Raw genomic sequence first — 41,418 nt, forward strand, 5'->3', positions numbered from 1 at the left:
ATTGGTTTGTTAACTGCCATTACTTTGAACAATTTAGTTCTCTCTAAAGGCTACGGGTGATAACTCTCCTACTGGCGCGATGAAAGTACTTTTGCCACTGAGGTTGCCACCGAATGAATTAACCGCTTCAACGGTTTTGATAAATCGAATCACGCCCAGCTTTTGCTGCCGCCTCAGCACTATAGTAAATCGGATAATCACCCAATACCGTGCCATCAGGGCTAACAATCCGAAACTGCCAACATTTACACGGGGTGTAAAATACGACTAAAACACGAGACTGAATACAGACAACTGAATGAATTTTAGCGATAGTCATGGTGCAGGTACTTGGCACTTGCTGAATATTAGTAAAGCAGGCATTCTCATAATGAGAATAGGTATAAATACGTTTTAAGTGAAACTAACTGAGCGAGCCTAGTTATAGATATTTTAAAAAACTTTTTAACATTAGCACTTTTTGCAACTAACTTAAGTATGAATAATAGTCTATCTTAAGTTAGTTTTTGTAAATATGTATAGCAACTAAGCTGTTGCTTGTAGCTGAAAATAGCTTTCCATAAAGAGAGTACCTAAATATCAGGGATCTAAGTACTCTTTATCTAAGCTAGGATTTAGGCACTGTAAAGACTAACCATAATGTTGCTGTAAATTCCGGCTTTTCAGGCGTGCCATATCTATCGCAGGTTTAAATAATTTGACGGGAGCAGATGCTGAGAAATGTTGTAGTCCAATCTCTAACAGTACTCGGCATTTTGAGAAATGCGGTATCAGGGTCAAGGTTTTGGTTAACATAGAATTTCTAGTTCCGAAGAAATAAACTATGCCCAAGACTTGGAATATTAAGATAGATAACCATTTTCAAGCCAACCCCAATTGCATCATCGCCACAGCCCATGTAGACAGCTTCCCAACAGACCTCCCCCTAGAACCGAATATTCGGGAAGCAAACCGCAAAAGCGCGACCTACAGACAAATCTTCGACTCGCTGACAACGGAACCCGAAAAATTCTTCTCTCGCCACAGCGGAATCGTTCTGTCAGCCAATAAAGTTAAGCCCAACAGAAATAAAACTGAACTCGAACTAGAGATTTTGGAAGCTAACGAGGGCGGTAGCGATGGGATTATCAACGGTGGGCATACAGTTTTAGCTTTTGAGCAAGCGAAAAATTACAAATATGACCTAACCGAAGCTAGGGTAAAAGTTACGATTCACATCGGACTAACTGAAGAATCAGCCAAAGATATAGCCCTAGCTTCAAATACTACAACCCCAGTAGATTCTCGCTCGAAAGTCAACGCCAGAGGTGATTACAAATTCATCAAGCAGTATTTAGCCCAGTTAGAGAGAGCAGAAGATAGAAAATTCCGCATCGCTTATTACCAGAATCAAAGTGGCGCTCCCAGAAACGCTCAGTGCAATGTCACCCATTTGCTCAAGCTGCTTTATTGCCTCGATAGAAATAAATACAACCCCGACGGCAATAAACGAACCAAACACCCAGTAGGAATGAGTCTTCCAAGTAACATCACAGATGCAGAAAGGGAACGGCTAACTGCTTTACTGCCTTTGCTAACTCATGCTTTGTGGATAGAGCAAAGACTCTATGAAATAATCCAAGACTATATTAGCAACCCCAGAAGAAAGGGTGCCAACGATTTAGCATCAATAGATATACGTAAAACTACGTTATTGCCGGACAGTAAATATTCTTTCGGGTTTGGTGCGCCAACCGACCTGGCACTACCGATAATTGCGTCCTATCGGGTATTTTTGGACAAGGACTATAAATGGATTCTGCCATTTAACGAATTTGCCGAAGATTTTCTCCAACATCTGTGGACTAACTATTTCCGCAAATATTTGGTGTCGGAGAAAACAGCAGGGAATACAGTCGGTACAAAAATCAGCCGCAATCAAGAGATTTGGGAAAGTTTGTATATCTCTGCACAAAGTTATCTCAATTCTTCTTTGGTGAAAATGGTTAACTCCAGTAAGTCAGAAGAACCGAAGGTGATACAAGGTGCAAACAAGAGGGGAAAAGGGAAAATGGGTGAACTCAAGGCGACTATTGTCCCTAAATAGTTTTTACCGAACAGGGTATGAGGTATAGGGGAAAGACTTTTAGCCCCTATATTTTACTAGACTTTTCCAGTTAAGTCAGGAACTCTCAAAATAGCTTGAGTAATGCCAACTAATTAATTTTCAACAACTTAAGTTTAGTTATGACCTAACATTGGGAATCAACTTAACCGGAACATGACTTTGGCTTGCTTCCCAAATCCTTTAGTAAAGGCATATTCAATCTCTGCGGCATCACAAATCTCTGTTAGTTTGGATTTCAGCCCAGGAAGTTCTCTAACCTCAATACAGATATTTACATATACATCTTTATTGGGGTTTAGACTAAAACTGGAGTTTAGACTAAACTTATTGTAGAAGTAGGGTAAGGGGTAAAGGGATGGAATTTCCCCAAACCCAGTAACCTTTACTATGCACCCCAATATTTTGGCATTTGTTACTTTTGCAAGATGTCTACTAAGCAATAAGAAACGACCCCGCAACGCTGAGTAGAAAATAAACGCTTGGTAAAGAATGAGACTCGTCCCGATTAATAGCGAGTGCAAATATAGACCGACCATTGATTTTTATGCAAGCAAATCGCAGTTGTGTTAGTATTCAGATGAATCTCGGTTCTAGTGGGGAACAGCCGCTAGAGGAAACGGGGAAAGTCCGGTGTAAATCCGGCGCTGTCCCGCAGCTGTAAACAAGGCTTGCCTTGGGAGTCAGAATGCCCGCCGAAGTTGACTTGTAAATTTTGTACATCTGCGAGGCACAGATAATTATTTTTATGAAGATTTATACAACTACTCAGTTTTACGTTCTCATAGTCCCACATATCAAGACGCTACAGATTACGACTTTCTATGAGAGGGTAAGGGGTTAATTTTCGGTACAAATTGTGTCTTGAAATCCAGCAATCGCTATAAGATACTCCCATAGGGAGTATCGCTTGTAAATAGTCACCGTGACAAAAAACGCTGTATTAACTAACAGGTAGAAGTTGTTTAAAACAGGTAGCAAATGGCGTGTATGACGTACATAGTCCTGTTTCACAATTGAACAAATACTTCCTCAATCACGCACAGAAATTGCTAAGTTACTAAATGAATACTTGAATTAATTATCATGTCGAAATTCTATCTTCACCGAACTGGGAAGATTCCTACTGCTATTCATCCCTCTGTCAAACAAACGGCTTTCCTCCAATATAAACACAAGCCCAGTCTACTTCAAGGGAAAATTATTCAAGATGTTCAAAACATTGCAATGTTGATGTATCGGATAATTTATATTGCAATTGCCTACCTCGGTCAGTTACGTCATAGCTGGTCTGATTGGGGACGAGCAGCAATAAGTAAATCGTTAGATCGGCTCAAATAGGTGTAAAGGAGCGTTCAAAAAAATGTCAACTTTATTATATTCTGTAATTGGTTTTCTTCTGCTTTTAGTAATTGGAATTGCGGCTTATTTCCTAACTGCCCGCAAGTATCAATCCTCATCCACAGTCGCCAATTCCTACGATCAATGGACTCTTGATGGCATCGTAGAGTTTTATTGGGGGGAACACATTCACCTCGGTCATTACGGTTCGCCACCGCGAAGTAAGGATTTTTTGGCTGCTAAATCTGACTTTGTACATGAAATGGTTAAATGGGGTGGAATAGAAAAATTACCTCCTGGTACTACTGTTTTAGATGTTGGTTGTGGGATTGGGGGTAGCAGCCGGATTTTAGCGCGAGACTATGGGTTTGCTGTCACAGGGATTACCATTAGTCCACAACAGGTTAACCGCGCCCAGGAGCTAACACCCCTTGGGCTAAATGCCCAGTTTGCGGTCGATGATGCGATGGCATTGTCGTTTCCAGATGCCAGTTTTGATGTGGTTTGGTCGATTGAAGCAGGCCCCCACATGCCAGATAAAACCGTTTTTGCTAGAGAATTAATCCGGGTGCTAAAGCCTGGTGGAGTGTTGCTTGTAGCGGACTGGAATCAGAAGGATGACCGCCAAAAGCCGCTAAATTTTTGGGAGAAACGAGTAATGCGGCAACTCCTCGATCAGTGGTCTCATCCAGCTTTTTCCAGCATTGAAGGCTTTTCCGAGCTTTTGGCAGGGACAGAATTAGTTGAAGGGGAGGTAATTACGGCAGACTGGACGCAAGAAACCCTTCCTTCTTGGTTCGATTCGATTTGGCAAGGAGTGGCTCGACCAGAGGGATTAGTGCGTTTTGGGCTGTCTGGTTTCATCAAGTCTGTGCGCGAGGTACCGACGCTTTTACTGATGCGTTTAGCGTTTGGTGCAGGGTTATGTCGATTTGGAATGTTCCGGGCTGTGCGGGCAAAGGGAAGCACAGAATTCATGGACAGAAACTTTGCTAGCCAAAATCCCTCAAGCTTGGTTAAGTAGCGATCGCAGCTATTTATGAATATTTGGATTTTAACTAAGTTTGGGGGTTTAAGTCCCCTACTTCTAGAGGCAGAAAGAATTGAAGCCTAGCTAAATCCCCGTCACAAAATGTAATTATGAATTATGAGTTATGAATTATCGAATTAAGGGATTTGTAGCAGTTCCAAACAAAGCTATGCGTCTGGCATTACAGGGTGTTGGTAATCGATTTGACTACTTTTATGAACGTCTTTGCCAACCCCAGGAATTCCGTCAAACGCGATTAGTATTGATTGGACAGGAGCTTGAACAGGTTCGCATTGAGCCATTGCTGCTATGGGAGGAAGTCAATGCGACCATCCAATAGTGTCTGGCAAGGAAATTTTGGCTACTGGCAAAATAGTTTTATTCATAATAATCTGCTGGTCATTGGTTACACAGCATGGAAAGGATTTCAGTCATTTGGACGGGGAGTTGTCTTATGTGATGTAGATACTCAAGTTACTCAGTCGACAATTACAAACTTTGATACAGTTCCCTTCACCCTCCAGTTTCTCCCCTGCGATTTAATTGGGTTTTACTTGCGATCACAATCACTTAACTCATCTATAATCTCATCCATTTTCCCAGCAGTTGCAACATACAATCCCCATCAAGATATTCTTCTGGTGCTAAAAGTTGAACCTCAGATTGAGGTTACTTTTTTACACCAATTAAAAATTACTCCACCCGATTGCTACGAACAAGTTTGCAAGCGTTGGTCAGAATTTCAACCAAGCTTAATGCCCTAATACTTACTTTATTCCTCAATTGGTAACAGTACAATAGTTAACGCACTGAAGTGCCGTTGAGCATTGAGATAAATGAATTCGCAAAATGAACTCCTAAAACAGCAGTTGATAGAAGCGATTTCTTGTCAGAATCTGCAAGAAATTCAAAAAATCCTAACCCTAGCACAATTAGAGGATGAGACAATAATCCTCAAAGAAGCTCTTGTGCAAGTAGAGGGGAGCAAATTTTGTTTGGTTCTTGCAAGAATACGTAGGTAAGGAAAGTTATCAACAAGCCGTAAAGGATGTATCAACAAGCATGATCCAAAAACTAGTTCAAGGAGGTTTCAAGCCAGGGGTTGATTTCAACTTACACCCAGATGGTAGGATGTTGGCATCAAAGGAGGCAAATGAATATTTAGAAAATTATCATTCTAAACAACTAGAAAATAGCCAAATTTCTGTTGTAGCCCATGCACTACCAGAGCCAATGCAGATGTTAGAAAAAGCTTTAGGTGTGCGATTTTTTGAGAATCTTGGGAGGGTGGCAGCTAAACGTTTAGCCACAATGGATGATGCGACAGCCAGTATTTATGGTCTATGGCTGATGCAAGGGATTAGTAGTCGTCATCCATTGCTGGAAAAAGATTTTTGTGACTGGTTCATGATTGAGATTTGTGGTGAGCGATTGTCAGCCTTAGCATCAGCCGAGATTCAAGGCTTGGAGTTTAATGGCTTAGTGGTATTTGAAGATTTGTTGATGGCACTGGGCAAAACAAATGTATCGATAGTGAAAGAGAGCGACCTAACTCTTGAAAATTTGCGGTTACTAGATAAAGTTTGGACGGGAGAAAATATGCGAGTGTTGGAATTAATTGCCATTTTGGAAAAAGATGGCGAACGAGATTTTTAATCAAGATGCGCTGGCTACGGCAATTGTGCGGATTCATGAAGTTAGCTGATTAATAAGTCCCGCACAAACACGGATTCATTCAATGCTACCTTTCAGTAAAACTGCATTATACAAGTTTTGAAGGTGCATTTATGGCTGATACTGCAATATTAGATAACCGTATAAATAAGCAAATAAAATCTGAGCCATTAGAAGCGACAGTAGCAGCAACAGAGGAAGAGTCAGTAATATTAGCCGAAAAGCTCACACAGGTGGCAATTCCTTTACAAGTATTGTTACAAGCGCTGAATATAGCAAAATACGATAAGGCAGCAGCTTTCCGCTATGCTGACAAATATCTAAACAATATCAAAAAGTCGAAATGGGTTATTATCAAAACGGCTTGAAATTTTTCGTTGAAACCCTCGGTTGGATATTTTCTCCTGATGTAAATTCTCAGTTTTGATTATTCCAAGGATTGAACTTATATTTAATTGGAGAATTTTGGAGTAATTTTTCAATTCCTAAACGGATTAGCTCTGGTGGAATCCCGTCTAATTTCAACTCGGTTTGGATAAACTCATCAATGGAACTGGCTTTCGTCTTCTCCAAAAGTGCCAACATCTGTTGAGCTTGGGTTGTTGGTGTGCAAGACTCCTTAGTTTCAGCTTGAGAGGTTTGCTTATTACTTGGTGCAGAGTCAATAAAGTTTTTAGTATCCCGGTCATAACCAGAGAAATTCTTTAACAGAGGCATTGGTATCCATTCATTGATGCCGCCGTAATAAACTGCTCGACCGACTGGTGATTGTGCAGCAATCTCCATTACTTGGGTTGAAGTAATCTTGCGATCGCTAGGAATTAACTGGGTGGCAATCATGGCGTTGTAAGCCGGGACATTATCAGGATGAACCAACGCCACTGAAGTTAATTGGGATCTTAGTCCGCCAGAAATACCCAAGTCATCAGTGTGAGGGTTCTGCACGACAATCCAGAAATGCCAACCAGAACTATCACCGCAAGAACAGTAAGAGATGATTTTGTCTTTGAGCCAACCAATCTCACCCTTGGTATTTTTAAATTTGGAACAGACAGCCGTTCCTTCATCCAAAATAATCAGCTTGGAGCCAGAGATATTTTGAAATTTGGTAAAGCATTCTTTGACCCATAAGACTGCTTCGACCGGAGACATTTCTAGGATTTTAGCCCGTTTAAAAGTATCAACACGACCTTTGAAATAACCGGTTTCTTTCTCGTCACCTTTGGGGTCAATATAAAAGATGTGTATGTCAGGATGCAGTCGCTTAATAGCATCGATTGCATTGCTAATGGTAATGCCTTTGCCAGAACCAGGGACACCAACCCACAGCATATTGGTAACTTTTTTAGCAATGTGAGCGATTAGGTCATACTGCACTTGGGGTTTAGTGGTGTAGGTAGAGATTTCGGTATTGACTGAAGGGGAAGAAGCAGGAGGCATGGGAGCAGGGGTCATGGGAGAAATTTCCCCTCCGATGGGAGCAAAGTGTCTCGTTTCCTCTTCAAACCTTGCTCCCACAGCATGATTTGGTAATTGAGCAAATCGAGCTTGTGGGATACCAAGATTTTGTGGTTGTATCGCCTCTTGAATAACTGTTACTTGTTGGTAGTTAACTCGCGGGTCAATTGTCACTTGCGCTAAATGCCCAGACAATTGCTCACGGGTGGGAAACTGCCCACGTAGCTGAATAAACCAATCAAGTAACCAACGGTAAGCGTAAAATCTTTTTCCTGGCTCAACGGCGCTCAAGTATTCACACACTAAATGAGATGATTGCTTGAGCATGGCAAACTCATACTTAGACATTGGCTCCAGATGCAGCATCAAGTCAGCCAGTTCATTTTTGTTCGCAAAGTATTCGTCCCTGGCAACACTATCTCCCATTGCCGAGAGGAATTCAAAAAAGCCACCACGTATAAAAGGGATTGGTGCAAATTGATGAGTATCGTTTAAGTCCTGAACAATTGACCATAGATAACCAACACCAGCTACGACTGCACCGATGGGAGCAAGTGGGGAAGTGGCATAACAAACAGCACCAGTGGCCGCCGTTGCTAAAGTAATGAACTTCGCCAGATTCATGCCATTACGCTCGTCCTTGGCGCGGACTAATAACTGATCCTGTCGTTCCTGTAACCAAGAGGCGGTATTCCCAGCTTCCAAATACTCAATGCTGGGGTAGTCGTCACGTAAAAGTGCCGTTTCTTTGGTTTCTAGCATTGGTATTTGTTGCTGCATGTGAATCCCTCTTACTTAGTTAATTTCCAAATGTTGTAACCAATCTCGCCTGCCATCATTGAGGCTACATTGTAAGCAAAACAAGCCAGGATTAAACCTGGGTTAGTGTAACGGAAAGGATTACGACCAACGAAGGTAGTAGTCAGATCCAAAACCCAGAAAAATAGTGCGATCGCTCCACCTGTATGACGTTCTTTCATGCCAGCAGCTTTATAATCACCCCACAATGCCACTGTCAGGTCGATATTGCCATTCGGTTTACTGCCGAGTGTGTATTGTTTTGATTCCTCAAACTCGTTCTTGGCCTGTTGTGGGTCTTTACCACGTAAGGTTCGGGCTTCCATCACTTGCACTAGTGCAGAGATGCCAAAACTAATCCAAAATAAGGGATTCAATAGGAGTTGCAACCAACCAAGCCAGCCAATCCATTCTTGCTCAAACCACGGGAGGATGGGTTTTCCCTGGAATAAAACTTGCCAGATGCTATCAGTAGAAAGGAGCGTACCAATCCAGAAACCAATTGCACCAACAAGCTTGTATCCGGGTGTGCCTGGGGTAACGAATTGGGCAATGATATGTGAAATAAAAATGACTGGCAGTGAGATTAATGCCACAATCCACCGAGCTAATAATTCTAGGTAGTCACTCCCTGCCTTTTTCGGCTCTTTTTGTGGTGATGATTCTGGTTTTGATTGTGAATTAGATTTGTTTGGAGTGAGATATTTCATAAATCAATTGAGGGAATCTTGGTACAGTGGCGAATTCTTACAAGCATTTTTAAATCGATATTTCCATTTCCATTGCCTTTGTTCAATACGCCCAATACAAAAACCCGTTGAGTCATATACAAAAACTGTCTCATCTTCTAAATAACCCGTAGTGTCAGGTCTAGGGTTACGTTTCTTCGAGTCTAGATAGTTCCTGATTCGTAACTTACTGAATGAGGGCGTAACTCCAAGAGAGTTAATTTTGTCGGCGGTTTCTGCCCTTTGCTCGGCTTTAATGCGTTCTAGTTCTTCAGACTCACGAATAGTAATGCCACTGTTGTAAGTTTTAAATTGGGCTGGCAGTTGCGATAACCAAGGACTTGCGATTAACCCCATGCCCAATAATCCCAACATCGCTTGCTTCTGGTATTTCATTGCCACTCACCCGGAATATTTTACGGTTGTTGCCCGTCGATAGTTTGTGTTGTCTGGGGTGGTGGTGCATTAATAACACGAACATAAACAGACAGCCCAATGCAAACTAGAAAAAAAATGACTGAGAATCCGAAAATATTCTCCTTGAAGAACTTGCGCCATTTTAAGCTGGAGATTGGAATTTCTCGCTCAACAAAGAGCGTGTCAAATTTTTCAGATCCTGAATTGTCGCAGGTCGTGTAGACTTTTTTTCTGATGTCGGCACTCCCAATTCGTCTAAAAATGCTTTCGGGTCAAAACCAACAGTTGCAGCAGTAGTGAGGGTTTGAACTTGTTGCTTAATCTCATCCCCAGTCTTTAACCCGTACTCTTGGGTAATTTGTTGCCTGATTTCGGGATTTTTGGCCAACTGATAAATAAACGCTATTTCATCAAAACCTTGCTCTGTGCGTCGTTGTAATGAACGAGCATCAAGTTCACTCGTGATTTCATCGAACAATTCTTGCTCAAACTCATGAACTGCCAGCGCTTGAGCAACAGTCTTGCCTGCCACAATGTCCAAGAATGCCTTAAACGTTTCCCGGCTGACTCCAGCAAGATGTAATTGTTCACTCACACTTTCTATGGCTTGAGTCTGTATATTCGCCAAATTGCTCCCACTTTCTAACAGCTTTGATTGGTCGATAGTTGTTTGCGCTAAACTGAACAGCTTTTCCAAGCGATCGCAAATGTCAATGCTAAATTCTTTTGCGTCATCTTCTACATTAAGGTTAATATCTGGGTCGGACTTAGCCAACTCCTGTAAACCAGCAATAATTTTAACAGGAGCATATTTTTCACCCAGTAATTCAAACAAATCTTGACGGCTAAATTTATCTATTATTTCAGACATTTTGTAATTCTCCTGTCGATGGTTGTGTAAATCTGATTTGTTCAGCTTCAAACTCTTTAATGGTGTATTCCGACTTATTGGCTTCCACAATCGACTTTGCTATTTCAACCTTGTTTGTGCCTTGATCTAAATCTCCAAACACTTCGCCAATCCTGCCTAGTACCCATACTTGATATGGACGAATCAATGGCGCTCTTAACCTTTTTTCTTGTGCTATCTTCTGCATTTGGATTCGTGACAATTTATACTGAGGGATTGTTTCAGCCACTTCTGTCCAACGCTCCCATGTCCGATAGCAAATATCCAAAACTCGCAACATTTTGGCATTAGTCATCGGTAAAACCAAAGGATTCAACCCAGAATTAGTGGTCTTTCGGCTAAAAAGTTGTTCTCTCCATGCTTGGTTCATCAATAAATAGTCAATAGGTAGTCAAGAGTGTAAAAAACATAGTCAATACCCGTGTCAATTCCGTATGATTTTGATGTCATATTCTCTATTAATTGATAGTGAATTAACTGTGATTGACCTTCTTTTTTATAATAAAAAACCGCTCTTGGCGGTTCAATAGGATTTTGATAGATTGAGAAGTTGTTTTATTTGGAGTAATTTTGCAGTTGGGAGTACTTTGGGGAAAATTTTTTGACGTTCTCCATCTCCCTAAGTAAAACTATGACTACCCATTCTGGAACTTGCTTTTTATATAGCCAGCAAGAAATAGTTTTTGTTGTCGGTGGTGTATAACCTGTTCCTTCATACCATTTATGAATTAAAGGCTCAATTAACCTAGTTGCTGTTGAAACAAATTCATATTCCCCAAATTCGACTGTATAGCCAGCTGCCTTTACCATTTCCTGAGCTATCTGTTGCAATTTATTCTGGGGAGACTTCGCCATTTTTTCTACCTCCCTAATTAATCTTTTTCATCATTGCTGCCAGGGTTTTTTCTCTTCATTGCTATGAACATTGCTATGAACAAGGTACTTTTACCTTACTCTCTTTTACCATACTATACCGTAATCCAATTTGCATCTATAACGTCAAGTGCCGTACTATCAAAAAACTAGTTCTCCCTTAGATATGCCAAAGCCAGAATTTATATGCCGAAACCAGGATTTAAAACTATTACCGTCCCGGACTGGATTATTGAAGAAATCAAGAAACAACCTGACTATAAAGGAAATCAAGCTGCTACACTCGCACAACTGATCCAGGATGCTGTGAAGGCTCGTAGCCGAGAATTAGAGAGTCCCCGATTAATTAAGAGTCGAATACTTAATCATTTGCCACGTTGGAATCGGAACGAATCTTGGGAATTAGCATTAACTATTTTAGAGTGGTTACATGAAAACGAACCAACTGCTGATTGAATTCTCAGTAACACATAGAGGTTTGAATGATTCTATTGCTACGTGAGCGTGCTACCCCGGAGCAACTTGAACAAATGCTGCGTTCTCACAAGTTCTACATTAAAACCGCAGTTGATATCGAGCGTCGGGTGCTGGTTGGTGGTGGAGGTCTACACGCTGATTGTGAAGAAAAATTGCTAGATGACGGCAGTAGACAACAAAATATTTGGGCTGCCAGTTTTATGCCAATAACTGGAAAAATCATTTATGAATCAATGGTTAATCTTCGTCCCCGGCAAAACCGTTCAATGGAACTTTTAGACCCTAATATTAGAGAAAGGGTTGCTCAACTGATTAACGAGTTTCTAGGAAATTTATGATCGAAGTGACACCAAAGCAACAAATTTTTATGCAAGATGATGTGACTACACGTTTACATCGTCTAGCTACACACTTGTCACAAATTCAATCTTTGTGGACTCAAGGCTCATCAGAGGATGTAATACTGGCTTTGATTGATGAAAGCAGATACTTTGTTGAGTGGACTGTGCCAGACATGGTAAAGGCAGATGATATTGACCGAGCCTGTGAGTTAGTTGATTTAGTTCGTCTTCTGACTCGTTGGCTATTCCATTGGGACAATATTTGGACTGATGCTGAACAAAAGCAATCTGCATCTGCTCAAATTTCATATTGGTTACAGCGAGTTTTGGAAATATCACGTACAGAACCAGAATCAATGAGCGCCTGAACTCTATGAAGTCTGACATTGTTTGACTAGCACCGAACGCAAGTACTGCCGACAAGCTGCTTCTCCCCTATAAATCAGAATCCGCAATGCCTGTACTTCCTGGATCGGAGAAATACAAATCTCAGCGATGGCTGGAATTAAATTCTGTTGCTTCTGCACATAATCTTGATGCTGCTGCTCCAACTCTTGAATCTTAGAGTTTAGCTGTTGTATTTGCCGTAATGCTTGGGTCAGAGACGATTCTTTCTTTTGAGAGCGATTATCCAAAGTGAATGTCATTTTCTTGCTCCTCTAAATTTAGATGGTTCATTCTCAGCTAAAAGTCTGCCGAACTCGTAAATCGTTACAGTTGGTTTTGGTTCCGGCTCCAGTTTTGGTTTTGGCTCTATTACAAGTTCTGGACTACCTAACCCAACTGCATTTTTGACTTCTTGCTCCATGACTTGATTCTCCTTATTGATTAAATTGCTCCACGTCATCAATTGCGTTCACTATTTCCCCTAAAACATTAAACGCATCATTTAACACCACATCATTTGATGTAGAAAAGTACTCGGACGACTGAAGCCTGCGATAATCCTTACTGCTCCCCACAAGCTGCAACGTATATTGACACCCTTGCAATATAGTTCGGATCTCTGCTGTGGTTAATCTGATTTCCATCGTTGTTTATCTCTCTAAAACTTGTCTTGACGAATACTGAGGCTTGCTCCGACTAAAGAACTGCCCAAGAATGCGGAAAAACTTACCAGCATTGCACCCAAGCAGATACTTTTTTGCTGCTCCCAACCAGAGATGATTATGTTAGAGTCAGCATTTGTTTCGATAATCTCCATTCCCCAGCAGCCCATCGCCCCTACTCCTAAAAACCCAGTCAAGAGCAGAGAGACAATTGCAGTTGTTTCTATGATGCGGTCAACGAGAATCTTGAGATTGAATCTTTTTCTAGTACGACGGCGAAGAACCAACTTACTCTTGTGATCTAATTGAGATTGATAAACAACTTGTTTGTGATTAGTCATTTGGATTCCTCCAATTGAACATAAAAACCAGCACCTGTATTCGTAATCTTTACCTTTCTTTGATTGACCAAGGTTTGAATAACTGACAAACTGAAGTTAATATGACACAATCGAGCGCTACCCCCACAAAGATGAAGGTATTGTATACATAGTGAGGAATTGTCAGTAGGAGTAGGATGAGTGGATTTTCTGGGCATAATCTTGGCTATGACTCTATGATCTGTAAATGATGTGAATTGAAAAAAAATCCTTGACCAAGTGGCATATCTGGGAAATGAACACAAACCATTCCATGTGCTGAATACTGAATTACTACCCTAACCTTGGGTCTTGTTCTCCCAGTGCTTTAATGACTTTGACAACTGAATTAATTGCTGGAAGATTAGCCATTTTTTATCTATTTTTCATGTTTCAGAGCAATCGCAGGCTGATGATTAAATGCGATTGCACTGAAGCGTTTTAATTTTTGACCAAAGGCTGTTGAATTAAAGCCAACACAATGTTAGGAGTTAAAGGACTCCAGCGAGGTTGGCAAAATTGTTGTCCATTCCAGTTAAATTGAACTAGTGAAAAGCTTTCTGGTTTTTTATCTTTTCTGTTGTGATAGGGATAATGCTCAATAAACACGTAGCTCATATTACGTGAGAAAAATTCTTGGGCATATTTTTCCCAAATTAAAGTGGCTACATTTTCAACAGAGTTGGTAATACTCGTACCCGTAGATTCTTCATCCAAATCTGAGCAGATGATAATATTTGGTATAGAAAACGCCCGATAAATTCGCAATCGACATTTACTATCCCAGTAGTTTGGATTACTTTGCTGTAATTTGCGTCCTGCTCCTTTCCAGGTGAAAATACTGTCAAGTACTAAGCTAGGTGAATCAAGGTTAATGTTGGTGGTTTGAGTAGTCATGGTTTAATTATTCTCCCTTGTAAAATTAATCAAGCTCAGGCAGTCTCGCCAAATGTTCAAGAACTACACGACGCTGTTTAATAGTGAAGTATTTTTTTTGTTGAAACCAACCAGATAGTTTGACTAAGAAATCATCGCTACTCAACAGTCCATGCTCAACGTAAAAACCAATAGTCTCTACTAATTGCTGATTTGTCTTTTGCTCATAGCTCTGGTAATTAACCCTCTCAAAGTATTCTTGTTTAAGTGCCATATCTATTGCTAAGTCTGCCATTTCACCCATGATTATCTCCTGGTTTAAAATTAATGATGTACACTCATTTCAGGCATTTGTGCTTGCACTACCTCCATCCATGCTTGAATTGCTTCTATCTCAGAAATACCTCGTAATACAGCATCGATTACGTGTTTTTGATAAGAATTAGCAGCATGATTCGGATGTCCAAACTTATTACCAGCCCAAGCCAAACACATGGTTTTCACTAATTCGTCAATCTCAACAGAATCAAGCTCACTTGGACTGGTAACATTTCGAGAATGCAGCCATTCTTTGACTAAATCGAGTGGATAATTTAAAACTGTGCGAACTTCTTTGACTCGCAAATCTTTTGGGTTGATTGATGGTGGAGTTACAGCTTGTTTTGTTGGCTGAATCCTGTATTGTTGATTCTCTTTGCGAGGTCTAATATTATTCTGCACTTGTTCAGTCTTTTTAGGAGTAGCTGCACCTTCAGCATCATCATCTTCATCTGCTGTTACCGATAAAATTGCACACACAGCATAACGACGCGCGTAGGTTAAGGCTGCACCCAATTTCTGGGAATCACTAATCTCAGGCAAGGGATAGGTGCTGGTGATACTCTCCCCAGATTCATGAAAAATATGAGTCCGTAGTACGGTTTTACCTTCAAAGATTTCGGTGGTTTGAATTATTACTAAGCCATGTTTACCCAATGCAGGAGTGACAGCATCCAATACAGCATCTAGGGTCGCATATTTACGTTTATAGTGAGGATTAGTACCGTCTTTTTGAATGGGGTTAAACTCTGCCTTTGCTTTGATTAAAGCTTTGATTAATTCTTGCATTAGTCAAATCCAAACTCTTACCAATCATTTTCGTTGACATCACCAGAGACTTTTTTGCTAGATTTAGCTTTATTTATCTGAAACTCTGAGGCTTTTAGCACAGGCATTGCCGCTTGTTTTACCGAAGCTTTGGCTTGATGATAGAGGAATTGGGTTATTCCATCCGCGTCTTCTCCATCTTCGACTTGTGCCCAAAGTGAGCAGCCTAGTTCCAGTGATTCGTAGTCGCCAAGATTAAATTTCCTAGAGTAGCTAACAGAGACAGTTGTGAATTTCATTTTGTTTGGGTTTACTAAGTTTTGGTTGTCAATTTTCTTCGTTAGTATCAACCATCTCAATACTGATTCTTTGACATAAATCACCAGCTTTTACACCAACAACTCCTGGTTGAATTTCAGTAGATAATTCCTCAATGATTGAATGAAAGCCAGGGTCTTCATCATTAATTTCAATCCCAATTAAACCAGCTTGATTAGATATAACAGTTGTCCAACTTGGCAGAGATTGAGGAATACTTGTTGCATAGAATTTCATGATTCTGCGTCCTGATTAAACTTGACCCCAACGATTTCTTCCACACAACCCATTACTTCACTCAAGTAGTGCAGGACATCGGCTAAGTGAGTCGCTGCTTCTGGGTCAATCTTCTTATCAGCAATTAACAAAAGCCAGTTTTCGTTTTGGGCAATTGCCTGAATCTTGAGGTAGCACAAGTTAAAATCTTGTAGGATTTCTATGGGTGACATTGCTACATTCACTCGCATTTCGTTGTTTTATTTTGATAAAATTTAGCTTGACTCCTAGCCACACAGGTGGGACTTCCTCCCCACCTATTTTTTACGCTGCAACTAAATCTTTCACTCGTGGCACGTATTTCTTTAACCGTTCCCATTCGTCACTCGTCAGCGCATCAAATTCTTTATCGAGTAATTCCTCTTCTGTGGGTGCTTGTTCTGTAGTTGCTGTTAATCTACCTGTCATCGTCATGAAATCATCTAGCCCCACTGCTGCATCAATCGGCTCGGCATATCGAAGAGAATCGACTCCGTTAGACCAGTGGGTAATATGCTGAAATATCACCCCAATCATTGAATCAGCTTTGTAGACTCGATAATTTCTGGGGCAAGCTCCATTGACATACACAAGCTTGTAGCCAGGGCTTTCCATGACCTCTGCGCTGGGGTCGGTTGGAGGCAGGAGAATTTTGTCTGTTGGATCATCCAACTGGGTTTCTTGAAGAGAAAATGTGGTAATCATAGTCTGTGTGCCATGATGATTTAAATTGTCATAAATTTCGTTGTAGAGGCGATTGCATTACTCTTGGGCTGCAATCGCTTTTTCTCACTTCCAGGACTAGGGATTTCTTACACCTGTGCGTTCGGATCTGCTGGAGGGTGCATAATTATTCAGTTGATGGTTATCGAAACCCGAATCTTGAAGTGTGGGGTTATCTGCTGTACTTTGTGCCATGATTGTGTCTGCTTAGAGATTAAACTTATTGGCGATTGCAGTTATCTTGGTGTGCAATCGCCTTTCTCACTTGCAGCAACTTACGCCGCTACTGCCGCTCGGATTCCCAGCAACGCAATCACATCTTTGGCACTGCCAGCAACCCGATTTACCCCGTACTGTCTTGGTCGAGTGTACCAACCTTGTTGATTGCACCCGACGAAGCCAACAAAATGCCCGTCTTGGTAGAGTTTGGTGCTGAATGAGAGCCAGTCGATCTCTCCGTGATACAGACCAAAAACAGTACAGGCTTTTTCTAGTTCATCGCTTAATCGTTCGTTCTTTTCTAATGGGGTTTCCGGTAGAGTCGCCTTGACCTCTGCAACTCTTGTAGCGAACCAGTTTCTATCGAAGGGTAGTCGTCCCCCACCGACTAACTGTACCCATACGGTAATCCCGGCTTCTATCCAGATCGTCCGAACGGATTCGGGTTCGACTTCGATAATCTCACCAATGATACGGCGATCTCTGCTGGTGAGGGGGTCTTTGGTTGACGCTACAGCTTCGGCTTGGGATTCGAGGTGGGTGTACAGTTCTGCTTGGGCTTGGGCTTGCTCGTCTCTGCAAGGGGCATCAGCAAATGTGATTAGTGTGTTGAGATTGAAGCTTGGAGGTGCTTGCTCTGTATAGGTTGAATGCGTCATAATTATATTCCTGACTCATGCTTTGGGTTAGGTTTTCACAAAGGGCGATCGCTTCGTTGTCCAGACTGCGGCGGTCGTCTTTTGTTTAGGCTTATAAATATAGTATAGTGTTTGTTATCCCATTTGTCAATACGCTGGGATAACAAAATATAAATACCTGGGAGTACACTTGTTAATACAAGGGTTTCGCTGATAGCGTTGATCAAGAAAAGAGGAAAGTACTATGACTGAATCAAGGCTAAATATCAGGATTTCACCAGAAAAGAAGGATGCTTTTTACCAAAAGGTCAAGGAAGAAGGTAAGAATGCTACCGATGTCCTGCTTGATTTAATTGAGCAATACCTGGGTAACAAAGCTGAGTCTGGCGATATTGTGGAGCTAAAGCACAGAGTCGCAAAATTAGAAGAGTTAGTATTGGGGGAAACTGCCGCCTGAGAGAAGAGAACGAATCTCTCAGGCAATTACTAGAAAAACTAAAAGAAATGCTCAAGGAAAAACCCGCCAATCAATAGGCGGGTTTACTGCTTTAAAGGTGTTGCATCTTTTGTGATGATACTGTGCTACCATTTGGGATAACAAGCATATTCTGTAAAAGTGTCACATCCCACATGGAAGTGGCGCATCTGTACCACCTGTGAGAACAGTTGGCTACAGGCAGTAAACAGGGGGTATAGCTAGTTCCTCTACACCTCAAAATATGCTTTGTGCCTTTCAAAATTTGGAGAAAACTAAACCCCTTGAGTTAGTGCCTCAAAAACATTGCTCTTTGGTCAGTCTCACAAATTGCACAGTTCATGATCAATAAAACAATATCAAATCGCCCTGTACCATCCACAGTGGCTAATTTCGTTCGCCCATATAAGCAGTTTTTTACGGGTGTATGCAGCACATATAGGTAAAACCATGCTGACACTAAACCGTTCCGAGACAACATCAGCACTCGATTACAGCAACCTCAACACCAGCATCCAGGAAACCTTCACCGCCATTGATAGGTTCGAGTGGCAGGCGGTAGATGAAATTCTACAGATGAGGGAACAGCAGCTTTACCTGCAAGCTGGATATAAAAACTTTGAAGAATACTGCCAGCGTGAATTATACGCCTGGGGTGGATACCGACGAATCAACCAACTGCTAGGAGCCAAAAAGGTCATAGACGCAGTTGGCGAGTTGGGCGGACACATCAAGAATGAGCGTCAAGCCCGTCCACTGCTGCGGCTAATCAAGGAACCAGAGAAACTAAAACAAGCTGTAGCGATCGCTCTCAAAGACAATCCTTCCCCTAGTGAATCAGACTTTGCATCTGCCGCCCAAAAAGTGGTTCCTCAACTTCCACGCAAAAAGCAATCTACTCAGGAACCAATGGTTCCCAAAATTCAGGAACCACTGGTTCCTCAAAAAGCCAAAGTCATAGTTTCACAACAATCACACCCAAGGTATGGAGATGAGGGAACCATTGAGGCAGACGCACCAAATCACTGGCAACAGATTGTCACTTTTGCTGATGGCGAGAGGTTGTTGATCAACAATGCTGATTTAGATGCTCCCAGCGTTCCATTCCCCAGAGAGCGCACTTACCCCGCAGAATATTCTGAGGCGATCGCTGCTATTGAAGAACGCCATAAACAGGAACTAGAGCGACTTTGCCAAGAATTGAGAATTGGTTTGCAAGCAGAAGCGGGGGCTAAAGCTGAAGCCCAAGTACAAGAGCAAATCCAATCTCTACAACAACTGTACAAGCAGCAGAGAGAACAAAATATCCAGTTGCAGCAGCGATTGGATGAGATGGAGGGGTTACGGAAACTGGAAATTGAAAACCAACAACTCCTTTCTCGCATTCAGGAATTAGAAAACGCCGTACAACAGCGCCCTTCTCAAGAATGGGGGAATACCATGACCCAACAAGCGGCCAAAGCGTTGAACAAGCAGGTGAAACAGGCGTTAGAAAAAACTATTGATCTGCGATCGCTAGCAGCAGAACCCCCCAAGGAGAACGCCCAAGAATGTCTGCGGCTCATGGGTATGGCATTGAAAAATCTCGGCAGCGCGATGAACAACACGCAGGCGCTTGAAGCTGCGGCGATAATCTTGGGGAGTGAGCCAACACAATCTGCGATCGCATATCGAGCCGAGCAACTGGAAATGTTGCCCCAAGCGGTTAGTGATATTCGTCAGGTACTTGCAAAACCTGGGTGTAACTGGGAGGAGTTTTGGAATGTTGCCCAAGAGTACGAAGTGATTAAATCAGACTATTGGGCGGAATTGACCAGTGAGGAAATAGAACTAATCAAATCTCTTGAAATTGCTTCTCATCCTCCAATTATCGGAAAGGGTTCTATTGTTGCTCACGCTGACCCCTACCGCACTTTGTATGTAGAGAGAGGTGAAGTAGTAGAGGATTTAGGCGAAGAAGTGGTGGTTGCATGGGATTGCTGGAAGGAGCAATCAAAGAAGACTGATAGGTATTTCCGAGAGGAATTGCGATTCTGGCAGCCTGAATAGGCTTCCAGTGTATTGGTGACTTTTTAGACAACCAAATACAAGTACCAAGCCCTGCATCACAGTGGGGGATATTTCTGTGCGCCAACATAAACAGGAGATTGAAACATGAGTGCAACTATTACCAGACCCAAGCTCAAAAAGTCTGCTGCCACTAAACCACAGTCACCGTATAAAAGGCTTCATGTGATTATTCCCATAGAGGATATGTTATGGGCTTCACAACAAAAGCCTTCAGTTACGCAATTGTGGCAGGAGTGTTGGACGGCTGACCCTTACGGTTCTCGGTGGATGCCGCTAACAAGTGCTTTGGGGTACAGGAGATATCACCAAGAAATGAGTACAGAGAAGTAAGTATCATGCAATACTCATTATATAAAAAATAGTTATCATGTTTTACAGCACTTCAAAATATGAAATGATCAAAGGAGTGTGTCGTATATTGGCTGAAAAACTTGACTGTTTTATCTCTAGGAAAAGCTAAGAGGAGTGAGTCTACAGAAGAACCAATTTTAACAGACTTAGAAACCCTAGATGAAGTGATTGAATGTTTAGTAGAAAATTTCTCGATTGAAACTCAAGGAGTATGTGAGCAGCAAACTTTATTCGAGATTCTCATAAAAGCAGCCAGTAGTGGAGATAGTATTGAGAACACAGCTAAACTATTAAAGAATGTTCCTACAGCTAACGATATTAGATATCATCTCAAAAAAATCAATAATTTTGAAGAGCTAGAGGCGCAAATAAATCAATCACTGAAAAGTCGAATTCCTTTGGGTTTAAAAAAAGGATGTTTAAAAATAGCGATTGATTTAAATTTAATTTGTTATTATGGTAAGCCAACACTCTTAGAATTACCATACATATATAAAAGTGAAGCTAAATCTGGTACTCATTCATTTTATGCCTATGCAACTTTATATGTCATTAACAAAAATAAGCGTGTAACACTAGCAGTCAGAGGTGTTCGCCGACTAGATACTAGTGTAGCAATAATTACTTATTTATTGGCAGAACTTGAATCCCTTAAAATAAATGTAAAAAAACTCTATTTAGATAGGGGATTTTTTAATACTCCTGTAATTAGATGGTTGCAAGCATTAGATATTCCATTTATGATGCCTGCTATCAAAACCGGAAAGAAGGGAGGAATTAAACAGTTTTTGAAGGGAAGAAAAAGCTATAAAACTACCCATACTATTACAAGAGACAAAGATGATTCAGTCACTTTTGACTTATGGATTGTCTGTAAATATAGAAAAGGAAAACGTAAAAAATATGGGGTGCAATACTTTGTTTATGTTACTTATAAAATCAAAACGAATTTAGACTATATATATCAAGATTATCGAAAAAGATTTGGCATCGAAAGTAGTTATCGGCTTAAAAATATTTGTCGAATTAGAACAAATAATAAAAATCCAGCATTGAGATTGCTATTCGTTGGTATATCCTTTCTTTTAGTTAATATTTGGGTTAACCTCCTCTGGCTTAGAATAAGTCGCAAAAGGAAAGGTAGCCGATTAATTTATCGTACACTTTTTACACTTAAACAGATGTTGGCCTTTTTATCGCAAGCCCTACAACGCAAATATCAAGTAGTTGAAAGTATTTATATTCCAACAGGTTAGCACTGAAAATTTATCGACCAACTAATCATAAGTAATCATAATCTATACTATGTCTGCTGGTTAGAGGATTCTGTATTTACTAGTATTATAAGCTATCAGTATTTTAGTGATCGCCCTTTTGGAAAAACTTTTTGGTTTACTGATAAAGTAAAATGTACGTCCTGAACGACTACCAATCACTATTTCAACTGCTAACGTATTCCAGCACTCGTTCCCATTCCCAACGCCATACCGTCTCTACCAGCATTTCTTTACCATTGGTGAATTGGATGAATTCTTGCCCATTCTCGTACAACACATCAGCAATGAGGTGATTGCGTACATCATACCCCTACCGAGAAACTGCGCCATTCTACCATCTTTGCCTCGGTGATTCCAAATCAATTGTTTTTTTCACTGCTCTTAGCAAGTTATCTGGCTATAAACCGAAAACACGTATATCTCTGGCGATACACTGTTTTATCAGGTATGGTATATTGATACATTAAGAATACTGTGGGTATGATAGGACACATTGATCTGACGCTAGAGAAAAATGTTGTTTGGTGTTTTGACCTAAAAGATTATCCTTGGCTGCGAGAAACATTCGCAGATTTTCCCCAAAGAGAGGGAATTACTAAAGCCATAATCTCTAACCATCAAAGATGTGAAGAACAAATCGTGGGTTATGTGGAACTAGAAAATGATGCCCCACCTACTAAAAAAGGTAGAAATAAGTTCACAAGACGTATTTTTGTATTACGTAAGGGTGATTATGAGGCTTACAAAGATCATTATAGTTTTCCTACAGAGTCCATAAATCCTTTGACAGTAAAGCCTAAACAGAAAGGGTTACAACCTTCTAAAACTCAATCACTTAGGAATGAGGATCAAATTTAGATCCATAACTTTTTTCTGGGGGTATAGCACTGAAATGCTTCTAGAGTGCTGGAATAATGACCCTGCTTTGCAGATTGTGATTAAGAAGTTACTGGCGAAGTTTCCGCAGTGGGGAATTGCGATTGTGGATGGGGTGCTGATGAAGTGGAATGAATAGCGATCGCAAAACTTTGGCCACCTGAATTTGAATAACTTAACCGCTTCATGATGCAAGCAGTTTGTGGGTGCATAAAGTGTTACTATTTTGTTTTCTGTGATAAAAACGAGGTATTTTTATTATGGTTGCAGTTTCAAGCCTTAAAGCGACTAAACAAGGATCTGTTCTACGTATAACTGGTAATAGTGGAGCATTAGTAGAAGATGTATCTAAATATTTAAAAGTTTTAGATCATGCTTATAATAGTGCTTATGTTTTTGATAGTATCGTTAAACAGGCTGAAGAATTAAATAATCGATATGATAGGAAATTACCAATACCTTTGAGAAATTTATTATGGTTAAATTGGTGGAACCCTAGTGAAGAAAAAATAGCCAGTCTCGTACCTTTAGAATGTAGATTAAAACTTCAAAAAGTTAATATTAATTCGCCTGGATTTTGGGAGTTTTTAGGAGCTTTAAACCCGTTGCTCTTTGTTAGAGAATATTTGAAAGACAATCATGAAAGGAAAAAGGATAGAAAATATAGAGAAGAAGATGAAGAAGAGATAGGTAATTTACAAGTTGAACTTAAAAGAATTGAAGTTATTAAACAGAAATCAGAACTTTTAAAAGATTTAGGTGCTAGTGCTGAAGATATAGCTATTTTAAGACATGAATTACTAGGCAAAACATTTACAAAATTAGGTAATTTTCAGGACACAAACTTGATTATAAATGCGGAAATTGTTGATTCTGATGAAAGCTATTCTTTGTCTTTAGGCTCTAAAATTCCTTCTGGCGCTCGTCCATATAATAGACGAGATAGAATAAGCTCCTCAACTCCGTCTAGCTGGGGGGACGATTTAGAGAAGGGTAGTACAGACAAGGAATTAGATGATCTGTTCTAGGTGTGTTCCAGAATCAAACTGAGGAGCAGGTAGAACAGGAAAATTCAGCTTCGCTGAAGGTGATAGCTAAACCTGTATGCTACTCTCCTAACGGAGTTTAGAACTTGCTGTGGGTTAAGTCTGCGATCGTTTCTGGGGTTAAGAAAGATAGTGAATTAGCTCAACTGTGCAGTATCAGCAATCCTAATCGCATTTACTACTTGCGTCAGGAGGTAGTAAATACAAACAGTAATGCTTTAGCTAAAGCAGTGATTATGGTGCTGGATTTAGAGATGTGTATCAAGAAAGGTGTTGATAGCGCAACGTCTTCAAGTAATCGAGCGTCAGGTAAAAATTTACTGCCAACAATTCTCAGTATTAGTATAATCTTTTAGTATTGAGTATAATTTATGTTATGAAACGCTTCCGTCAAATTGGATGAAAGCGTATTAGCAAATTTCAAAGAATAAACTAGTAGTCTGCCAACCCAAAAATGCTAAGTGAGGACTGGGGAAAGGGGAAAGGGAAAAGGGTAAGGGATTTAAACCCTTTCCCCCTTCCCCCTTCCCCTTTACCCCGCCAAGTTCACTTGGCGAACTACTAGATACGAAAGGTAATCCCTCATGTCTGACGATTCCCATCCTAATTCTGCTGTCAACGCTGCTGCTACAACCAACATTCACCACGCTAATTTACAGGATTTACCTTTAAGTGCGGCGCGTAGATTATATAAAGGTGGGATTCGACCTGGTGAACCGACAAGAACCAGGGTACAAGCCCAAGAAATGTTAGAGAAGATTCCCCCATCTCAACGCGCAGGTGTTGACGGCAAATCTGCGGCTAGTAATGCCGAACAATATCTATCTGATAAACACGCTAGTCATATCAAACCCCACAGCAAAGGAGGGTCTAATAACCCCAACAATATCAAATGGGAGAATGCCAAAGACAACATCACTCGTGGTGATAAGACCATGAGTTGGCAGGAACAAATGAGACTGAATGCCAAATTGCAGTTTGACAATCTCGCAGGTGCTGTTAAAGCAGGTTTTCAAGCTGCACCTTTGGGGGCTGCTGTTGGTGCAGTGACAGCCGCACCTTTTTCGCTTCTAACTAATGCACTGCGTGTAGTCAGAGGCGAAATTTCTGCACAAGAAGCGACTACAGCAACATTAAAAGATACCGTCATGGGTGGTGCAGTTGGGGGTGCAACGGCATTTGCAACTACAGCAGTAGTAGCAGCTTGTCCACCAATTGCGATCGCATTAACTACAGTAGCACCTGCATTAGCTGTTGTTGGTGCTGCGGGTATGGTTTACGAGTTTTTCAAAATCCTTGATGACCATAAACAGGATGTAAGAGTATATTTCGAGTCTTTAACTCAGCAAGAACTAGCGAATTTGCAAGCAATTGAAGATGAACTGATTTATGAACATCAGAAAAATCTAGAATTTTTGTCCGAAGCAGAAGCCATTAATCAAGAAATTACAAATCGTCCAATTGCACCGGGGATAGAAGGGGCTATGCAACGGTTACGTGAATCAGTGGCTATTGCTCAATCTTTAGGACTCACATCAGCAGATAGTAAGTTGTTGCCTAATTCTCAACTTCCTTGCCTTCCTCCTCATTCCTAGATAATTAGTCAAAAATTATATGATTTTTATAATTCCTCTTCTGTTCGGTGCTTTAGGGGCGGCGGTTGGTGCTGTTGCAGGTGCTTTTACTACTCATGCTGCCGGCGAAAAGGACAGACAAGCAGCCAAGCATCACAGACAAGTTGCAAATGAATTAACGGACAAATACACCAATTTAGAGAAGAAATATTATGAATTTGCTGATGAAAGCAAAAGGCAGATTAACGATTTAACTCGTCAACACGCATTAGATGAAGTAGAAAAAGACTGTTTGCGTTTGGCAGTGCGATTGCAACAAAATCTCATTACCTTAATGTGGGAGATTGATAGAGAATCAACAGCAGATGCTTTGAATAGATTTCAAACAGCAGTGGAACAAACTAACCAAGTTCTCTACCAATTAAAAGAGGAGTTAATTATTGTTCCTGATGACTACTATACACGTCTTTTAAAAGCAATAGAAGCAACTAAACAAATCAACGCTGTAAAACCCAACGATGTTGAAAATAAAACTATTCTCAGTGTTCTCAGTGTTGATTTAGGCATAATCAGCACAAAGACTTGTGTGAGCCGCGAACCTAATAATGTGGTGTTTATTCCTGCCAATGTGAAGCAAATCTCATTTGAACAAATTCGTGGGGGTCTTTTTGAACCTAAAGCTACTGACCCCTTAATGGATTTGTGGATGGAACATCAAGGTAGTGGTTATGCTGTTGGTCAATTAGCAGCTGACTTTGGTGCAAATCTCTGTGTTGGACAATCTAAGCTTGAATCTGCATTGATCAAAGTTTTAGCAAGTGCTGCCTATTTTAAACTTAAAGATGAAATATCCGTAGTGATAGGTTTACCTTTCTTCTCCTTAAAAGAATTTGAGCTAGATAAAGCACAGTTAATTAGTATGATTGCTAGTCCCCATTTAATAACCTTTCGTGGTGAATCCGTATATTTGAATATTACTAAGGTATGCGTAATGCCAGAAGGTTATGGTAGTTTGCTCTGGACTGAAGCTCAACCAAAGAAAGCAAGAGGCAGTCCTGATTTTACAAAAATTCCCGTGGCTATTTTTGATATTGGTCATCAAAACATTAATATGGTCATAGTAGATAACTTCCGGTTTGTTAAAGATGCTTCTAAGAGTGAATACTTTGGTATGAACCAGTTATATGAACTGGTGGCTGCGGGAATAGACGGTGCTGATAGTCAATCATTAGGACTGATTTCTGCTGTAAACAAACCCAGAGGTGAGCGTTTTTATCTTCCTAAAGGCGCAAGCAAACCCACTAACTTAGACGATTTTCTCCCCAATTTCACAGAGATGTTTTCTAGGGAAATTTGTCGTCGCGTACTAGCTTTGTTGCCAGAGCGAGTGACAGATGTAATTATTACAGGTGGGGGTGGTGAATTCTTCTGGGACGATGTTCAACGTCTGCTCAAGGAAGCTAGAATTAATTCCTATTTAGCTGCACCGTCTCGTCAAGCTAATGCTTTAGGGCAGTATATTTACGGAGAGGCGAAATTGTCTGCTGCTATTCGCGCTGCTGGGTAACAAAAGTGATGTTCCAACAGTCAAGATTGACGAACTTTGGTTTATTTACAGCAAAGGTCTTTTTGGCTTTAATGGTACATGAGAACGAAAAATTTTGGGGGAGATGGGCGTTAACCTTTCTTCATCTCGGCGTTGCAATAAACAATAAACCCTTAACTGTTATATCCAACAGTTAAGGGCGTAACTACTTATTTAGACTTAGGTAAACCTCCTCTCAGTGTCAGGTCAACTCCTATCTTTATAGTCGTTGACCGTGAGTCAGAGTTGCTTGTATCGATTACGTCGATATAGAAACTAAAACCAGTAATCGAAGCTAGTAAAACAGCAATAGCTAGAGGTTTACGCAAGCGTTTGATTGGGGGCATTTTTCCATTGTCATTGGTTGCGTACAATGTGGCTCTAAATCCACTGGTGTACAGTCCCCTTCAAGTCAAGAATATCACAAAAGATTGTAGGGTAGATCAATATCTAAAATTTCTCTTTATTTTATTTGTATAAAATTCTGCTTTTAAAGTAGATAAAAAATTGAAAAAAAGCTGATTGTGACATCAATAGTATGTGAAATTTCGGTTAAAATGGTTGAAATAGGTAATTATAACGAACTATTTATGCTAAAAATCTATACTCTTTTTAGAAATGTTGATGAGTCAATACTAAAACTAAACAAATATATCAAAGGATACCAATTTGTTAAATTTGATTTACTTGAGGTTAAAGATAGATTTTCCAACCTTTTTAATATGCCTAACAGTTTTACTTCTGAAGAGTATTTTGTTAATTATACTGGGCAAGAGTTAGATAGATATTTTTGCGATGCAATTAACTGGAGTAAATTATCTGATTCCGGTTTTTTTAATCGATACTATATGATATTTCTCGAAACTATTGATTATGATGTTAAAGTGAAAATTGATGGGAAAGAATATTTTGCAGGTGATACGAATTCTGTTTTATACGTTACTCACGAATACGTTAAGCATTTAACTCAATGCTTGCGACTTACATTTCCTGGTTATACAGTAGCCACTGTAACTTTTTTAATAAACCTTTCAAGTAAAGAAATTCCTATCAGATTTTATGGGAGCGGTAGTCGTCATGAAGAAAAAACTTTATGTATTAATGAATCAAAATTTGAACAGTTCAATAATTTAATTCAAAATAAATTACCTATAAGTAATGATTTATTGCTTACCCTTGAATATTTCAATGCTTCTTATACAGTCGAATATGATATGGTGAGATTTATTATTCTTATAACTGCTCTAGAGAGTATTTTCAGCATTAGTCATGACCAAATAACCCATACTGTAGCTCGACATTCAAGCCTATTACTATCTAATACAAAAGAAGAATTTCAAAATAATTATTCAAAAATAAAAAAGCTTTATAATCAAAGAAGTAATTTTATTCATGGTACTAAGGATAAAATCGTTCTTCTAGAAGAAGATATTGACTTTACAGAAGAATTAGTAAGGAAAGCAATTATTTTTTGGATAAATTTAGGTCAGAATAAACAACAACTATTCAATTATTTTAATAGATTGGGATATTCTGCATAAAATTTACGCATTATTATTTTTAACCACCTGCAATACTAATCGCTCAAACCTGGAACCAAAAAATTTTTAAGCCAGGATAGCATTGAGCCGAAATTGCTGCCCATAAACTCGACACTAACCTCACCTACAAATCTTTGCAAAAAGCAGGTGCGGCGTTGACTGCCCAAGGATTGTTTCAGTTCGAGGAAGTGTTTGGCCGCTTGCCTTCCGGCAGACCAGGACTGATTAGCTACCGTGTCCGTAACTTGCACGGTTATTACAATCGCTTTTATTGGGAATCGTCCACGTCTGCGGAAACCAGTTCTTGTGATGAGAAAGCTGTCCACGCCGGGGAGGAAATAAACCAGCCCGGACGGAATGAAAACCACCCCAAAGTGGAACAAATCCAGCCTGATTTGGAATCATTCCAAAAGAATGGTCAAAAAAGTCAGGAATTGCAAGGGTTCCAAAATCCTAACAACGTTTCTAACTACCCGTTAACTACCTACCAACAACCAACTAAGGTTGTTGGTATGGTAGTTGGTTCTGACGCGCTTGCTCGAAATCCGCGTGAGGAAACGGCTCATGCGCCCTTGAGGGGCGCGTCGCCTTCACATATCGAAAGCGCGTCAGAACTTGAAGAATTGCCTGTGGCAATGGACTGTACGACGCTGGCGCTTGTGGATAATGCACCGAGTAATCCCGCTTCGTTGTTGGCTGAAAACCAACTCTCTGGTGTTGAAGCGATATACCCTCACGAAGATACTTATTCCGCCGCGCCCGTCGCTAAAAATGAATTTTCTCTAAATTCTGCGATCGCAGATCAACCACAGGGGCAAGTAGAACAAAGTAATTCCGCTTCGTTGCTGACTGAAGACCAGGACTGTGGTGTTGAGGCGAGGGACTGTCATGAAGGTGCTTGTTCCGCCGCGCCCGTGTCATTAAGTCAAAGTGAGATATTTGAATGGTTGGATAGAGCAAACCTTGGAGAATGCCCCCCATTGTGGGTAATTCAATATTTGCTAGACAGCAAGTATTACGCCAGCATGAGGGCAAGCATCAACAAGTTTGAGAAGCAGTGGAATATATCTGTAGTCAATTATCAGGTGCAAAAATCTAGTGAGATGTTGTTTACTGCCGTTCGCGGAGCGTCTCGTAGAGAAGACATCGCCATCAGATCCAAAGCTAGACTATTGCGAATGGAGAAACTGAAAATGGCTTCTCTGGTTGGGGAAAATCCTGGTTTTGACTTCCTCCAACAATGCTGTCATGATGATCCGGCTTTGAAGATTGTGATCAAAAAGCTTTTAGCGAAGTTTCCGCAGTGGGGGATTGCGATTGTGGATGGGGTGCTGATGAAGTGGAATGATTAGCGATCTCTCTCAACTACTGGCATATTGCAATACTCGTTCCCATTCCCAGCGCCATACCGTCTCTACCAACATTTTAAGTATTTTTGGGTCAATGCGATAAAACTGAAATCAACGCTTTCATGAATTAATCTTTATAATTCACAGGCTCTACCCAAATTGGATGCCTTGGCAAGCGATTGCCACATGAGGGGCAAGGAAGCACAGGATATCTTTCAGCAGCTCTCATAAGAGTGAAATGATCTTGATTTATCCCATCTCCAAAATAGGGATCAATAACCATAGGATTAGCTGTTTTTCCTCGCCAATTGCAAAAACTACAGGTTAAAGTTTCCAAGTGGACTCTTTGAAAGTTTGATTCTATATCAAGAAAAATATATGGCATCCATTTCTTTCCAGATGATATTTTTCCAAGCCCCAAGTGAATTTCAGGGTACTTCTGAGCAAATTCAAGTGCTGACCAAATAGAATCTAAAATAGCCAGTGGTCTATCATCAATAATTGGATTTAATTTTAAAGTTTCCCAGTCCATTTGACTAGGAAATAAGATTTCTTGACCGTCAATACAAGTATGTTTTATACTAGGTTTCTTTGAGTTCATGATCTTCTAAGTGAGCTTAAAGAATTTGGCGGATATGAGTTCCAGTTTCCCACAGTCCAACACCAGTACCAATCGCATCATAAGTAGTTGCAATCCAGTTAGAGCGACCCATGCTAAAAGTCAGCTTCTCAGGCGTGGCAGCATTGGGTATGATCACAACCCCAATTCCAGCCACTTGTCCCATATTCTTTCATGACTTCGGTGAAAGAAGAGTTTAGATTCTCGTTAATAAGGTGATTTTTTCTGTTTTCGCCATTAAAAATTTTGATACGTTGACTTTAAAAATACAAGAAGATCGCTACGGTTTGGTTCTGTCCATGATTCGAGAAGCTTTTTGACAATCTCTTTTGTATCGCTAGTATCTGCTTCTAACAAGCCAGCAATACCTAAAAAAGAAATCGAAACTGTACCAATTGTTCTGGTATTCCTGTTTTTAGAATCATATATTTCTCTTACAACTGTGTCGATAAGTTCCTTATTGTCCCCGGAACGTCGCGCAAGCATGAACAACGCACGTCCCCTCTCCAACAACAAACCATGTTCGAGGATTTCTAATAAATTTGTAGTGGAGAGTTGAGAAAATTCATCATTTGGTAAAAGGCTTTTTTCTTTCATTTTCCTAATATTTCCTTCCGTCTCTGTCTCATCAATCCAACAATTTCTCTTCCCACCTCAAAATCTCGTTGACTCTTGGCAAAGTGAATCTCTTCCATATATATCCATACCGCACTTTGTATGTTGAAAGCACCGCACTGGCGGCGTTTTCCGCCCGTTATGGATGAAAGAAACAATAAGCATGGACGCATGGGCGAAATACCAGATACATTTATAAGTATCCTGACAGTTAAAACCGTACCCACAATAGTGTATTAAAAAAAGCCTGATTGAAAGCATGGTTCTGGGTTGAATGGTTATGGCATTGGTGAAGGAAAATTTTCCTATCCCGTTTCAGAGATTATCTACATATAACCAACCCAGGTCAGGACATATTGGAATGATCAAACTGGGGTGCCAAGATGAAATTGCCAATAAACCAAGATCAAAATCCATTTAGTGTTCAAGAACAAAGGCTAGAGTCATCTAATGCTTCACATTTAGCGCAAATAAATGAGAATGCGGCAGGAATTGACTTGGGTAGTGCAGAACATTGGGTGTGTGTTCCGCCTCTGAGAGACGAGAAAAATGTGCGGCGATTTGGATGTTTTACCCCAGATTTGATGGCAATGGCTGATTGGTTGAGTCAATGTGGCGTAACATCTGTAGCAATGGAGGCAACAGGAGTATATTGGATTCCGGTGTTCCAAGTTTTGGAAACCAGAGGGTTTGAGGTCAAACTGGTAAATGCTCATCATTTGAAAACAGTGCCAGGACGTAAAACAGATGTCAAAGACTGTCAATGGTTACAACAGTTACACACCTACGGGCTATTGTCTGGCTCTTTCCGCCCAGAGGACCAAATTTGTATCTTACGTAGTTATATTCGCCAAAGAGAATGCCTGATTAAAAGTGCTGGAACTCATTTGCAAAGAATGCAAAAAGCACTGATTCAAATGAATTTACATTTACATCAAGTGATTAGCGATATTAGTGGTTTAACTGGAATGACAATTATTAAGGCAATTGTCGCTGGTGAACGAGACCCACAAAAGTTAGCTGCCCTCAAAGACCCTAGAATTAAAAGTAGTACCACAGACATTGCTAAAGCCTTAACTGGAGACTATCGTCTGGAACATTTATTTGTCCTCAATCAAGAATTAACCCTTTATGAGGTTTATCAACAACAGATAGCTGCCATAGATAAAGAAATTGAAAAATGTTTAAATACCTTTGAAACTAAAGTACAGGATGAACCACCGACCAGCAAGCGAAAACGCAGAAAAAAGCCTGTAGGCAATAATCCCAATTTTGATTTACGTAAATATCTTTATCACATTTCAGGCTTAGATTTTACCCTGATTGATGGTCTTGATGTTTTGACTGTGCAAACCATTCTCTCAGAAGTTGGATTAGACCCCAAACGATTCCCTACTGTTAAGCACTTTACCTCATGGTTGGGTTTATGCCCTGGTCAAAAAATCACTGGTGGTAAAGTCAAAAGTTCTCAGACTCGTCGAGTTGTTAATCGCGCCGCTTCGGCTTTTCGGATGGCTGCTTTTTCTCTAACTCAAAGCCGTTCTGCTTTAGGTGCTTTTTACAGGCGCTTACGATCGCGCTTGGGTGCCCCAAAAGCCATCACCGCCACTGCCCACAAATTGGCTCGCTTGTTTTACCAAATGTGGGCAACTGCTGGACAATATACCGATCCTGGTATGGACTACTATGAGCAAAAATATCAGGAACTGATTCTCAAAAATCTCAGGAACAAAGCTCATACTCTTGGTCTTGAAATTGTCCCAATTTCTCCAGAGCAGCAAAATACTCTATCCTCTCCTACCCTTGCTACATAAGCTTTACGCAAAGTGTTTCTTCAGAGGAGCGAAGTAGTAGACTGTAGATCGCTGGCGCTTGTGGAAGCTGTACAGGGGGAATCTGCTTCGTTGTTGGCTGAAAACCAGAATTGTGGTGTTGAGGCGGCAGTCTCTCATGAAGGTACTTGTTCCGCCGCGCCCGTTGCTCAAAATGAATTTTCTGGCAAGGAAGCGATCGCTAATCAAACACAGGGGCAGTTAGAACAGGGTAATCCCACTTCGTTGTTAGTTGAAAATTCAGTTTCGGGTGTAGAAGTCAAAGCAGATCATGAAGGTACTTGTTCCGCCGCGCCTGTGCCCAATGCTGAAAAATGGTCGCATGAGGCGATTGTTGCAAGGTCAAATATGCGACCAGAACGTATGCAGAAACTCAAACTTGCGGCGAATTCGGGGGAGAATCCGGGGTTTGATTTCTTGCTCTCGTGTCGGGATGACCCTGCCAAAGCAGATTGTGATCAAGAAATTGCTGGCGAAGTTTCCGCAGTCTGGTATTGCATGTGTGGATGGGGTGCTGGTGAAGTGGAATGAGTAGCGATGGCGTATCTGCCATGACCATGAATGATACAAATAATTTCTCCTCTGCACCCTAGCCCCTCTGCGGTTAGATAAATTAAGTCTTTTATGATTTTTACGTAATAACCGCAAAATAGCTTGTATAACAAAAAGAAGACTTGACTAAAACAATACAATCTTTTGTATGCAAAAATCTTATTCCCAGGTTTTTATTGTAACCTTATCACTTTTAACTTTGTTAGATACTGTTAGTTTTATATTTTTATCGCCGACATTAGCCCAAACCACCACTTGTCAACAACAGCAGCAACAAGATACCCAAATTCAAATTAATATACTTGTGTCGGATTTGGAACAAGATATTCCTGCTGGTAAAAATGAACAAGCAATTTCGCGTATTAACCAAGCTATACAAATTGCTCTAAAAGCCCAAAATTCAACAGTAACAAGAACTTTTCTCACTCAGCTATTCGATAGTTACTTACCCCAAGAGTCACTCTTAGGAAGATTAGCTCAACAAATTGAGCCTAGCCAAAAACCACAGCTACGCCAATTATTGACATCGTTAACAAGCTTAACCCAGAGTTTGAATAGTAGTTATAGTGTTGCAAAAACTCAAAGTTTAACTAGAATAGCTAATTATTTTCGGATAATTGGCGAACAACAGCAAGCTTTATCATTGTTGACACAAGCATTAACCACTAGTCAGTCTATTAAAGGTGCAGAATTTCAAACTAAAGCTTTAACTCCTATTGCTCAAGAATATTTAGCACTTAAACAAACAGTGCAAGCAGAACAAATTTTGGCGCAGTCGCTTCAGTTTGCCCAACAAATTCAACCTCAAGAACCAATCCGTCGAGTTTTGGTATTAGAAACTATTGCTGTTACTTACGCTCAATTAGGTAAAACTGAACGTGCTCTACAACTAGTTACTTCAATATCTGATCCTTACTATCGTTCTAGAATTAGATTTGAAGTTGTTAAGCAATTAACTCAGACAAACCAACTAGAAGCAGCCCAAAAATTAGCACAAAATATAGAAACACCAGAGTTTAAAGGTAGAAGCTTCGTAGAAATTGCTCTCGCCGATGGTAATAAAGGTCAACAGCAGCTAGCTGACCAAAATTTTGCCGCAGCCCTGCAAGCAACTGGTAATGATAGTAATGCAGTTTACCTTCAAGCACCGCTAATTCAGACATATGCTAAAGGTGGACAGAAAGATGCAGCTTATAAAGTAGCACAAAGATTACAAAATGTAGAACAAAAAGCCCTAACTTTGGGAATTATTGCAAACGAATATAGTAAAGCAGGACAGTTACAAAAAGTTGAGCAAATTATTACTGAACTTACTCCTTTAATTCAAACACCAGAGGCTATAGATAATGTCGGTTTTTTGCAAAATATTTTGGCAAATTCGTTGGCTGAAAAACAATACAAACTTGCTTTTGACTTAGTAAGTAAGACAAAACGAAATGATTTCATGGGTAGAGAAGATTGGCTGTCACGAATTACCGATGCAGCAATTAAAGCCAGAAATATTGAATTACCCTTGCAGATTGCTCAAAAAATGGATAAAGCCGATATTGACCAGCGCAATCGCTTATTGCAAAAAGTCGCTGAAGGTTATGCCCAAAACAAACAACTAGAACGCGCTTTGTCTATAGTTCAGCAGATTAACAACTCTGGTAATTCAGTTTATAAAGTACAAACACTAGCTCTAGTTGCAACTGCATTTGGTAAAACTGCACAAACAGATAAACTGTTAAATCAAGCAACTGCTGAGGCAAGGAAATTAGCACCACAACAACGTGCTTTTGCTTTGGTGAGTGTTGCACAGGCATTTCTTAAAATTGGTAATCAACCGCAAGCCAAGAAATTGTTAGCCGAAGCAATACAGGCAGTTCAAACAGAGAAAGACTCTTCAGTGCGTGATAATCTTTTACAAAGAATGTCAGAGCCTTTTATTGCAGCTAAACAATATAATGCTGCTTTGCAAATTATACAAGCTATACCTACAACAACACGAGATTATAGGCTGCCAGAGTTAGCTAAATTAGTTATCGAAAATGGTAGTGATGCTAGTGAGATTGTTAATATACTGTCTCAAAATACCAAAAACCCTGAAAATAAAACTAGAGGGTTAATAAGTATAGGGGAAACATATCTTCGCACTCAAAAAATCCAGTCAGCAAAACAAGTTTCAGACTTAGCTTTTGCCGCAGCTAAAACTATCTCTAACCCAGAATCACGGGTTTTAAATTTTGGCAACCCACCAGATATTACAGTAGTAGATGATGATGGTGATAGAGCCAGTTCTTTAGAAAAAATTGCTTTATTAAAAGCAAAAATTAGTGATTATAATCAAGCTTTAGTTGTGGCTCAAGTTATTCAAGATAAAAAGCTTCGGGAACAACTAGTGCAGCAACTTCTTTGTTATAGAAAATAGTTACACATAAATACGGTTCATTTAAGATACCTCGCCTGCGGCGACCACTTAAAAAGGGGATCAAGTCACCGTCAGCCTTTTTTGTCGCTTTAGAACAATGGGCTGAATATGAGACTAAGGAAAGACTCCAACAAGCGTTTGAGCAAGCTCAACAATTGTCTCCTATTGTTGCAGCTTTGAGGTGGTTGCCAGTTTTATCCACAATGGATGCAATCCATCGGAACCAATATATGGAAGCAGTTCCAAATTTGTTAAGGGAGTTTCTAAGCATGATCTCAGTTTGATCAGGAGTAAGTAAGCTATTGTGAATCTACTTCCCATCTTCTGCTCGTAGCTTGGCATCGATGAGGCGACGTGTTTCTCTCTCATCCAGGTCAATATTCCCTGCTTGTTGCGGTAAGCGAAGCCATGCCGTAGGCTTATCGCCTATCATAGAAAGAGATCGCGCTAATCAAGCGAGTTATACCTGCTAAAGCGATTGCTGCTTGACGGTGCTTGTCTACTCTTGTGCAGAAGGTGTAAATCAAGATTCCCTTGTATTGATACCGCGAAGTGAGCAATTACTTTCTGAGAACGGGGACGCATAATCTGCGACTCGCTCCCACCCCCACTTATAAGCAGTGTCAACTAGAATTTCTTTCCCATTTCGGAACTTAATAAATTCCTGTCCGTGGTCGTCAAATATGTCTGCAACCAGTTGATTACGCTCGTCGTAACCCCACTTATCCACTGCTGCCCTCCACCAGCGCTTTCCTCTTGAGAGCAACTGTTCAAGTTCCAAATACTCCGGTTTCCAGTACTTGGTTCGCCATTTATTTGCGAGTGCCTCGATTAGTATCGCAGTCGGGTAGATCGGCTTCAGGTTTTCTTCGAGCCAGAGTATGTAAACGATTGCGCTCCTGAAAGCATCTTCTAAACAATAGCTTGATGCTTCTAAACTGTCTTGGAGTTGCTCGTCATTAAAATTTACGCCGAGCGATCGCAGGGCTGGAGCATACATATCAAATAATTCTTGTTCTACTGAATCGGCAGACCAAAACCACATAAGAAAAAGAAAACTCCTGCTGGGTGGCTAAATAAAATTTAGCATTTAGTGTGGGAAGTCTTGATGTGTGGACAAGTAGCGATCGCCAATGCGATCTATCACGCTACAGGTAAACGGATTCGCTGCTCATTACATTAGACAAGCTACTGTAATAAGGGTGCTTCCAAGACGACTTGTAGTTTTGATAGAAAAAATGAGTAAAGTAAAGGCACAGCCAATGACTAATTCAATTAACCAACAAATCTTACTCAAAAGCCGTCCGCTTGGAGAACCGAAAGAGAGCGATTTTGCCATTGTCGAAACACCAATTCCAGAACCAGGGGAAGGTGAAGTCCTCAATCGGACGATCTATCTGTCCCTTGACCCTTATATGCGCGGTCGTATGAGTGATCGCGAGTCTTATGCTGCTCCAGTAGAACTGGGGTCTGTGATGGTCGGTGGCACAGTTAGCCAAGTGATGAAATCTAAGCATCCCCAATTCTCAACCGGAGATTTTGTACTTGGTTATGACGGCTGGCAAGCCTATGGCATATCGAAGGGCGAAACTTTGCGTAAGCTTGACCCCAATCAAGCTCGCATTTCCTATGCGTTGGGTGTAACAGGAATGCCCGGAATGACGGCATACTTTGCTCTGCTTGATGTTGGGCAACTCAAAACTGGCGAAACGGTTGTTGTCTCTGCCGCCTCTGGTGCAGTCGGTTCTGTAGTGGGTCAAATTGCCAAAATCAAAGGCTCTCACGTGGTAGGAGTCGCTGGGAGTGATGCAAAATGCAATTATGTGACGAAAGAATTAGGGTTTGATGCCTGTATTAACCGTAAAACTCAAGAACTGAGTTCAGCCCTAAAAGCTGCTTGTCCGAACGGGGTCGATGTTTACTTTGACAATACAGCTGGCCCGATTTTAGAAGCGGTGTTGCAGCACATTAATCAAGGAGCAAGAATCCCATTGGTTGGTTTAATCTCACAGTATAATGCTGAAAATTCTCCTCCTGGCCCTAATTTAATGCCGCTGTTGGTTAAACGGGCGTTAATCAAAGGATTTCTTGTGGGTGATTACCAACATCGGCAGGCAGAGTTTGTCAAAGATGTTTCTGGGTGGTTGCAAGAAGGTAAGCTCAAGTACAAGGAAGATGTTGTACAGAAACTGGAAAACGCCCCGCACGCCTTCATCGGCTTACTACAAGGGAAAAACTTCGGCAAGCTGATTGTTCAAGTCAGTGACGATCCGACACGATAAGCATACTTTTTGAATGAATTCTTGCCTTTAGGCAATAAAAAAAACATATCAGAACCAGCCGATGGAAGCACATTGCAGCCTCCAAGTGAGGCTGCGGCATTCTATTGTTCAATAGCAATTCTTCTTGACTTTGCAGATAATAGTTTTAGAGCTAATTATTTAAGAGGTTGATTGTGGTCTTTGCTCAAACCAGTCCCCCAGATGTAATAACAACTCGCCTCACGTTAGACGAGTATCGGGCTATGGAAGAAACCAACCCCGAACGCCATGAATACCGTAACGGAGAGATTATTACTATGTCGGGAGGGTCGGAATCTCACAGTGCGATCGCCAGCAACTTCTTAATAACTCTAGGCTTTTTACTGAGAGACACGGATTTTCGTTTGTATAATAGCGACTTGCGAGTTTGGATTCCTGAATATCAGTGTGGTACTTATGCTGATTTGATGGTTGTTAATGGCGAACCAGAGTTTAATGGCAATCGCAAGAAATTCTCAATCCAATGCTTATTGTCGAAGTTTTATTGCCCTCTACTGAATGAAGCTTATGATCGAGGGGACAAGTTCAGAAAATATTGCTCGATTGCCAGCTTTTGCGAATATCTGCTTGTAAGTCAAACTGAACCCTACATTGAGCAATATCACAACGCGGGATCGTAACAGTAACGATCGCTGGCTATGGCAAGTTCACTCTCACCTTGAGCGGACGATTATGCTGCAATACGGTTCAGTTAAGGCTCAAAAGCTTATGAGTTACGTTAAATTTCGGAGCTTCGACTCGTTGCCCAGTACCTCTGTGTTTTAGTTTTTTAGAACGAAACTTTGATACAGGTTTTTTTACAACCCTGGGATTAGTACGGTGAACGCGCTCGGGTAACAACGTATCTAGAATTTCTACAATTAACCAATCGAAAAAAAGGGTAACTCTTCTTGCTGTAAGTGTTGAAATTTAGGAATAGCACGACGAATTACCCGTAAAGTTCCTGTAAAACTCAAACGTAATGGCGCAACCCCAGCAGCCGTTGCAGCTTGAAACATTAACACTCTGACTGACCAATGTCCTAACAGCCAACCATAAATTTCTTGCACTACTTCGCGTGGTTTTTGAGAACGAACATGGGTTTTTCGCCCCAAAAGATGGATTTTCAATTCATCAATCGTATTTTCAACTTCCCAACGCTGATGGTATTCTCTAGCTAGCAATTCGGCCGGAAATTGCTGAATGTCTAACAGGCTAGTAATCAAGCGATATATCACTTTTTCTTCTGGGTAATCAGGATGTTCAATTGTGTATTCTATCACTCGTACTATTATTGGCTGACAACCCTTTTTTCGTAGCTTTCCAGATGGGTAAATCGATGACAGATAAGAACCATCTGGCAACGATTTTTCTGTAATGAATTTAACATTGGCAGGAATTCTCCCTAAATAGTCACACCCCTGAGACACTGTTGCGTGTACCATTGCATACGAATGCAATCCCCTATCCCACATCAACAACATCCCTGATGTAACAGAGCGTAATAATTTTAATGCCCGCACTCGTTCTCCGATGCGGTATGGACACATTAAAGCATCAAATATTATGTGCGTTCCTGCTTCTACCAATATGACTAATCTGACTTTAGGAAAAGCTGCTTGTGTGCCTGGACGGCTACCGGGGCGACCAAAAACTCTCGCATTTTCATCGCTATCTGGAAGGTCAAAACAAGTACCATCAATCACCACAATTCGCAGTCCATTTAGAAATGCTCCTATCGTCTCACCAGTCGCCATTGGTCGTACTAACTGGTGAAATAATTGGCTCATTACCCCTGCCCCTAATCGTTGCCGAGCTTGAGTAATTGCTGATTTACAAGGTACTCGCCAATATTTCCCAACTTTTACCCATCCCACAGAAAGACCATCGACTAAGTTTTTGAGTACATCTCGCATCGAATCTCTTGACCACAAGCTCATTGCTATCACCAGTCCAACTACCAAATGTGCTGGCAAAGAACGATTTCTTTGTTCATTGGACTTGTTGGTCGCGATCGCTTGTTCAATAGCAGTTGCAGGTATAGCTGTCTCTATCGCTTTTAGCAGTTCACTGCTTTGTATTATTGGAGACAACAGCGCGAAGTCTTTGAGATACACTACAGTTTATTTCTAGCTTTGATTACAATCCTTAATTTACACAACTTTGAGCCTTAACTGAACCGTATTGGATTATGCTGCACAGTTTAAACGTAGAAATTCCCCTGACTGAAATTTATCGTCGCATTAATTTTTAAGGCTGCTTAACTCTCTTGGATGTGATTAGTGAGACTCGTTACCAAAAGAAGCACTTCCAAGGAAGCTAGAAAAAGCAACTAACATCCAACCGAAACAAATATGTTTTTGGGTTTGCCAATCGTATCTCTCTTTTATTATCGGGATTGTGTTAGCTTCAACAATTTCTAATCCCCAGTAGCCTAATGCACTGATGCCAAACAACATAGCGCTGACGATGGACAATTTAGCGATAACCTTGAAAATGTAATTGCTTAAAGTGGGTAGTACCTGAAAGGATTGTCTGTGACGGTGGTGGATAGTGAGTTCACTTGGAGCTACAACCGAAACACGTCTTGGTCTTTGTTGAGTGAGTTGAGAGACAACTTGTTTATTATCAGTCATGGATCGAACCAAAGCTTGTTGGTTGTAGCTAGATTAGTTTCAGTAATTATATTGTAAACTTTCGTCAGGATGATGTGGTTAAATTTACATAAAATTTCCCCATTCAGAAAAGATATTCTAGTGGTTAAGCGATGTCATACGAAAAAACCCAGAGGACAAACAAGCAATTAAGCTGAAAGTCAGTTAGAAATATCCCCCAGTGCATACTGCACTAAGGGATATACTTAATTAATCCGCATCGCTATGGTAAATTGGCTCCACATAATCCAGTACAGATTCATCGGCAATAATCTCTGTCCTTGTGCTAAGTGACGTAATTTGAGTGTCCATTTCTGGGATATCAATTCCTAACCGTTCGCATATTTCTCTTATTTTTAGGTATTGAGGATGTATTTGCTCATCAATATAAGAATGATGTCCATACCCCTCTGATTCCCAAGAACTAACAATGATTTTCGCCATATTCACTCATTATTTTAATTTTCAACGATAAAAAACTACCACAAAACGTATCGGCTCAATAAGTCGGGGTAACGAATAAAAGTAAGAAGAGTTGCTAGCATCCGATTTCATGAGAGCTAACTATATTGTTCTAACGCAGGCATTCTATTTGAATGCAAACGCTTTACTATAAAG

At 40.6% G+C, this 41,418-nt stretch carries 54 protein-coding genes, 1 pseudogene and 1 riboswitch; of the genes and pseudogenes, 28 read left to right on the top strand and 27 right to left on the bottom strand.

The genetic code is table 11. From position 1 onward, the window contains the following. Positions 1 to 127: 127 nt before the first annotated feature. The gene (locus H6G96_RS33995; protein ID WP_190917923.1) at positions 128 to 319 is read right to left on the bottom strand and encodes a hypothetical protein; all 192 of its coding nucleotides are present in this window, start codon (positions 317 to 319) and stop codon (positions 128 to 130) included. 504 nt (positions 320 to 823) lie between these two features. Here H6G96_RS33995 and H6G96_RS34000 point away from each other — a divergent pair. The 8 genes and pseudogenes from H6G96_RS34000 (at position 824) to H6G96_RS34035 (ending at position 6,517) form a co-directional block, all read left to right on the top strand. After that, positions 824 to 2,086: an AIPR family protein gene (locus H6G96_RS34000; RefSeq protein WP_190917925.1), complete on the top strand. Its 1,263-nt coding sequence runs from the start codon at positions 824 to 826 to the stop codon at positions 2,084 to 2,086. 589 nt (positions 2,087 to 2,675) lie between these two features. Next, a riboswitch (cobalamin riboswitch) is annotated at positions 2,676 to 2,819 on the top strand. A gap of 371 nt (positions 2,820 to 3,190) precedes the next feature. Beyond that, positions 3,191 to 3,445, top strand: a complete 255-nt coding sequence (locus H6G96_RS34005; protein WP_190917927.1) for a hypothetical protein — start codon at positions 3,191 to 3,193, stop codon at positions 3,443 to 3,445. Between the two features lie 22 nt (positions 3,446 to 3,467). Then, a complete protein-coding gene (locus H6G96_RS34010) occupies positions 3,468 to 4,469 on the top strand; it encodes a methyltransferase domain-containing protein (protein WP_190917929.1) in 1,002 nt (333 codons plus the stop codon). Between the two features lie 136 nt (positions 4,470 to 4,605). Continuing rightward, a pseudogene (locus H6G96_RS34015) lies at positions 4,606 to 4,815 on the top strand (GTP-binding protein); the annotation flags it as partial. Beyond that, positions 4,799 to 5,239 carry a hypothetical protein gene (locus tag H6G96_RS34020; protein ID WP_190917933.1) on the top strand — a complete coding sequence of 147 codons (441 nt, stop codon included), beginning with the start codon at positions 4,799 to 4,801 and terminating at the stop codon, positions 5,237 to 5,239. The pseudogene H6G96_RS34015 and the gene H6G96_RS34020, both read left to right, overlap by 17 nt. Before the next feature lie 72 nt (positions 5,240 to 5,311). After that, positions 5,312 to 5,497: a hypothetical protein gene (locus H6G96_RS34025; RefSeq protein ID WP_152591683.1), complete on the top strand. Its 186-nt coding sequence runs from the start codon at positions 5,312 to 5,314 to the stop codon at positions 5,495 to 5,497. Positions 5,498 to 5,537: 40 nt separating this feature from the next. After that, entirely contained in the window at positions 5,538 to 6,131 is a 594-nt protein-coding gene (locus H6G96_RS34030) for a hypothetical protein (RefSeq protein ID WP_190917935.1), read from the top strand. Positions 6,132 to 6,262: 131 nt separating this feature from the next. Continuing rightward, positions 6,263 to 6,517: a hypothetical protein gene (locus H6G96_RS34035; protein ID WP_190917937.1), complete on the top strand. Its 255-nt coding sequence runs from the start codon at positions 6,263 to 6,265 to the stop codon at positions 6,515 to 6,517. A gap of 49 nt (positions 6,518 to 6,566) precedes the next feature. On the opposite strand, the gene H6G96_RS34040 is transcribed toward H6G96_RS34035, so the two are convergent. From H6G96_RS34040 to H6G96_RS34065, 6 genes are all read right to left on the bottom strand, one after another. Next, positions 6,567 to 8,387, bottom strand: a complete 1,821-nt coding sequence (locus tag H6G96_RS34040) for a hypothetical protein (RefSeq protein WP_190917939.1) — start codon at positions 8,385 to 8,387, stop codon at positions 6,567 to 6,569. Positions 8,388 to 8,398: 11 nt separating this feature from the next. Continuing rightward, positions 8,399 to 9,115, bottom strand: a complete 717-nt coding sequence (locus tag H6G96_RS34045) for a hypothetical protein (protein WP_190917941.1) — start codon at positions 9,113 to 9,115, stop codon at positions 8,399 to 8,401. A gap of 3 nt (positions 9,116 to 9,118) precedes the next feature. Further along, complete coding sequence (locus tag H6G96_RS34050; protein ID WP_190917943.1) at positions 9,119 to 9,529, bottom strand: hypothetical protein; 411 nt, start codon at positions 9,527 to 9,529, stop codon at positions 9,119 to 9,121. 163 nt (positions 9,530 to 9,692) lie between these two features. Then, positions 9,693 to 10,421, bottom strand: coding sequence for a hypothetical protein (locus tag H6G96_RS34055; protein ID WP_190917945.1), 729 nt, complete (start codon positions 10,419 to 10,421; stop codon positions 9,693 to 9,695). Further along, positions 10,414 to 10,830, bottom strand: coding sequence for a hypothetical protein (locus tag H6G96_RS34060; RefSeq protein WP_190917947.1), 417 nt, complete (start codon positions 10,828 to 10,830; stop codon positions 10,414 to 10,416). The genes H6G96_RS34055 and H6G96_RS34060 overlap by 8 nt, the downstream gene beginning before the upstream one ends. Positions 10,831 to 11,015: 185 nt before the next feature. After that, positions 11,016 to 11,315, bottom strand: coding sequence for a hypothetical protein (locus tag H6G96_RS34065; protein ID WP_190917950.1), 300 nt, complete (start codon positions 11,313 to 11,315; stop codon positions 11,016 to 11,018). A 204-nt stretch (positions 11,316 to 11,519) separates the two neighbouring features. On the opposite strand from H6G96_RS34065, the gene H6G96_RS34070 reads away from it, so the two are divergent. Genes H6G96_RS34070 through H6G96_RS34080 form a run of 3 tightly spaced genes read left to right on the top strand, consistent with a single transcriptional unit; the run spans position 11,520 to position 12,519 of the window. Next, positions 11,520 to 11,789, top strand: coding sequence for a hypothetical protein (locus tag H6G96_RS34070; protein ID WP_190917952.1), 270 nt, complete (start codon positions 11,520 to 11,522; stop codon positions 11,787 to 11,789). A gap of 26 nt (positions 11,790 to 11,815) precedes the next feature. Continuing rightward, entirely contained in the window at positions 11,816 to 12,148 is a 333-nt protein-coding gene (locus H6G96_RS34075) for a DUF5674 family protein (RefSeq protein ID WP_190917954.1), read from the top strand. Next, positions 12,145 to 12,519: a hypothetical protein gene (locus tag H6G96_RS34080; RefSeq protein ID WP_190917956.1), complete on the top strand. Its 375-nt coding sequence runs from the start codon at positions 12,145 to 12,147 to the stop codon at positions 12,517 to 12,519. Before H6G96_RS34075 ends, H6G96_RS34080 begins: the two co-directional genes overlap by 4 nt. A 3-nt stretch (positions 12,520 to 12,522) precedes the next feature. Here the strand turns inward: H6G96_RS34080 and H6G96_RS34085 are convergent, their stop codons facing one another. The 11 genes from H6G96_RS34085 to H6G96_RS34135 form a co-directional block, all read right to left on the bottom strand. After that, positions 12,523 to 12,798: a hypothetical protein gene (locus tag H6G96_RS34085; protein ID WP_190917958.1), complete on the bottom strand. Its 276-nt coding sequence runs from the start codon at positions 12,796 to 12,798 to the stop codon at positions 12,523 to 12,525. After that, on the bottom strand, positions 12,795 to 12,959 hold the full coding sequence (locus H6G96_RS34090; protein ID WP_190917962.1) for a hypothetical protein: 165 nt from the start codon (positions 12,957 to 12,959) through the stop codon (positions 12,795 to 12,797). The genes H6G96_RS34085 and H6G96_RS34090 overlap by 4 nt, the downstream gene beginning before the upstream one ends. Before the next feature lie 237 nt (positions 12,960 to 13,196). Further along, positions 13,197 to 13,541 carry a hypothetical protein gene (locus H6G96_RS34095; protein ID WP_190917965.1) on the bottom strand — a complete coding sequence of 115 codons (345 nt, stop codon included), beginning with the start codon at positions 13,539 to 13,541 and terminating at the stop codon, positions 13,197 to 13,199. A 459-nt stretch (positions 13,542 to 14,000) separates the two neighbouring features. Then, positions 14,001 to 14,456, bottom strand: coding sequence for a hypothetical protein (locus H6G96_RS34100; RefSeq protein ID WP_190917967.1), 456 nt, complete (start codon positions 14,454 to 14,456; stop codon positions 14,001 to 14,003). Positions 14,457 to 14,481: 25 nt separating this feature from the next. Next, positions 14,482 to 14,739 (bottom strand): hypothetical protein, encoded by a 258-nt coding sequence (locus H6G96_RS34105; protein WP_190917970.1) that lies wholly within the window; start codon positions 14,737 to 14,739, stop codon positions 14,482 to 14,484. Between the two features lie 20 nt (positions 14,740 to 14,759). Further along, positions 14,760 to 15,542, bottom strand: coding sequence for an ERF family protein (locus tag H6G96_RS34110; protein ID WP_190917974.1), 783 nt, complete (start codon positions 15,540 to 15,542; stop codon positions 14,760 to 14,762). 17 nt (positions 15,543 to 15,559) lie between these two features. Beyond that, positions 15,560 to 15,820, bottom strand: coding sequence for a hypothetical protein (locus H6G96_RS34115; protein WP_094346768.1), 261 nt, complete (start codon positions 15,818 to 15,820; stop codon positions 15,560 to 15,562). A 28-nt stretch (positions 15,821 to 15,848) separates the two neighbouring features. Continuing rightward, positions 15,849 to 16,076 (bottom strand): hypothetical protein, encoded by a 228-nt coding sequence (locus tag H6G96_RS34120; protein ID WP_190917977.1) that lies wholly within the window; start codon positions 16,074 to 16,076, stop codon positions 15,849 to 15,851. Continuing rightward, positions 16,073 to 16,306, bottom strand: a complete 234-nt coding sequence (locus tag H6G96_RS34125; protein ID WP_242063508.1) for a hypothetical protein — start codon at positions 16,304 to 16,306, stop codon at positions 16,073 to 16,075. Before H6G96_RS34125 ends, H6G96_RS34120 begins: the two co-directional genes overlap by 4 nt. A 73-nt stretch (positions 16,307 to 16,379) precedes the next feature. Then, positions 16,380 to 16,799 (bottom strand): hypothetical protein, encoded by a 420-nt coding sequence (locus tag H6G96_RS34130; RefSeq protein WP_190917980.1) that lies wholly within the window; start codon positions 16,797 to 16,799, stop codon positions 16,380 to 16,382. A gap of 293 nt (positions 16,800 to 17,092) precedes the next feature. Beyond that, a complete protein-coding gene (locus H6G96_RS34135) occupies positions 17,093 to 17,695 on the bottom strand; it encodes a hypothetical protein (RefSeq protein ID WP_190917982.1) in 603 nt (200 codons plus the stop codon). A 223-nt stretch (positions 17,696 to 17,918) separates the two neighbouring features. On the opposite strand from H6G96_RS34135, the gene H6G96_RS34140 reads away from it, so the two are divergent. The 10 genes from H6G96_RS34140 (at position 17,919) to H6G96_RS34180 (ending at position 26,910) form a co-directional block, all read left to right on the top strand. Further along, the gene (locus H6G96_RS34140; protein WP_100903988.1) at positions 17,919 to 18,131 is read left to right on the top strand and encodes a hypothetical protein; all 213 of its coding nucleotides are present in this window, start codon (positions 17,919 to 17,921) and stop codon (positions 18,129 to 18,131) included. Positions 18,132 to 18,599: 468 nt separating this feature from the next. Then, the gene (locus H6G96_RS34145; RefSeq protein WP_190917984.1) at positions 18,600 to 20,198 is read left to right on the top strand and encodes a hypothetical protein; all 1,599 of its coding nucleotides are present in this window, start codon (positions 18,600 to 18,602) and stop codon (positions 20,196 to 20,198) included. Between the two features lie 105 nt (positions 20,199 to 20,303). Next, positions 20,304 to 20,549, top strand: coding sequence for a hypothetical protein (locus H6G96_RS34150; protein WP_242063509.1), 246 nt, complete (start codon positions 20,304 to 20,306; stop codon positions 20,547 to 20,549). A gap of 101 nt (positions 20,550 to 20,650) precedes the next feature. Beyond that, positions 20,651 to 21,826: an ISH3 family transposase gene (locus tag H6G96_RS34155; RefSeq protein ID WP_190917986.1), complete on the top strand. Its 1,176-nt coding sequence runs from the start codon at positions 20,651 to 20,653 to the stop codon at positions 21,824 to 21,826. A gap of 501 nt (positions 21,827 to 22,327) precedes the next feature. Next, the gene (locus H6G96_RS34160) at positions 22,328 to 22,705 is read left to right on the top strand and encodes a DUF6009 family protein (protein ID WP_190917988.1); all 378 of its coding nucleotides are present in this window, start codon (positions 22,328 to 22,330) and stop codon (positions 22,703 to 22,705) included. A gap of 34 nt (positions 22,706 to 22,739) precedes the next feature. Continuing rightward, the gene (locus H6G96_RS42610; RefSeq protein ID WP_277933026.1) at positions 22,740 to 22,862 is read left to right on the top strand and encodes a hypothetical protein; all 123 of its coding nucleotides are present in this window, start codon (positions 22,740 to 22,742) and stop codon (positions 22,860 to 22,862) included. Between the two features lie 121 nt (positions 22,863 to 22,983). Then, positions 22,984 to 23,751, top strand: a complete 768-nt coding sequence (locus H6G96_RS34165) for a hypothetical protein (protein WP_190917990.1) — start codon at positions 22,984 to 22,986, stop codon at positions 23,749 to 23,751. Between the two features lie 104 nt (positions 23,752 to 23,855). Continuing rightward, entirely contained in the window at positions 23,856 to 24,125 is a 270-nt protein-coding gene (locus H6G96_RS34170; protein ID WP_190917992.1) for a hypothetical protein, read from the top strand. 228 nt (positions 24,126 to 24,353) lie between these two features. Continuing rightward, entirely contained in the window at positions 24,354 to 25,364 is a 1,011-nt protein-coding gene (locus tag H6G96_RS34175; RefSeq protein WP_190917994.1) for a hypothetical protein, read from the top strand. 475 nt (positions 25,365 to 25,839) lie between these two features. Next, on the top strand, positions 25,840 to 26,910 hold the full coding sequence (locus H6G96_RS34180; RefSeq protein ID WP_347242311.1) for a ParM/StbA family protein: 1,071 nt from the start codon (positions 25,840 to 25,842) through the stop codon (positions 26,908 to 26,910). Positions 26,911 to 27,098: 188 nt separating this feature from the next. Here the strand turns inward: H6G96_RS34180 and H6G96_RS40960 are convergent, their stop codons facing one another. Continuing rightward, the gene (locus H6G96_RS40960) at positions 27,099 to 27,275 is read right to left on the bottom strand and encodes a hypothetical protein (protein WP_206757687.1); all 177 of its coding nucleotides are present in this window, start codon (positions 27,273 to 27,275) and stop codon (positions 27,099 to 27,101) included. Positions 27,276 to 27,452: 177 nt separating this feature from the next. Here H6G96_RS40960 and H6G96_RS42615 point away from each other — a divergent pair, with 177 nt between their 5' ends. Beyond that, the gene (locus H6G96_RS42615; RefSeq protein WP_190917998.1) at positions 27,453 to 28,469 is read left to right on the top strand and encodes a HEPN domain-containing protein; all 1,017 of its coding nucleotides are present in this window, start codon (positions 27,453 to 27,455) and stop codon (positions 28,467 to 28,469) included. Between the two features lie 134 nt (positions 28,470 to 28,603). After that, a complete protein-coding gene (locus H6G96_RS34190; protein WP_190918026.1) occupies positions 28,604 to 29,821 on the top strand; it encodes a hypothetical protein in 1,218 nt (405 codons plus the stop codon). Positions 29,822 to 29,945: 124 nt separating this feature from the next. Here H6G96_RS34190 and H6G96_RS34195 read toward each other — a convergent pair whose 3' ends face one another. The 3 genes from H6G96_RS34195 to H6G96_RS34205 form a co-directional block, all read right to left on the bottom strand. After that, the gene (locus H6G96_RS34195) at positions 29,946 to 30,419 is read right to left on the bottom strand and encodes a hypothetical protein (protein WP_190918000.1); all 474 of its coding nucleotides are present in this window, start codon (positions 30,417 to 30,419) and stop codon (positions 29,946 to 29,948) included. A 16-nt stretch (positions 30,420 to 30,435) separates the two neighbouring features. Continuing rightward, a complete protein-coding gene (locus tag H6G96_RS34200; RefSeq protein ID WP_190918002.1) occupies positions 30,436 to 30,603 on the bottom strand; it encodes a hypothetical protein in 168 nt (55 codons plus the stop codon). Positions 30,604 to 30,674: 71 nt separating this feature from the next. Continuing rightward, entirely contained in the window at positions 30,675 to 31,034 is a 360-nt protein-coding gene (locus H6G96_RS34205; protein ID WP_190918004.1) for a hypothetical protein, read from the bottom strand. A 401-nt stretch (positions 31,035 to 31,435) separates the two neighbouring features. Between H6G96_RS34205 and H6G96_RS34215 the strand changes: the two genes are divergently transcribed. The 3 genes from H6G96_RS34215 (at position 31,436) to H6G96_RS34225 (ending at position 35,846) form a co-directional block, all read left to right on the top strand. Further along, positions 31,436 to 32,866 carry an IS110 family transposase gene (locus H6G96_RS34215; protein ID WP_242063510.1) on the top strand — a complete coding sequence of 477 codons (1,431 nt, stop codon included), beginning with the start codon at positions 31,436 to 31,438 and terminating at the stop codon, positions 32,864 to 32,866. A 12-nt stretch (positions 32,867 to 32,878) separates the two neighbouring features. After that, complete coding sequence (locus tag H6G96_RS41815; RefSeq protein ID WP_242063511.1) at positions 32,879 to 33,415, top strand: hypothetical protein; 537 nt, start codon at positions 32,879 to 32,881, stop codon at positions 33,413 to 33,415. A 169-nt stretch (positions 33,416 to 33,584) separates the two neighbouring features. After that, positions 33,585 to 35,846 (top strand): hypothetical protein, encoded by a 2,262-nt coding sequence (locus H6G96_RS34225; protein ID WP_190918007.1) that lies wholly within the window; start codon positions 33,585 to 33,587, stop codon positions 35,844 to 35,846. Between the two features lie 310 nt (positions 35,847 to 36,156). Here the strand turns inward: H6G96_RS34225 and H6G96_RS42620 are convergent, their stop codons facing one another. Further along, complete coding sequence (locus H6G96_RS42620) at positions 36,157 to 36,279, bottom strand: hypothetical protein (RefSeq protein ID WP_277933027.1); 123 nt, start codon at positions 36,277 to 36,279, stop codon at positions 36,157 to 36,159. Positions 36,280 to 36,369: 90 nt separating this feature from the next. After that, a complete protein-coding gene (locus H6G96_RS34230) occupies positions 36,370 to 36,891 on the bottom strand; it encodes a hypothetical protein (protein WP_190918009.1) in 522 nt (173 codons plus the stop codon). Between the two features lie 217 nt (positions 36,892 to 37,108). On the opposite strand from H6G96_RS34230, the gene H6G96_RS34235 reads away from it, so the two are divergent. Then, on the top strand, positions 37,109 to 38,128 hold the full coding sequence (locus H6G96_RS34235) for an NADP-dependent oxidoreductase (RefSeq protein ID WP_190918011.1): 1,020 nt from the start codon (positions 37,109 to 37,111) through the stop codon (positions 38,126 to 38,128). Positions 38,129 to 38,301: 173 nt separating this feature from the next. Beyond that, positions 38,302 to 38,787: a Uma2 family endonuclease gene (locus tag H6G96_RS34240; protein WP_347242310.1), complete on the top strand. Its 486-nt coding sequence runs from the start codon at positions 38,302 to 38,304 to the stop codon at positions 38,785 to 38,787. Positions 38,788 to 39,027: 240 nt separating this feature from the next. Here the strand turns inward: H6G96_RS34240 and H6G96_RS34245 are convergent, their stop codons facing one another. The 3 genes from H6G96_RS34245 to H6G96_RS34255 form a co-directional block, all read right to left on the bottom strand. Continuing rightward, positions 39,028 to 40,173, bottom strand: a complete 1,146-nt coding sequence (locus H6G96_RS34245) for an IS4 family transposase (protein WP_347242312.1) — start codon at positions 40,171 to 40,173, stop codon at positions 39,028 to 39,030. A 252-nt stretch (positions 40,174 to 40,425) separates the two neighbouring features. Continuing rightward, positions 40,426 to 40,782 (bottom strand): hypothetical protein, encoded by a 357-nt coding sequence (locus H6G96_RS34250; protein WP_190918013.1) that lies wholly within the window; start codon positions 40,780 to 40,782, stop codon positions 40,426 to 40,428. A 228-nt stretch (positions 40,783 to 41,010) separates the two neighbouring features. Next, on the bottom strand, positions 41,011 to 41,244 hold the full coding sequence (locus tag H6G96_RS34255; protein WP_190918016.1) for a hypothetical protein: 234 nt from the start codon (positions 41,242 to 41,244) through the stop codon (positions 41,011 to 41,013). Positions 41,245 to 41,418: the final 174 nt, after the last annotated feature.

It is taken from the genome of Nostoc sp. FACHB-892 (genome assembly GCF_014698795.1).
GTDB lineage: Bacteria > Cyanobacteriota > Cyanobacteriia > Cyanobacteriales > Nostocaceae > Nostoc.

Excerpts from the sequence above, each read along its gene's own strand:
- H6G96_RS33995 (WP_190917923.1), bottom strand. The coding sequence starts at position 319 with ATGACTATCGCTAAAATTCATTCAGTTGTCTGTATTCAGTCTCGTGTT.
- H6G96_RS34000 (WP_190917925.1), top strand. The coding sequence starts at position 824 with ATGCCCAAGACTTGGAATATTAAGATAGATAACCATTTTCAAGCCAAC.
- H6G96_RS34005 (WP_190917927.1), top strand. The coding sequence starts at position 3,191 with ATGTCGAAATTCTATCTTCACCGAACTGGGAAGATTCCTACTGCTATT.
- H6G96_RS34010 (WP_190917929.1), top strand. The coding sequence starts at position 3,468 with ATGTCAACTTTATTATATTCTGTAATTGGTTTTCTTCTGCTTTTAGTA.
- H6G96_RS34020 (WP_190917933.1), top strand. The coding sequence starts at position 4,799 with ATGCGACCATCCAATAGTGTCTGGCAAGGAAATTTTGGCTACTGGCAA.
- H6G96_RS34025 (WP_152591683.1), top strand. The coding sequence starts at position 5,312 with ATGAATTCGCAAAATGAACTCCTAAAACAGCAGTTGATAGAAGCGATT.
- H6G96_RS34030 (WP_190917935.1), top strand. The coding sequence starts at position 5,538 with ATGATCCAAAAACTAGTTCAAGGAGGTTTCAAGCCAGGGGTTGATTTC.
- H6G96_RS34035 (WP_190917937.1), top strand. The coding sequence starts at position 6,263 with ATGGCTGATACTGCAATATTAGATAACCGTATAAATAAGCAAATAAAA.
- H6G96_RS34040 (WP_190917939.1), bottom strand. The coding sequence starts at position 8,387 with ATGCAGCAACAAATACCAATGCTAGAAACCAAAGAAACGGCACTTTTA.
- H6G96_RS34045 (WP_190917941.1), bottom strand. The coding sequence starts at position 9,115 with ATGAAATATCTCACTCCAAACAAATCTAATTCACAATCAAAACCAGAA.
- H6G96_RS34050 (WP_190917943.1), bottom strand. The coding sequence starts at position 9,529 with ATGAAATACCAGAAGCAAGCGATGTTGGGATTATTGGGCATGGGGTTA.
- H6G96_RS34055 (WP_190917945.1), bottom strand. The coding sequence starts at position 10,421 with ATGTCTGAAATAATAGATAAATTTAGCCGTCAAGATTTGTTTGAATTA.
- H6G96_RS34060 (WP_190917947.1), bottom strand. The coding sequence starts at position 10,830 with ATGAACCAAGCATGGAGAGAACAACTTTTTAGCCGAAAGACCACTAAT.
- H6G96_RS34065 (WP_190917950.1), bottom strand. The coding sequence starts at position 11,315 with ATGGCGAAGTCTCCCCAGAATAAATTGCAACAGATAGCTCAGGAAATG.
- H6G96_RS34070 (WP_190917952.1), top strand. The coding sequence starts at position 11,520 with ATGCCGAAACCAGGATTTAAAACTATTACCGTCCCGGACTGGATTATT.
- H6G96_RS34075 (WP_190917954.1), top strand. The coding sequence starts at position 11,816 with ATGATTCTATTGCTACGTGAGCGTGCTACCCCGGAGCAACTTGAACAA.
- H6G96_RS34080 (WP_190917956.1), top strand. The coding sequence starts at position 12,145 with ATGATCGAAGTGACACCAAAGCAACAAATTTTTATGCAAGATGATGTG.
- H6G96_RS34085 (WP_190917958.1), bottom strand. The coding sequence starts at position 12,798 with ATGACATTCACTTTGGATAATCGCTCTCAAAAGAAAGAATCGTCTCTG.
- H6G96_RS34090 (WP_190917962.1), bottom strand. The coding sequence starts at position 12,959 with ATGGAGCAAGAAGTCAAAAATGCAGTTGGGTTAGGTAGTCCAGAACTT.
- H6G96_RS34095 (WP_190917965.1), bottom strand. The coding sequence starts at position 13,541 with ATGACTAATCACAAACAAGTTGTTTATCAATCTCAATTAGATCACAAG.
- H6G96_RS34100 (WP_190917967.1), bottom strand. The coding sequence starts at position 14,456 with ATGACTACTCAAACCACCAACATTAACCTTGATTCACCTAGCTTAGTA.
- H6G96_RS34105 (WP_190917970.1), bottom strand. The coding sequence starts at position 14,739 with ATGGGTGAAATGGCAGACTTAGCAATAGATATGGCACTTAAACAAGAA.
- H6G96_RS34110 (WP_190917974.1), bottom strand. The coding sequence starts at position 15,542 with ATGCAAGAATTAATCAAAGCTTTAATCAAAGCAAAGGCAGAGTTTAAC.
- H6G96_RS34115 (WP_094346768.1), bottom strand. The coding sequence starts at position 15,820 with ATGAAATTCACAACTGTCTCTGTTAGCTACTCTAGGAAATTTAATCTT.
- H6G96_RS34120 (WP_190917977.1), bottom strand. The coding sequence starts at position 16,076 with ATGAAATTCTATGCAACAAGTATTCCTCAATCTCTGCCAAGTTGGACA.
- H6G96_RS34125 (WP_242063508.1), bottom strand. The coding sequence starts at position 16,306 with ATGCGAGTGAATGTAGCAATGTCACCCATAGAAATCCTACAAGATTTT.
- H6G96_RS34130 (WP_190917980.1), bottom strand. The coding sequence starts at position 16,799 with ATGATTACCACATTTTCTCTTCAAGAAACCCAGTTGGATGATCCAACA.
- H6G96_RS34135 (WP_190917982.1), bottom strand. The coding sequence starts at position 17,695 with ATGACGCATTCAACCTATACAGAGCAAGCACCTCCAAGCTTCAATCTC.
- H6G96_RS34140 (WP_100903988.1), top strand. The coding sequence starts at position 17,919 with ATGACTGAATCAAGGCTAAATATCAGGATTTCACCAGAAAAGAAGGAT.
- H6G96_RS34145 (WP_190917984.1), top strand. The coding sequence starts at position 18,600 with ATGCTGACACTAAACCGTTCCGAGACAACATCAGCACTCGATTACAGC.
- H6G96_RS34150 (WP_242063509.1), top strand. The coding sequence starts at position 20,304 with ATGAGTGCAACTATTACCAGACCCAAGCTCAAAAAGTCTGCTGCCACT.
- H6G96_RS34160 (WP_190917988.1), top strand. The coding sequence starts at position 22,328 with ATGATAGGACACATTGATCTGACGCTAGAGAAAAATGTTGTTTGGTGT.
- H6G96_RS42610 (WP_277933026.1), top strand. The coding sequence starts at position 22,740 with ATGCTTCTAGAGTGCTGGAATAATGACCCTGCTTTGCAGATTGTGATT.
- H6G96_RS34165 (WP_190917990.1), top strand. The coding sequence starts at position 22,984 with ATGGTTGCAGTTTCAAGCCTTAAAGCGACTAAACAAGGATCTGTTCTA.
- H6G96_RS34175 (WP_190917994.1), top strand. The coding sequence starts at position 24,354 with ATGTCTGACGATTCCCATCCTAATTCTGCTGTCAACGCTGCTGCTACA.
- H6G96_RS40960 (WP_206757687.1), bottom strand. The coding sequence starts at position 27,275 with ATGCCCCCAATCAAACGCTTGCGTAAACCTCTAGCTATTGCTGTTTTA.
- H6G96_RS34195 (WP_190918000.1), bottom strand. The coding sequence starts at position 30,419 with ATGAACTCAAAGAAACCTAGTATAAAACATACTTGTATTGACGGTCAA.
- H6G96_RS34200 (WP_190918002.1), bottom strand. The coding sequence starts at position 30,603 with ATGGGACAAGTGGCTGGAATTGGGGTTGTGATCATACCCAATGCTGCC.
- H6G96_RS34205 (WP_190918004.1), bottom strand. The coding sequence starts at position 31,034 with ATGAAAGAAAAAAGCCTTTTACCAAATGATGAATTTTCTCAACTCTCC.
- H6G96_RS34215 (WP_242063510.1), top strand. The coding sequence starts at position 31,436 with ATGAAATTGCCAATAAACCAAGATCAAAATCCATTTAGTGTTCAAGAA.
- H6G96_RS34225 (WP_190918007.1), top strand. The coding sequence starts at position 33,585 with ATGCAAAAATCTTATTCCCAGGTTTTTATTGTAACCTTATCACTTTTA.
- H6G96_RS42620 (WP_277933027.1), bottom strand. The coding sequence starts at position 36,279 with ATGATAGGCGATAAGCCTACGGCATGGCTTCGCTTACCGCAACAAGCA.
- H6G96_RS34230 (WP_190918009.1), bottom strand. The coding sequence starts at position 36,891 with ATGTGGTTTTGGTCTGCCGATTCAGTAGAACAAGAATTATTTGATATG.
- H6G96_RS34235 (WP_190918011.1), top strand. The coding sequence starts at position 37,109 with ATGACTAATTCAATTAACCAACAAATCTTACTCAAAAGCCGTCCGCTT.
- H6G96_RS34250 (WP_190918013.1), bottom strand. The coding sequence starts at position 40,782 with ATGACTGATAATAAACAAGTTGTCTCTCAACTCACTCAACAAAGACCA.
- H6G96_RS34255 (WP_190918016.1), bottom strand. The coding sequence starts at position 41,244 with ATGGCGAAAATCATTGTTAGTTCTTGGGAATCAGAGGGGTATGGACAT.